This window comes from Bradyrhizobium sp. MI1.10 (genome assembly GCF_055811035.1).
On the sequence record NZ_JBVVPN010000007.1, the window covers coordinates 1 to 53924 of the forward strand.

Genomic DNA, 53924 nt, shown 5'->3' on the forward strand with positions numbered 1-53924 from the left:
CCCCCCCCCCCCCCCCCCCCCCCCCCCCCCCCCCCCCCCCCCCCCCCCCCCCCCCCCCCCCCCCCCCCCCCCCCCGGGTCTCCTGCTTAGGGATGCGGTAGGATCTGGTAGGTCGTGGCATAGGGCTCGACCCGCAGTGAGGCGTTGGCCAAAAGCCCGATTCTGGCGGTCGGCGCTTGCTGCAATTCACCGTTCGGACCGCGATGCACGTTGTATTGCCAGACGGTGAGATCGCCCTTCTGCGCCAAGGCGTGTGCAACGGCGCTGGCATCATTGCCGCCGAGGGCCTGAAGCTCCTCCGTCGACAATCCGACGACGATTTCGTCCTTGATGGTGACGATCTTGAACAGGTTCATCCTGGTCTCCTGCGCCCACGCGCTTGGTATCGAGAAGGTGAGAAGCGCGACTGTGGCGCCCTTGATGAGATCGCAGGAAAGCATGCCGTCGTCCTTTGGTGCTGGGGCGCCAGAATCGATCAATGCATCGGCCACGGCGCCCGTGATCTGCGTGACTGTTCCGCCACCGCTTTGTCGTTTGTTCCTCGAAAACGGTTCAGACGTTTATTTCGTTGACGATACAACCGCCGATGCCGGACTCAACAATTACGTGTATACGCTGAAGAAGCACTAATTCGCGTCCACCAACATCCATTCACATCCGAAACAACACGAATTGCAGCGTCGATTGACGGCGATCGAGGCTGGATGCTGATCGATGACGCTTCTTGACGCAGGTGGGTGACGGCGGGCCATATTCCTGTTATCCGGAATTGCCGTGGTGCGATGCAGACGGAGCATCGCTGCGCCAACTGTTAGGCTTGCCGGAGGGGTTGTTTCTTGACATAGTTGCAACCTGCTTAGGTGTGCTTGCTTGCACATGTGGCTCGGCGTGCGAACACACCCGGCTCCTCCGGCCGAAAGCGAGCTGTCGCCATTGCATCCGGTTGTGGCATCCGGTTGTGGCATCCGGGTGTGGCGTTTGGTTCTTAGTTGGGATCTCGATGTTGGATCACGAAGTCCGATGCTTGTCATAGGTGCGAGATGAAGAACCTCAATTTCGCAGCTGAGCTGCACCTCAAGCTCGGCGCGCCTGCAAGCGGCACCGTCGAAAGCCTGCGCCTGCTCCGCGCGTTTCTGAAGCTCGCGCCGCGGCAGCGCTTCGAGGTCATCAAGCTCGTCGAAGACCTCGCCACCGAAGAAGCCCTCCCCGAACACCCCCTGTCCTGAGCCTGCCTGCGCGCCGGCCTTACGCCTTGCCCTTCGTTTTCCTGCCAGAGCCGGCCGCCGGGCGACGTCTTCCTCCGGCTGGACGCTGGCAGGCGATCCGGCAAGTGTGGTATTCAGTTCTGAAAACGGGAGGAGTGCGACCATGATCGAACCGAAGCTCGAAGTTCCGGCCGAACTGCGCGACCTGGCCGAGAAGACGATTGACCAGGCGGAAAAGGCATTCGGTATGTTTTTCGAAGCCGCCACCAAATCGATGACGACCGTTCCGGGCGCGGGGGCGGACGTGTCGAAGCAAGCGCTCGCTTTCACCGAGCAGAACATGAAGTCGGCGTTCGAGCATGCTCGCAAGCTCGTCCATGCCACCGACCTTCAGGAGGCGATGCGAATCCAATCGGATTTCCTGCGCAGCCAGTTCACCAGTGCCGGAGACCACATGCGCCAGATGACCGGCAGTCTCATGCAGCCGGGGAAGGGCAAGTCCTGATTCTCGGTGTGTTCACGGCGCGTCCACAGATTGGACTTACGCGGCGTGAATATTTGCACATCGATACTGGTGCCGGTCCATGATGGGCTGTCGAATGGACCTCATTCGCCGCCCATCATCCTTTCCGCTAATCCTTGTCGGTTCTCAGGCAGGGATTTGCATCTGTCGCAGGTGTTTTGACCAATCGGTCGCTCTGCTAACGCAGCGATGCGATGTAGGCCGCGATATCGCCGGCTTCGATCCGGCTCAAGGGGAAATTCGGCATTTTCGGGTGCGGGTCTAGCAGGAAAAAGGCGAGCCTTTCCGAACTGAAGTCAGGCCTGCGCGCAACGGACACGAAAGAGGGGACGTCGGCACTCGCCTGTGTTTGGCCGTTCGCCACGACATGGCAGCTGGCGCACCAGCGCCTCGCAAGGTCGGCGCCGTGATCTGCATCGGCGGCGAGAGCGGACGACGTGCCCACGCTCGAGGCCACGGCAACCAGCAGGCAAATTCGTCTCAAATGCCGGTGCATAGAGCAACCCTGTGTGTTGTTGGCTCGCGACGCCGTCCTCATCCGCAGCACGAACCCGGATACTGCGAGAGGTCGATGCGGGCAATGATCGACCGCAGCAGCTTGCGAGCCGAACGATAGAGGTGCCGGGCGAATCTCGGCGTCCTTGCCGCAGGCAGGGCAAAGCTTGTTGTATCGAGTCTTTTCGTATCAAGGCTTTCGATGGAGTGCGACACGTGCCTCTCCGAGATGGCGAGGCCCTTTCTATCGTGGTCGGCTCGCGGCAGCCTTGATCTGCCGCAAAGGGGCCAGACTAATAGTCGCCGGGGTTCATGATCATCGGGCTTCGTGTATCGGCCGGCGCGAGCGCGCTGCTGGCGCTGTCGCGCAGGAAGCGGTCCAGTGTTGCCTGGATCTTCTCCTTGACCGCATCGGGACCGCGATCGCTCATCTCGGTATGCTGTGCGCCAGTGTGGATAATATCAATGCCGCGCGCCTTGGCCTCTTCCGGCGTCGGCAGCACGCCGGGATCGGTTACAAAATGCGGATCCTTCGAGCGGAACGACAGGATCTTCATGTGGTCGCTAAGCACGAAAGGCACCCGCAGATTGTCCAGCGTGATCACTTTCGACACCAGCTCCGGGTGCTGATGAGCGACATACATCGAAACGTCGCCGCCGTTGGAATGGCCGACGAGCGTGATGTGGTCGTAGTCGGCGTTGTCCTGCCGCCGCTTCAACTCGCCCAAGGTGAAGAGGATGTTGGCCTCGCAGCGGATATAGACCTCGCGCCGGCCGACATATTGCTGGCCGGCCTTGGTCATCAGGGGCGGATCGCTCGGCAGATCCTGCTGGATGCTGGCGACGAGATAACCGCGTGCGGCGAGCACGTTGGCGAGGAAGGAATATTCGGTGGCCTTGACGGTATTGCCGTTGCTGATGATGGCGAGCGGGAGCTTCCAGAGGCCGAGATTGGCCTTGGTCTCGTAATCGCGCCGTACAGCGATTTCGACCGCGATCGGCCGCTGGCGCGCGGCGTCGAACAGGGTCAAAACCTCATGGCGGATCGCGAACCGGCTGACCACGAAATATTGGCCGACGCCGAGGACGCAGAGAAACGCCAGAACTGCAAACACCCTTTTCATGGTTCCGTCTCAAATCACTTTTGACTGAACATGGCTATTGGGAACTCCCGGATCGAGCGATCGTGAGCAGGCTACGGGATTAAATTTAGGCAAGCCTGTGCGCCGCGCCCCAAAAAGGGCCGCATGTCGGAGGCACAGCGCGAAGGGCAAGGGGTTTACAGACAACCGCCCTTGCCGCGTTCGGAGCAGAGCCGCAACGCGCTAGACAAAGTAAAAAGGAAGCGCGGGCTGCGGTGCTCGTTGTCGGGCGCCCGGTAGCTCAGGGGGACAGCCACGCCGAGATCAGCCTGGAAATCGGCCGGCAGGAAGAACCGCACGCCAGCTCCGGCCGAGGTCAGCGACAGGCCGTCGCTCAGGCGGTAACCGTCGTTCCAGACTGCGCCGGCGTCACCGAAGGCATAGAGCTGATAGCCAGTCCAGTAGCGGAAATTGAGCTTCTGGTCGAAGTGCAGTTCGAGCGAGCCGGCAAGACCGTTGTCCCCACTGATCTCTGCTGCGCCGTAGCCGCGCCCGAAGGCAGCGCCGCCGAGATAGAATTGCTGCGAGGTGAACAGCGGCCGTGACGCCGTCTGGCTCGCAGCGGACAGCTTGAGCGACCAGACGTCGTTGAGCGTCTGGTAGCGCGTGAACCAGAGGTTCAGCACCGAGAAGTTCGATGACGCGCCATCGCGCGACAAAAGATCGTCGTCGAAATGCGAGGCACCGAAGATGTCGAGGCCCTGGCGGTAGGTCAGCGTCACGAAATTGGTGCCGCCGAAATGATCCTCAAGCCGGTAGTCGGCGGTCAGGCTCGCGGTCCTGATGTGGTCGTTGTACCAGGGGCCGTAAAGGTCATGCTCGGACACGTTGCTGAAGGTCGTCGCCGCAGTCAGGGTCAGCGAGGACAATCGCGACTGCAATGGGACGATGCTGGCACGCAGCTCGAACGCTTCGGTTGTGGTGATGTCGCTGTCGAGGCGGCGGGCATCGCCCGGCCTGACCGCGCTGTATAGGACGGACCCGCCGAGGCGCACGCCGTCGATGCCGACGGGTGCATCGTAGGACAGCCGTGCGAAGCCAAGCTGGCGGGGGTCGTTGGCGATGGTCGACAGGTTGACTGCCAGCGTGTCGCCGGGCATGAGATAGGAGTTGAACGCGCCGGTTGCGTAAGTCTGCCACGGACCGACTGATGATGAGCCGAGATTGTCCAGACCGAACGACGAGAAGACGTGCCAGGTCTTCAAATAGACGATGAGGCGAAAGCGGCCGGTTGCACCGCCGATCTCCTCCAGTGCGGTATCGGTGATCCGGACGCCAGGTCTGCCGTTGATGAGAAAGAGCTGGCGCTCCAGCGTTGCCAGGCGCGACGGTTGCTCGGCCAGAACCGGCCCAAGCATCGGTCTCACGCCGAACTGCTCGGCGCCGTCGCCTTTCAGCTCGGCCTGCACGATGGCGCCTTCGATCACCTGGATCCGGAGCAGGCCATCGGCGATATCCTGCGGCGGCACGATCGCACGGCTCAAGTGAAGACCATCGGCACGGTAGAGATCGCTGATCGCGCCGGCGATCACGGCGAGATCCGCCTGCGAAACCTTCTTGCCGACATAGGGCTGATAGACCGCGGCGATGCGATCGGGGGAAACGGCCCGGGCTCCGCTGACGTGGATGCCGCGCAGCACGAACTGAGGCTTGGTATCGCCGCCGGTGCTGGGCTGGTCGACTGTTGGTAGCCTGACCGGAGGACGGCTCAGCGATTCCCGCTCGGTTTGGTTTTCAAAATATTTCTCAGGTTGGCGCGGATCGAAGCCAGGCTGGCTCGCCTGCTGCGCGAAAGCCTGAGGAACTCCCGCGAAGAACGGCGCCAACAGCGCCATTGTGGTAATGAGATGCCGCTTCCCGGCGCGCGCGACGCGCCCGTCCCCGTAGTTCGACGGAGATGTGCCCCTGATGCGGTGAGGGTTCGTTAGCCACATGATTTTTCATAATTTTTTATGGTCAATGAACGGTTAACGTGAGCGCTCCACTGGCCGCTTCCCGCTAATCCTATGTTGAGTGATTTCGGATACCCCTCAGGCTGGCTGTAACGCGGACTGAGGATCGTCATGCTGAGCAAAATTGGAATGCGGTGCGCCTTCGCGGCTGCGCTGATCCTGGGAACGGCTTCCGCCGCATCCGCCGCGGACGATGGCATCTGGTCGGTCGGCAAGGCCACCGGCGAGGTCTGGGTCGCCACCAGCGGCGCGCAGCAGGTTTCGTTGAATCAGCAGGAGGCACTCAAGCCCGGCGACACCATTCGCACCGGGCGTAATGGCCGTGTGCTGCTCGTCCGCGGTGAGGAAACGATCCTGATCTCTCCCAACTCGGTGATCGGCTTGCCGGCTGAGAGCAAGGAGGGCCTTTCCACGACCATCATCCAGCAGGCAGGTTCGATCCTGCTCGAGGTCGAGAAGCGCAACGTCAAGCATTTCGAGGTGGAGACGCCCTATCTCGCCGCCGTGGTCAAGGGAACGCAATTCAGCGTCACCGTGAATGCGGAGAGCACCAAGGTCGGCGTGCTTCGCGGCCAGGTCGAGGTCTCCGACTTCAAGACGGGACAGATCGCCCAGGTCCTGCCGGGGCAGGCCGCCACCGTCTTTGAGCACGGCAAGCCCGGCCTCTCTCTGAGCGGCTCCGGAACGTTCAATCCGATCGAGCACGGCAAGCCGCGCGCCTCGACGATCGAGCGCGTCCCCGTGCCGAAATCGGGCCTGTCGGCCCCGCGCAATGCGGCGAACGGCCATGCGATCCATGCGCTCGGTGCGATCGACAAGGGCACCAAGGCGGCCGGCGCACTCAAGCCATCGCAACAGGCGGCAGGCGGTCGCGCGCCCAAGGGCGGTGCTGCCAAGGCCGGCGTCGTGCGCATCTCGAGCCCGCTCGGCGAGGTCAAGCTGAACGTCCACAAGGTCACGCACGGGCTTGCCCACAGCGGCGGTGCTCCCGGACAGGTGCGCAACGCGCACGCCAGTACCGAAACGGTCTGGAGCGACTCGAAAGCGAGCACGACGGCATCCAACAGCACCGTCCAGACTGCGGTCACCACGAGCAGCGGCGTGACGGCTGGCAGCACCAGCTCCTCGGCTGCGAGCACGACAATAGCCGCGACCACGGCCGGTGCGTCCAGCGACGGCTCCGGCGCCGGCAGCGGAAACTCCGATGGCAAGTCCAACCCCGGCAAGGGCAACTCCGGTAACGGCAATTCCGGCAACGGTGATGGCAACAACGGTGCCACCGGTAACGGCAGGGGCAACAACGGTAACGGCAACGGCAATGGCGGCGGCAACGGCAGCAATGGTCACGGCAATGCCTTTGGCCACAACAAGCACTGAGGCGATTTCTTAGGGGATGAGGGGGCGCAACCGCAGAAGCGGGTGCGCGGGAGGACCGGAGTGAAGCGCTATCGTCCACATATTCTAGTTGTGACCGCGCTGGCGATCGTGCTGTCCACGGGGTGGCATGGCGCGCTTCGCAACGCGCTGACTGACCTGCGGTTCGCCTGGCAATCGCGTGCCGCGAGCGGCAATGTCGTCGTGGTGGCCATCGATGCGCCCTCGATCGACCAGATCGGGGTATGGCCTTGGCCGCGCCGGCTGCACGCGGAACTGTTGCACAGGTTAGAGGCCGCTGGGGCGCAGGACGTTGCTTTCGACGTCGATTTCAGCTCCCCATCCGATCCGGCCTCCGACGAGGCGTTCGTCACCGCACTGCGTGAGGCCGGCGGCTCGACGATCCTGCCGTCCTTCAAGCAACCGGCGCCGAATGGCGGCGCAGCTCACATCAATCGCCCCCTGAAGCCGTTCAGCAACCAGTCGTGGCCGGCGCTGGTCAATGTCGCGATCGAATCCGACGGGCTCGTTCGTCGCTATCCGTTCGGCGAGAAGCTCGGCGATGCCTTGATGCCGTCGATGGCCGTCGTGCTGGCCGGGCAGGACGCCAATCGGCGGCCGCCATTCCTGATCGATTTCAGCATTCGGGCGGGCTCGGTTCCGAGTGTCTCCTATGTCGACGTGCTCCGCGGCAACACGGCCACTCTCGACAAGCTAAGAGACAAGAAGGTCATCATTGGCGCGACGGCGCTCGAACTCGGCGACCGCTTCAGTGTTCCAAATGGCCGCATCATCTCCGGACCCATCCTCCAGGCGCTGGCAGCTGAATCGATCCTCCAGAACCGGATGCTGCGCTGGACCTCCGATATCGGCATGATCCTGAGTCTCGCTGTGGTCTGCCTGTTGATGGTGTATTCGTGGCGCCGCTTCGGACCGGGAATTCGCGTTGCAATCCTGATCTCGGCCGGGGCGGTCTTCGAGCTGGTTGCGGTCCTCGTGCAGGCAAGATGGCCCTTCATCATCGACACATCGCTGTTCCACATCGCGATTGTCGCTTATCTGACGGCGATCGCACTCGACGAAATCGATTTCCGCGGTCTCCTGGGGCGCATCGCCGAAAGCCGCTTTCATCGTATCGCGATGTCGCTCGGCGATGGCCTCGTCTGCACCGACGAAGGTCAGCTGATCGCCGTGTGGAATCCCGGCGCCAGTGCGATCTTCGGCTATATGCCCGCCGAGATCATCGGCCGCCCGTTCGAAACGCTGTGCGCCGTATCAGTGGACGGTGACGCGAGGCCGTCCATGCGCGACGCCGCGCGCCAGGCACTCCTGGTCCCCGGTGGGGCGGTCGTCGTCGAGTTCGAAGGGCGGCGCAAGAACGGTGAAACTTTCCCGGTCGAGGCGAGCTTCTCGGGCTGGCAGGGAACGGACGGCTTCCAATACGGAGCCATCCTGCGCGACATTTCGGTCCGCAAGCGCGAGGCCGAACGCGTCAGATATCTCGCCGAGTACGACGCGCTGACCGGTCTGGTCAACCGCAACACGCTGCATGCCGGACTGGTCGGCATGATCGGGGATGCGGGGCAGCGCCCCTGCAAGGTCGCGCTGCTCGTGATCGGGCTCGACGGCTTCCAGAGCATCAATGACATGCTGGGTCATTCCGCCGGAGATCTCGTGCTGCAGGCGGTCGCTGGTCGCCTGAAAGCTGAAACGGGCGACGACGCTGTCGTTGCCCGGCTCAGCGGAGACGAATTCGCCATTGCGCGCAAAGGCGCAGATGGCGACGAGCCGATCGCAGAGTTCGCCGAGCGCATCGCGCGCGCGTTCGAAGCGCCGCTTGCGACCGGCACGCGGCAGCATCGCGTCAGGATCAGCATCGGCGTCGCCGTCCATCCAGAAGGCGGACACAACACCGACGATCTCCTGAGCAACGGCCATCTTGCGTTGACCAAGGCAAAACTGACGCGGCGCGGCGGTTATGTGGTCTTCGAGAGCGCGATCCGGCAGGAGCTGGAGAACCGGCTGACGCTGGAGAGTGAATTGGCGCTTGCCGCCGATCGCGGCGAGTTCGAGCTGTTTTACCAGCCTCAGGTTCGCCTGATCGACGCCAGCCTGGTCGGGGCCGAAGCGCTGATCCGCTGGCGGCATCCCGTGCGCGGCTACGTTTCGCCAGGAGAGTTCATGCCGGTGGTCAATAGCTCAGCCCTGTCCGAGCGGATCGGAAACTGGGTGATGGAAACTGCCTGCCGGCAGGCACGCGCCTGGGAATTGTCCGGCGACAGTGTGCGCGTCGCGATCAATTTGTCGCCCTCGCAGATCCACTCCGGCGACCTCGCGCATTCGGTTGCGGGGATGCTCGAAGCGACGGGGCTCACGCCGTCGCTGCTCGAACTCGAGGTCACCGAGGACATCCTGCTTCACGACGAAGCCCGGGTGCTCGATATGTTCAAACGCATCCAGCAGCTCGGCGTCCGCGTCCTGTTCGACGATTTCGGCACTGGCTATGCGAGCCTGAGCTATTTGAAGAAGTTCCCGCTCGATGGGCTCAAGATCGACCGGTCGTTCGTGCTCGGTCTGCTCGCGAACTCCGACGATGCCGCGATCGTCGGGTCGACCATCGGTCTCAGCAAGCAGCTCGGTCTCACGGTCGTGGCCGAAGGCATCGAGAATCGCGCGACGGCCGATTTCCTGCTGAGCATGGGATGCGAGGAAGGCCAGGGCTATTTCTTTGGCCGTCCGATGCCGGCGGAGGCATTCGAGCGACAATTCCTCGCGTCCGAGTGCGCGGCCGTCAGCGCCGCCTGAACACCTGTTACGATTTAGCGCCGACGCGCGACCGCGACGCCGAACAGGAAAGCAACGAACAGGCTGGCAAGCGGCGCTTCGCGCGTGATCGCAGCGACGGTCGCGAGGGGCCGGCCCGGCTTTCGCGCATCGTCGATTGCGGAGGTCATGCGGTCGACAGCTGCATGCAGGCCACCTGCGACTTCACCGATGGTGCGGGATACGTCCGTCGCGGCATCGATGGCGCGCTCGGCCATGCCGGGATGTGAAGTGGACTGCGGGATCTCCGTGCTCAAGTGCGCAACCTCCAGGCTGATCATGTGCGGCGGAGGCCGGTACCTTTGGCTATCCGCGCGAGCGCTCGTTCTGAACAGCGGGTCGCATGACCTTTGGCTATCCGCGACAGGCGCCGTGGTTTTTACGGCGGGTACCGGCCTTGGATGAGCAATTCGGCGCGCGGGCTTTTGTTCCGGGACGATGCGCCCCTGCGTGGACCTTCCCCGTGAAACGACGGGTGCGAATCTCTGTTAGGCTGGCTCAATCTTGCTGATCTCAGGAGACAGCTGTGACTGACCGGACCACGACGGATCGAGCCCGGCGCATCGCCCTGCTCGGCGCTCCCATCGACATGGGGGCTTCGCAGCGCGGTACTCTGATGGGCCCTGCGGCGCTCCGCACCGCCGGCCTTGCGACACTGCTAGAGAGCCTGGATTTCGAGGTCGTCGATTACGGCGATCTCTCCGTGGGCGAGCTCCGGGACCTCGCAGACAGGCCCCCCGACAAAGCCAATCACTACCGCGAAATCCAGCGCTGGACGCGCGTGCTGAGCCGCAGAGGCTACGAGATCGCGAAAACCGGCGCGCTGCCGATTTTCCTCGGTGGCGATCACACATTGTCGATGGGATCGGTGAATGCCATGGCACGTCACTGGCAGGAGCGCGGACGCGAGCTGTTCGTGCTCTGGCTCGATGCGCATGCCGATTACAACACGCCTGAGACGACGATCACCGCCAACATGCACGGCATGTCGGCGGCATTCCTTTGCGGCGAACCCGGCCTCGACGGCTTGCTCGGCGATGATCCGCGCGCCTCGATCGATCCCGACAGGCTCGACCTGTTCGGCGCGCGCTCAATCGACAAGCTCGAAAAGGAGTTGATGCGCACGCGCCGGATCAGGGTTGTCGATATGCGCCAGATCGACGAATTCGGCGTCGCCGTGCTGATCCGTCGCGTCATCGAGCGCGTCAGGGCCAGCAACGGCGTGCTGCATGTCAGCTTCGACGTCGATTTTCTCGACCCCTGCGTCGCACCCGGCGTGGGCACGACGGTGCCGGGCGGAGCGACCTATCGTGAGGCGCATCTGATCATGGAGCTCCTGCACGATTCCGGCGTAGTCGGTTCAGTCGACATCGTCGAGCTCAATCCGTTCCTCGACGAGCGTGGCCGCACCGCGCGCACCGCGGTCGAACTGATCGGCAGCCTGTTCGGCCAGCAGATCGCCGACCGGCCAACCCCCAGCAATGCGATCGCGCCGGGCGAGTGATGGATGAGCCGTTTGTGCATTGCGAAGAAGAGAATTGCCGTCGCGCCCGCCAGATTTAGATCAGTCGAGGTCGAAATCGCCTGTTTTTGAAACAGGTGCGAATTGCAAATGCTCGTCGCAGAATGTTTCATGCGGGTCGCGCTTCAGCCGAGGATCCGCAAATGAGCAGCACGAGCGACGCCGACGACAAACCTGCGGGCACGACTCGCCGTCGCTTTCTGCGCGCCGGCGCGGCGGCTGCGGGTGGCACTGTCCTGGGCGCCGGCGCATCGGTTGCCGCCGCGACCGACAATCTTCCACCCAACATTCCCGAATGGATGAAGGCGCCGGGCGAGCCGACGGGAGGCCAGCTCTATGGCGCGCCATCGCCGTTCGAGAAGGGCGTCGTCAAGAACATCTCGAAGACTCTCAAGCAGTACATCTCTGCCTCCAGCCGGACGCCGTTGCAGGAGCTCGATGGCATCATCACGCCGAACGGACTGTTTTACGAGCGTCATCATGGCGGCGTTCCGACCATCGATCCGGCCCAGCACCGGTTGATGCTGCACGGGCTGGTCGAGCGTCCGCTGATCTTCACAATGGACGATCTCAGGCGTTTCCCGTCGGAATCGCGCGTCCACTTTCTCGAATGCTCCGGCAATCCCGGCTACAGCAAGCCTTACGGCAAGACCGCGTCGGACCTTGTAGGTCTGGTGAGTTGTGCAGAATGGACCGGCGTCAGCCTCAAGCTGGTGCTCCAGGAGGCCGGATTGAAGCCGGATGCCAAATGGATCGTCGCCGAAGGTGCCGACGCGGCTGCGCTGACCCGCAGCATCCCGATCGAGAAATGCCTCGAGGACGCCATGCTGGTCTACAGCCAGAACGGGGAGCGGCTGCGCCCGCAGCAGGGCTATCCGCTGCGGCTGTTCCTGCCGGGCTTCGAGGGCAATATGAGCGTGAAGTGGCTGCGGCGCCTGCATGTGACGGCTGAGCCGGTTTATTCGCGCGAGGAGACCTCGAAATACACCGACCTGCTGCCAGACGGCACCGCGCGTGAATTTTCGTTCTACATGGAGGCGAAGTCGATCATCACGAGGCCCTCCGGCGGCCAACGCCTGGGCGCGCCCGGCTTCCACGAGATCACCGGCATCGCGTGGAGCGGGCATGGCAAGATCGCGCGCGTCGAACTGTCCGTCGACGAGGGAAAGAGTTGGCAAAGCGCGCAATTGCAGGAGCCGGTGCTGACGCGTGCGTTGACACGCTTTCGCCTGCCCTGGCAGTGGGACGGCAAGCCTGCCGTGATCCAGAGCCGTGCCATCGACGAAACCGGCTATGTGCAGCCGACTCTGGCCGAGTTGCTCGCGGTGCGCGGCGAGAACTATTTCTACCACAACAACGCGATCTGGCCCTGGCGCATCGCGGCCGACGGCGAGGTGACCAATGCGCTGGCGTGAGACTTGCGGCATTGCTGTTGTCATCGTGCTGTGTGCGTTCGCGAGCGGGGCCCAGGCACAGACTCTGTACGGCCTCGGACGTCCCGCGACGGCTGCGGAGATTGCTGGCTGGAATATCGACGTCGGACGCGACGGCAGCAATCTGCCGAAGGGAAGTGGCTCGGTCAGTCGTGGTCGCGAGGTGTTCGCCCAGCAATGTGCATCATGCCATGGCGACAAGGGCGAGGGCGGGCTGGGTGACCGGCTCGTCGGTGGGCAGGGCACGATCGCAACACCAAAGCCGATCCGCACGGTCGGCAGCTATTGGCCGTATGCGCCGACGCTGTTCGACTACATCCGCCGTGCGATGCCGCAGAACGCACCGCAATCGCTGAGCGATGAGGAGGTTTATGCGGTGTCCGCGTACATCCTGAACCTGAATGGACTGGTGGGAGCGGACGCGACGCTCGATGCCAAATCGCTCGCGGCGGTCAAGATGCCGAATCGCGACCGGTTCGTCGGCGATGCGCGGCCGGATGTGAAACACTGAGCGCCTTGTGGCGTCAGGTTCCCGCATTGGCTTGGAACTTGGCTCGGCAAGGGCGGAACTCGCAGGACGCAATTGCATTAACCTGCGAGAGGAAAAACCTATGGATTCCACGATGGCAACGGATCGCTTCGCAAATTCCATGTCCTCGGCGCTTCGCCATCCCGGCGTGATCGCGTTGATTGTGGCCGCGGTGACGATTGCTGCGATGCTCATCGTCGATCACGGACCATGGAATCGGGCCAAGACGCAGCCTGCTCACGTCGCGATGTATGCGACCACTGGCGAGGCCGCACGCGCCGCAGGTGCCAAAATTCTCCCGACCGAACCGAAATCACCGATCGAGCCGGCGCGGCCGGGGCCAAAGACGTCCCCGACCGTCAATCCAGTGACGCCGTAAGACGTCTAGTTCTTGCGACCGTAGTTGAGCAATCCGCCGCTGGTCTTGGGCGGATGCGCGCGAAGGGCTTCCTCGTTCGGATCGGTGCCCCAGCCGGGTCGGTCCGGAATGACCAGATGGCCGTTCTGAATATCCGGCTCATGCGTGAACAGCTCGCGGTCCCACGCCAGGCGATCGATGTCGATCTCCATGATGCGCAGGTTCGGCACGGCGGCGCAGAAATGCGCGTTCATCATCGAACAGAGATGGCCGTAGAAATTATGCGGGGCAACGTTGACTTCGAACGCGTCCGCAGCGGCCGCAATCTTCATCGACTGCCAGACGCCGTTCCAGGGCGTGTCGATGATCGCGACGTCCATGGCCTGCTCGCGGAAATAGGGCAGGAATTCGCGCAAGCCCAATAGCGTCTCGCAGGACGAGATCGGATGCGGGCTTTGCCTGCGGATGTAACCGAGCGCTTCCGGATTGAAACTGTCGATCTCGATCCAGAACATGTCGAGGTCGGCGATGGTGCGCAGGATCTCCAGATAGCCCTCGGTCTTGGCGTTGAAGTTGCAATCAAGCAGGATGTCGACGTCGGGGCCTGCCCCGTCGCGGATCGCCTCCAGATGCATGCGCAGGTCGCGCAGGATTTTGCGATCGACGTTGATCTCGGGGGCGAAGGGCGAGCCGAAACCCGGTCGCCAACCGGTTGGCTTGCCGTCGTCGTAGGAGAAGATGTTGGTCTTGAGCGCGGTGAACTTCTTCTCGAGCACCTCGCGTCCCATTGCCTTGACGCCGTCGAGGTTCTCGATCGGCGGCTTGTACCAGGACGGGTGATTGATCCGCCACGTTGCGCAATGCGACCAATAGACCCTGACACGGTCGCGGATCTTGCCACCGAGCAGTTCGTAGCAGGGCACGCCGAGACATTTCGCCTTGGCATCGAGCAGCGCATTCTCGATCGCGCCGAGCGCCTGCGCCACCACGCCGCCGGCGGCGGGACGTGTGGCCGCGAACAGCTCGGCGTAGATGCGCTCGTGCCGGAAAACGTTCTGCCCGACGACGCGGGCGGACAGGCGCTGGATCGCAGCACCGACGCCGGGTGAGCCAAAACCCTCGTCGAACTCGCTCCAGCCGACGACGCCGTCTTCGGTCGTCAGCTTGACGAAATGGTAGTTTCTCCAGCCGGCATCGCAGGCGAGGATTTCGAGGCTTGTTGCTTTCGACGATCTGGTCATGTCGCTCCCTGTCGCCCGGCGGCGCTTTTTTTCTTTGGCCGGCTCGCAAGCCCGGCTCCAGCCACAATTGTTAGGCTAACGGTCCTGCGCAGTGAAGCCCGGCGAGGGGCGCCTGGAAGGCCCTTCCCGCCATTCTAAGGGAAAATCCGGTGGGGACAGCCATGATCTTTCCCGGGGTTGTCCTGAAAAGGGACCATGCTTTGACGTTTTTGGCCGCAATCGGGATCGACCCTCCGGCCATGAAATTTCTGGCTGTGATTTCGATCCTGGCGCTGCTCACGATGAGTGGAGCCGCCATTTCCGATCAGTTTCTGACAGCCGATCAGCACGCTAACGCACGGGGTGGAATAGCGCGGCGGGCAGAGAGGCTTTTTGTCTTGGGGGAGACAGCGACGCTTTCGATCGACCAATTCCTGCGCTTCATCAGCGTGCCGGCCCTCTTCGCGGCCTTCATCATCGCCTCGCAGATATCGGCAGCCTTGTCGCACGGGTAGCTAGTCAGCCGATCAATGACGAGCCGAGCAGGGCGAGCACGGCCAGCGCCATCAGCGCGGTGCCGAGCCAGCCCAGCGCGACGAGCCATGACCGGCCCTTGAAGCGACCCATGATCGTCTTGCTCGAGACGATCAGCATCATCATGGCCATGATCGGAACGGCGACGACGCCGTTGAGCACGGCGCTCCAGACCAGCATGTGGATCGAGTCGATGCCGGTGAACCCTAGACCGAAGCCGATGATGGTGGCGGCGGCGATGATGGTGTAGAAGCCGACCGCCTCGTCGGGCTTCGCCTCCAGCGTCGCGCGCCAGCCGAAGATCTCCGCCACGCCGTAAGCGGCCGAGCCCGCCAGCACCGGAATTGCGAGCAGGCCGGTGCCGATGATGCCGATCGCGAACAGGGCGAAGGTGAAGTCGCCGGCGAGCGGCCGCAGCGCTTCGGCGGCCTCCGTCGCCGAATTGATGTTGGTGACGCCATTCGCGTGCAGCACCGACGCGGTGGTGAGGATAATGAAGAAGGCGATGCCGTTGGAGAGCAGCATGCCGGAGATGGTGTCGGCCCGGATGCGCGCCAGCTCCGGACTGCCGCCGTGCTTCAGCTCGCGCAGCGGCTTGTCGCGCCTGCCCTGGTTCATCTCCTCGATCTCCTGCGAGGCCTGCCAGAAGAACAAATACGGGCTGATCGTGGTGCCGAGCACGGCGACGACCATCATGAAATAATCGGCGCTGACATTTGTCTTCGGCCACACCGCCGCGAGCAGCGCCGTGCTCCACGGGATCTTGACGGTGAAGGCGGTCGCGACATAGGCGAACAGCGCCAAGGTGAGAAATTTCAGCACCGGCGAATAGCGCCGATAGGGCAGGAACACCTGCAGCAGGGTCGAGCCCGCCGCGAAGATCAGCGCGTGCTCGTGGTTGAGGCCGCCGATCACGAGCGAGAGCGCCTCAGCCATCGCGGCGATGTCGGCGGCGATGTTGAAGGTGTTGGCGGCGACGAGCATGGCGACGAGCGACAGCACCGCCCAGCGCGGCGCGATCTGCATGACGTTGGCGGCTAGCCCCTTCCCGGTGACGCGGCCGATCCGGGCGCTGACGAGCTGGATGGCGATCATGAACGGCGTGGTCAGAAATACCGTCCAGAGCAGTCCGCAACCGAATTGCGCGCCGGCCTGCGAATAGGTGGCGATGCCGGACGGATCGTCGTCCGCCGCCCCGGTGACGAGACCCGGCCCCAGCCTCTGCAACAGCGACGGCGCGGATTTCGTGGGGGTGAGGGCATTGTCGGTCATGGCAGGAGGGGTCTCGGTCGGGGCGCGTCCTTCACAAATCCTAATCCGGGAACAAGGTTCCCGGGCGAGGGTGAGCGGACGCCTTGCTCGTTTCTGATAAAGCGAATCTCCGTTTGACTCGTCGGGCAAAACACCTGTATAAGTGCATCATCGAAGAATACCCAGTGCAGCCTTTGCGCGCGTCCCGGGCGCGACCGGCCCGCCATGGCCGGCCGTCGCGCAGTCCGCAACCCGCGCACGGACACCGGCGAGACGTTTGTCCCCCTGAGCGCGTGCGGTCGGGACTATTTGACGCTGACGAACATGCCCCAGGCGCCGGCCAGCGCTGCGCCGGAAAAGACGATCAGCGGGTTGTCGCAGAACGCGCCACCATACGTGCACATGGTGACGCCGAACGAGCCGATCTCGTGATGGCTCGCGGAGTAGAACAGTCCCGACAGCACCAGCAACGCGGCGGCGACGACATACATCGACGATCTCTCCGAGCTATCCCCGTTGCGTTTGTCGCAAGGGATGTGTCCCAGCATGGCGCCAACCCGTTGCGTCCTGCCGAATCCGCCCTGCCGCATTTGAACTAAAGTCGATCTTTCCCGCGCAATGCTGTCGTCGTCAGCTGCGATCCCTGCGCAATCGGGACGTGTGATCGGAACCGGAACATCTGCGCGGGAACTCCTGGACGCGCTCTTGATTAATGAGCAGGAACAGTTGGACCAACTGAGGGGAGTGGCCCATGGGAGCCGAGCGGATGCACCCTCCGCGGTACTGGCGGATGCGGGCGGAAGAATTCCGCACCAAGGCGGACAATTGCGAATATCCCGAGACGCGGGACGTGCTGCGCAAGGTGGCGCAAAATTACGACGAGCTGGCCCGCCGCGCTGCGCGCATCTGCACGCTCGAGAGCCTGGACGAACTGCGGCGGGGGGGGGACCCGCCAACACCAAGCCGGCTTGATCGTTCAGGACAAGCCCGCTTGATCGTTCAGGACGAATTCGACGACCAGCACGCGCGACCATGGGGCGTCTAGGCCCTCGCTTCCATGAGAAGCGCCCCCTGCGTGATTGGAACGAATGTCCACTTTGGCACTTAGGAACTCAGTCCTCCAACGAGGAATGAGATGAGCAGTGAACAGCAAGCAGGCCCGGCAACGAGGCCGGATCATTACAAGCCGAGGCCGGCTTGCCCCAAATGCGAGAGGGATACGCGCTGCCTGACTTCGATCTTCGATGTGAGGCGCGATTGCTCGATCCTGATCTATCGGTGCGACGCGTGCCGGGAGGACGTCTGGATTTGAGCGAGCGCCGTCGTCGGCGCATCTCCGCGACGCCCATCGCGGATCTCATAGCAGCATCGCATAGCAACTTCGCCTGTTTCGCTCGCTTGTCGCCTGCATCGACCACGCAGGCGAGACAGCTTCCGACCATGCAATCACGCGACCCATTGTTGAAGAAGTGGACAGCGGAAGAGCACGAGCGGCTGAAGGCGTTGGCCGAAGCCGGCTCGCGGCCGGACGAGATCGCCGGCGAGCTTGGTCGCAGCGAAGCCGCCGTGAGAGTGCGCGCCTGGCAGCACGGCATCGCGTTGCGCCTCGCCACGCAGAAGCGCGGACCCTGAAGACCGGCTGGGTCGAAAGCCCGCAGGCGGGCATCCCGCCGTGTGTTCACTTCTGAGCGGTCCTCAATCGTATCTCGACGTACTCTGCGAATGGGCAGCAACACGGGAGCTTGTCATGCTCACCCGCGAGGAATTCGAGGCGGATCTCGACCGGCAGAAATTGCACCAGCTCGATGCAAGGCAAACGACACGACAATTGCTGCGCCGTTCGCGGGAGCAGATTGCGGCATCGATCTCACTGCTTCAGCAAAACGTTCCGAAGATCTGGCACCCTGAACCTCCAGAACGATAGAAACCTCCTGCTCTGTCCCGCGTTTGCGCGCATGACGGATCAAGACACCAGGCAGCGGCCGATTTGTGCTGCGTGCAACAGACCCATGACATTCATCGACGCGGTGGCTTCACCGGATGGCGCGATCGCCATCTTCCGGTGCTCCCAGTGCAACAAGCTGTCCTGGGAGACGCCCAGGCGAAACCAAAACCAAAACCAAAACCGAAACTGAGGCGTCAAAAAGAAACGGCCCCAGCCCGGGGGGCGAGCTGAGGCCGTGGGGGGCGCCGGTCGTGCATCCGGACCGACGCGCGAATAACTTTTTGATCCCAAAAGCTGTTCCTATTCAGGCGACCATGGACATGGTGCGCCGCGACGAAACACGCCTGAAACGGTGCTGAAACCAGATTGTCTCGAACGCCCCGCCCGTTGCGCCCGACCAACCAAGCGAAAAGGAGATCATCATGATCCAGGTCGGAAGCCACGCCGGTATCCAGGTCGGTTCGAAGGAAGAAGTCGCGTTTTTGCTGGCGCTGTTCGGCACCCACACCCATCCGGTGAAGCGGCAGGCGAAATCGCGGCAGGCGTGAGGCGCTGATCCCATGCCAGGTTTGGCCGAATGCCAGAGCCTCTTGCGGCTTCTGATCGCAAGGGGCGACCCGAAGGCCATCCCGCTCGCGACAGGCGCGATCGACCAATACCTGAACACGGCGCCGGTCTGCATGCGCGGCCGCGGCCTGCGCGTGCTCCAGCGCGACGCGCTCGACCAGCATGGCACTGCGGTCGGCGTGCAGCGCTCGTTCGCCGAAACGGTGGATGCCTACATCGTTGGGAAGCTTGCGGAGGAGTGAGGGGGCCGCGTCGTTTCGCCCTCGCTTCGCTCCCTGACGAAAAACCGGGCGTGAGCGCGGCAAGCTGCTCCCGCGCCGCGCTGGCAGAGGGACGTCGGAGTTCCCGGAACCTATTGATTCCAACAGATTTTTCCGCTGCCCCGGAAACCCTTTGTCCGCTTCGGACCTATTACGGGCAAAGGATGCTGCAATGCCCCGATATTATTTCGACCTGCGCGACGACACCGGTGTAGCGCTCGACGAGGAAGGGCTTGAGCTGGCCAGCTCGCGCGCCGTTCAGGCAGAGGCCGCCAAGTCGGTCGCGGACATGGCGCGCGACGCCATCGTTTCCGCGCCTGCCGCGGGCGGCAGGCAGTCGATGGCGATCGACGTTCGCGATGCCAGGGGTCCCGTGATGCAGGTCAATTTCTCGTTCGCGATCGAGACCTTCAGGACGCCCTCGACATCACGCGATCATTGACGCGTGAGAACTCCCGGCGGGGATGACTCGGCCTCGAGCACGGCGATCTTGCGGCCGAGCTGCCAGACCTCGACCTTGCCGTGCCGCGTGAACTGCTGCGCGAAGGTGAGGGCGATCGCATCCGACGCGGCCTCGAACGCTTCGGCGGAGCGGAACACGCCGTTGTCGCCGACGAGATAAGCGCGATATTGCTGGGTCATGTCGGCGGCCTCAGCCCGGGAGAATGCAGCCAGGCGGAAATGTGCATGGCGGTCTCGTCCTGCCGCGCCCGGCGCAGCAGCATCTCGCGGCGGCGCCCCGGCGCGATCGTACGCGCCTCCTCGCGAAGCCGCGCGGCCTCCTCGGCGAGCCGTTCGGTGAGTGTCGTCGTCTGCTTGAAGCGTCGGCGTGTCGGCATGCACATCTCCCTCGTTCGTCCGGGGCGGGAGCGCTGGTTGGGCGTTCTCATCACCGGCAGATGCCAATTGCCTTGCGGTGATGGATAAAGCTTACGCCCCTCGTCTGAGGCGGCGACATATCATATGATAGGTCGCCGGATTAAATTGCGTGAGCGGGTTCAGTGGCTTGAGCGGGTTACTCAACTTGAGGCAATGTTCACTTTTGGACAGAGCGAGTGCCGAATAAAGCCCCGATATTAGGAATCAACTGTAGCAGCGGCTAATGCGTCTTCCTTATCGATGCCGCGCGCCACGATCTTCAAGCTCGCATCCGGCAGCGGCCGTTGCAGCGCCTTGGCTTCATCCCACGGCGCCCTCAGCCAAACCTCTCGCTCCTCCGGTGTGGTCAAGATCGCCGGCATGGCCTTCGGATGGATCGGCTCCACGACCGCGTTCGGCGTCGTCGTAAGGAAGCCGTACACCTGATGCGGTCCGGGGATTGGCTTCGACTTGGTGCCGCGATCGCCATTGAAGGTCGTCCAGATCCCGGCGAACGCGAAGAGCGGCCGAGCGTCCGCGAGCGCGAACCACACGATGTCTTTCTTTTTCGTCTCCGGGTTGGGCTCCGGCGCGTATTCGGCAAAGCTGTTGACCGGGACGAGACAGCGATGCTCCGGCTTGAGCCACGCGCGCCAGTGCGGCGACGAGGTGTTGCGAATGTTCGTCACGGGCGGGCCGCCGGTGCGGGGCGGGGGCGGCATGCCCCAGCGCATCAGCACCATCTCTCGCTCGCCGGCCGCGTCGCGAATGACTGGCGCGGGGTAATCCGGAAATACGCCGGGCATCGGCGCCAGATTGCCTTCATAGCGGCGGACGACTCGGAAGAGGTCGGCTATCGCGGCCTGGTTGGTGGTGATCGAATAGAGATTGCAGATGTGGACGGCCCCCCACTTGTCAGGATTGTAGCAGACTTCCGACCAGATCGCTTGCTATCAGATGTCCGGCCTGTTTGCGCGGACAAAGTCCGCTGGCCGAGATGGTGTTCGCTACGCACGCTCCAAGCACATGGGCGACACTCGTGGTGCCAGTGTAATCTTCGGAAGCTCGCGCGTATCGACCGATCGGTCCTTCCATCTACTGCGTCCTGCAAGTTCGTGGGCAATCCGCCGAGCAACCTCGCTCGCGGTCCGATTTCAGTTCAAGTCGGCATGGCTGCTACCGGCTGGTTGTACACGCCGCCCGATATCATCAAGCGCCAAGCGATGCGGGCAAACTTGTTGGCCAATGCCACCGCAACCAATTTCGGCGGCTTTCGCTCCAGCAATGAGGCGAGCCATGGTGTGGGCTTATGACGACCCTTGCGGATATGCCTCAGCAGCGCGGTGGCCCCGACAATCAACGTCGATCGCAGTACAGAATCTCCAGCCTTTGTAATGCCGCCGAGTCTTTGCCGGCCGCCGGTTGAATGATCCTTGGGTGTCAGTCCGAGCCATGCCGCAAAGTCGCGACCCGATCTGAACGTCTCGGGCGGTGGTGCCTTCATGCTGAGCATCGACGACCCAATCGGACCGATGCCGGGAATTGTCGCAATACGCCTGCTGATGTCATCATTGCGATGCCACTTCATCAGCTTGGCCTCGATCTTCGCCAGGCGGGCTTCAACCGCAGCATACTCGTCTGCCTGAAAGCGGAAGAGATCCCGCGCCATTTCCGGCAGGCTATCGTCTTCCAGCACACGTTTGATGAGTGCGGCTACGTTCTGCCGGCCGGCGGGGCCGACGATACCAAACTCAGCGGCATAGCTTCTGAAAGCATTGGAGAGCTGAGACTTCACGCTGACCAGGCGTTCTCGCACGGTCATCAACATGCAAGCCGCTTGCCGTTCCTTCGATTTCACCGGTACGAACCGCATGCTGGGCCGGGTAACCGCCTCGCACAGCGCCTCGGCGTCGGCCGCGTCGTTCTTGCCGCGCTTCACGTAAGCCTTCACGTATTGAGGAGGGATCAGCTTTACCTCGTGCCCGAAAGATTGGAGCAGGCGCCCCCAATGGTGCGAGCTGCCGCAAGACTCTATGGCGACGAGAACCGGCGGAAGCCGCTCGAAGTAACGGATCATCTCGGCTCGCCGAAATTGGCGCCGGACAACCACTACCTCATTTTCATCAACACCGTGAAGCTGGAACACCGACTTCGAGGTATCCATGCCGATACGAACGGGAATATTCATTAGACTTTCCTCTCATCTTTCTGTGACGCCGAGAGCGCCATCAAACCGTGGGGATGAGAGGCCGTCCACACCAGCACATATGTTGATGATCCTTAGCGCTCGCCGGGGCACCAGTAAGATGCCGGATTCTCCGCCGAAATTTTCGTTGGTCTTAATGCAACGAGTGCGCTTCGCTTATACGGATAGCGCCGCACTTCCGAACAGTCCTTGCATCGCATGTAGCGCTCAAGTTCATGCACCGGCGTCGACTTGGCACGACGGACGATATCGAGCGCCACGGTCTAGTTGGTGTCGCATCCAAGGCATCGCACTTCGAGGTATAGGAAGCCCGCGTTGATGGCATCCCCGATCGTCGGCGATGGCTGCGCGGGGCCCTTATAGCCAAGCATCCGATAGTTCCACGCCGCGCAAGCAAGCTTGTCGGCCTCCTTGCGCGCCTCTTTGGCGCGTTCGGCCGATATCTTGATTTGAGTGCCGTAGAGATGTTGGGGCGACTTGGTGGTCATGGGCGATCAAAGCCATGTGCCGGCCAAGCTGCAAATTATCGATGGGTAGTAGGCGAAAAACTGGACGAACCACTGCCTATCGTGGCTGTGGAAAACCTCCGGCGGCCTCAGTGCTGCGTCGGCTCTTCCTCGACCGGTTCGCCGTGTTGGTGCTCAAGCGCTTCGCCGAGGTCACGGCAGTCGAAGCGTTCGCCGCAGGTCGGGCAAGTCATGAAGTGATCTTCCTCGCTCCTGGGCTGCCAACCCTCTGTGCGGAATTTGGCTCTCATAGTGCGCTCCCGGCCCATATCCACCATCGATCAAATGCATCCATCACAGATCCTCTCTCAAGCCCTTAAAGAAGGGGTGCCGGACCTTCCCCTCCGCCGATTTGGCGCGATACTCGATTTCCGCAAGCAGCTTCGGTTCGACCCAGATGCCCTTGTGCGAAATGCGCTTGGCGTAAGGCTGCGTCTTGCGAATGAGCGGCTTCAATCGTTTTTGGAGTTCTGCGGCAGATGTCTTGTCGAATCCGTGGTCGACCTTGCCCGCATAAATCAGATCATCTCCCTTATGGCGCCCGAGATATATGCCGTCCCATTTGCCTTCATCGAGTGCGAAGCCGGCGATGGTTAGTGTCTCCCGTTGCGCGCAAGTCGTCTTGACCCAGTTATTGCCGCGGCCGCTGTTGTAGGTGCTGTCGCGAACCTTGGAGACCACGCCCTCCAGCCCGATCTTGCAGGCGTGCGCGAACATCTCGCGTCCTTCGATCTCGAAGCTCTCACTAAGCTGCACGTCGGTGCCGGAGATAATCTTCTTCAGCTCGGCCTTGCGCTGAAACAGCGGCAGGCCGCGAAGGTCTCGCCCATTCAGATAAAGCAGGTCGAATGCCACGAGCGCGATCTTGGACGATGTGCCTTTCAGCTCGTTTTGAAGGAGGGAAAAATCGGTGCTGCCATCGGCCGCAGGAACGACAACCTCGCCATCGATGACCGCCGATCCCGCCTTGATGTGCCAGCCGTCATCGGCGACTTTCTTGAAGCGTTTGGTCCAGTCGTGGCCGCGACGGGTGTAGACGGTGACAGCCTCGTTGGCCAAATGAAGCTGCACCCGATAGCCATCGAACTTGATTTCATGAATCCACCGCTCTCCGGATGGCACGCGGTCCACCGCCGATGCCAAGGCCGGTTCGATGAAGCCAGGGAAGGGCGCTTTCACCCCGATCGTCCCCGGCCTACGCTGACGCTGCAACGCCACTGACAAACTCCACGCAACGAACACGTGGATTCGAATCTTTGTGGCCGGATTCGTTCCGCTGATCGGCGCGACCTTGATGGGCGTGGGAACCGTGTGAATCCTCTTGCGTTTCACAGATGCAAGGAGAGCAACATGGCTAAAGCCAAGAAGCAGACCGCTCGCGGTCGCAAGCAGGACCGCGCGCGCGTGGCGGGCAGACAGAAATACGAAGTCAGCTACGAGGCGAAGAAGACGGGCCGCTCGGCTTCTGCCGTGAAGAAGGCGGTGAAGAAGGTGGGCAGCAGCCGGAAGAAGGTGGAGCGCAAGCTGGGCCGCTGATAATTTTTAGCCCATGGATTCGTGGCGAGCCGGTCGCGTGAGCGACCGGTTTTTGCGTTGATTGCTGCGCCATTAAGAATCTCCTCAACTCAGGAGCTCCGGCGCTTGCAGAGGGATTGTTCGGTGCTGGCTCGTCGCCGAGCTGGCGGGAGCGGCCCCGGCCATACCCTCAGCCCCCCTGCAAGCCGGGGCCGTCTCTCCGCCACCGCGTAGTTTTGGAGTAAGCGTATGCGTTCATCGCCCTCGATTGTCCCGGCCGATCGCCTCGACCGGGACATCTATTTGGTGCTTGAGGATTTCGGTGCGCGTGCCGGTTGCGCCTGGCGCGAGACCGATGAGCAGGACACCGACCGCGACACCGTCATTCGCGACTTGCTCTCCGGCCAATACACCTATCCCGTCCGGATCGTGGCCTTCAATGCGATCGAGGGCCACGCGCGCGATGCGACCAGCGAGATCGCGGATGCGCTGGCAGAACCTGCCGCTGAGAACGCGGAGATCACGCCGGCCCCACAGGCCTTCGTTGAAGCGAATGCCACGCGGCCATTTGGACTTCAACTGGCACTCCCCTTGCGCGGTGCGGCGTAAGGTTCCGGATATTCCGAAGGCGGAGCCGTTGGGCCAAGGGCATGTCTGCTGTTGGTGGTATACCGGTATATTGTTCAATCGCACAGGCGTAACGTAACGAACTAGTTGTGAATGCTTCTTCGGTATGCGGTAATGCCGTCGAACAAATTGGGGGTAGCTAGTGCGTCGCCAAGCTAGTGTTTGGATATGGGTTTTTATATTTTCAACCTTAATCCAAGCCGCGAAAGCCGATGATCGTGCGGTTTGTTTTGATCAACAGGCTATTCCCACCGACGCGATATCAGCTTGTGATCGCTTGTCCAAACTTCCGAAGGCGAATAGCGACGGAAAACTATTCTTGTGGCGTGGGATACATCGCCTCGCATCGAAAGATATCGATCAGGCTATTGCACACTTTGACCAAGCAATAAGTATGAGTCCAAATCTTGCTGTTGCCTACCCGAGTCCGCGCCGAAGTCGTTTCGGCAACAAAAAACAAGCAAGTGCCTTGGTCGAATTCGTCGCTGTTGGGCGAAGTGTATCTGGTCAGCGCGAAGTAGCTTAGGCGGCGCCGAACTTCCGCCACTGGCCTTTACCGGGCGCGTGAAACGATCCTCAGCAGGACCGCTATTCGGCACGTCGCACCATTTACTGCGTGGGTGTCGTCAACCCCTACCACCCTGCTTACGTCCAAATGAGTTTGACACGTCGGGCAAAACACTGGCAGAATAGCATCGTTGAAGATCAGCCCGCGCGGAGCAATCCGCCGCGGGCTTTTTATTTGCGGAGAATCGTCATTTTACGAATGGATTTCAAATGCCGAAATTTAGGAGAAGGACCGAGCTGCATCTTCCTGTTGCTCAGCATGTGGCGAGTGAAGGTTTCAGGGCACCGACGCTGGACGATATCGAAACCCTGGCACGCGCCAAGACCGAAGCCGCACTCAACGTGCTTGCTGCCACCATGTTTAGAGAGACAGCGAATGCGTTTGCGCGGGTCGCCGCCGCAAACGCTATTCTCGATCGTGGGTGGGGCAAGCCGGTGCAGCCCTTGGCTTCGGACGCACGGCCGCGCGAACTGCTGCAACGGATCGAACGCATCATCGTACATCCGGATCATTCATCGATAGTCAACAATGAGACCAGCGAACCCGAGGCTTCGTAGGCTTCGCATCGTCTTGTCTCCAGGCGAGGAAATTGCAATGGAAACACGGTCGCCATCGACTCCACCGGAGTCCAAAAATATGCATCCACAGCGAGAGAACGCGGCTCTGATCGGTTTACCCCGATGGATGCGCGACGCGCTATCTCATCAGCCGGCCCCGACGCCACCGCAGCAAGCCGGCAGCGTCGATGAGCCTGCACACGGTGAACGCGCGAATATTCGAATCTTGAGCCGCGTTCCTTCGCGCCCGACCTGAACTAGTCTGCAGTCGGTCCGAACCACCTCGTCATCGCGTCTGCGAGTCCGTGTAGGCTCTCATCTCCGACCCAGGCCACGTGCCCGTCGGGCCGCACCAGCACGGCGCCGGGTGCTGCGACTTGTTCGATCGCCGGAAGCTGCCACGGGCCGTCGTATTTGGCCTCGATGCGATCGACGCGATCTGCCCAGGGCGCGATGTCGAGGCCGCCTGCGTTGCCGAAATCGAGCAGCAAGCCGCGCGCTCTATGCATCAACGTGAACAGTCGCAGCGGACGCCCGTCGACCGTCAGATCGAGATCGGGCATGCGGCGCCCGAGCAGCGCGTGGCCTTGGCCGAGATCATAGTGCACGTCGAGCCCGCTCATCATCGCGCCAAAACGCTGGCGCGGCGCGTCCATGCCGAGCAGTTCGGACACGATTTCGCGCGCGGCCTTGAGGCCGGCTTCGCCGCGGCGGAGCAGGGCGATTTGCGCCATGGTGTTGCGCAAGGTCCGCGCGGTGACGGGATGGCGCTCGGCATGGTAGGTGTCGAGCAGGCTGTCGGGCGAGAGGCCCTTGACCACTTGCGCGAGCTTCCAGCCGAGATTGACGGCGTCCTGCACGCCAATGTTGAGGCCTTGCCCGCCGACGGAGTGATGGATATGCGCGGCATCGCCGGCGAGCAGCACGCGGCCTTTGCGGTAGGACACGGCCTGCCGTGCCGCATCGGTGAAGCGGGAGATCCATGACGGGTTTTGGAGTCCGAAGTCGGTGCCGTAGACAGCGGCGAGGGCTTCGCTGAGATCGCGGGCGCCGGGCGCGCCCGTGCGATCGAGCGTCGCTTCCGTCACGACCACCAGCACGCGCCCGCTCTCGGTCTTGCTGAGGCCGTGAAAGCCGAGCGCGTCGTGGCGCAGGCCCCAGGCAGGCTCGTCGCGCATCTCGACTTCGGCCATCAGATTGCTCAGCGTCGGCTCGGAGCCGGCGAAGTCGATGCCGGCGGCCCTGCGCACCAGGCTGCGGCCGCCGTCACAGCCGACCAGATAATTCGCGCGCAAGGTCTCGCCGTCGGACAGCGTCACGTCGATGCCGGTTTCGTCGTGCGTAAAACCCGTCACCTCGCGGTTTCGATAGATCGGCACCGCGAGCTCGCTGACCCAGTCGGCCAGGATGCGCTCGATGTGGCTCTGCCGCAGTGCGAGCCCGTAAGCGTGCCGGGTGGGGAGATCGCTGATGTCGAGCCTGGTCCAGGCAAAGCCCGCCAGCTGCGTGATCTGTCCTTCGCGCAGGAAGCGATCGGCGACGCCGCGCTGATCGAGGATCTCAATGCTGCGGGCGTGCAATCCGCCGGCGCGCGTGCCGACCAGTTCCTGATCGGCGCGTCGTTCGACCACGGCGACGTCGACATCCGCCAGGGCGAGCTCGGCGGCCAGCATCAGGCCGGTCGGTCCGCCACCGGCGATGACGACCGCATGGTCTGTCATCGCCGGATTGTTCGCGGTGGCCTGTTGTTTCCGGCTGCGCGACCGGGACGTCGGAAGCAATACGGACATGTCGTGCCCCCTCGACTTGTTGGTTGGGCCGAGGGTTCTACGCGATCACCGGGGACTTGAAGCAAGCCCGTTGCGCACCACATATCAGAATGGAAGGAAGAGCCTCGTCATACGGGCTCGCCGGCCTAATCATCCTTCGAGAGATCGCCAGGCCTGGTGGGACAATCGATGGTTCCGCCTTCGCCGTGAACGAGATCGCGATCCCGGTCCTCGGTTTCGTCAGCGTCCGAGATGAGAGCCTCTCGCGCGTCGCGCTCCCCGTCGATGCGCGGCTTCTGGCCCGGCAAGTCTCGCGATGTTTTCGGTGTCAGGTTCAGCGTCATTGGTCGATCCTCCTGACCGGCTAACGCGGGCAGGGACGGTTCGTTCGTTGACACGTCGGGCGAAACGCCGGCAGCCTGACTGGAATCCGCTTACCGAACGTCTCCGGTCAGCTTCAATTCTAAAAAATCGAAATGGAGATTGACCCGTCGGGCAAAACACTGGCATAGTGGCATCATCGAAAAGTTCGCAACGCCCGCGCGGGACAAATCCGTCGCGGGTTTTTTCGTATCCCATTTTTGGAATCGGACGGCGGCCCACGCATCACGGCCACGCACCTGCTTGAAACGCGTTGAGGGAGCGCCGATCGGCGTGCCGCCGTCCGTACCATTGCTGGCCGCGCACGCGCGAACGTGCCGGCCCGCGGCGCTGGGCCAGTGCTCGCGCCGCTGCGGTCTCCGGGAGCGGAGATCGGGCATTGGTGGGAGCCGGACAAATTGATGGGCTATTGCGTCGCGCTTTACTTCGCGAAACTCCTGGTCTGGGACAAGGTCCTCGGCTTTGGTTCCACGGACGCGTCGCGGGCTTTGCGGCGATCACGGCCAATCTGGTTGTCTCCTACTTCGCCAAGCGCGGCTTCGAGAACATTGAGAGGATCATCAAGCGGTGAAGATGGCAGATGACGAAGTCAGGGCGATCGTTGCCGAGACGCTGGCTGAGCAACACAGGCTTCAGCAGGCGAACATCGATGCCATCGTATTGCGGACAGTGGCATCGGTGCTGGCGTCTTTCGGAATAGACGATGACGATCGAAAAGAGCTAAGGGCGGATTTTCAGCACCTTCGCCGATGGCGAAGGAGCTTGGAGCAGGCGCAGAGCTACACGCTCAAGGCCGTGATTACGGTGATCGCCACCGGCCTGATGGGCGTGGTTGGGCTAAGCGTCAAGTTCGTGCTCGGCAAGTGAGCTTCAGCCGCGACGACATTGCTGCATTCCACTCGCGTCATCCTTCGCCAACGGACCGTCTCATGTACAAAATTCGCATTGTCGATGCATCCGACGACGACACCGCCGATACATTGGCCGACCTTCATCGGTTGACGTTCTTCGATGCGGCTCCCTTGCCACAATTCAAGTTAGGGGCGTGGTGGCTTGCCTATCACGGCGATGAGCCGGTAGCCTTCGCCGGTGTCGTGCCGTCAACGCACATCCGAAATGGCGGTTATTTCTCCAGGGTCGGTGTGTTGCAGCGGCACCGGGGACGTGACCTCCAATGCAGGCTGATGCGGGTGATCGAGGCAAGGGCACGGCGTATTGGATGGGACAGCATCGTCTCGGATACGACGGACAATCCGGTGTCTGCCAATAACTTCATCCGGGGGGCTATCGGCTCTTCGAACCCCATGTGCCCTGGGCTTGGCCGCATACGCTTTACTGGCGAAAGCGGCTTCGCTGAACGAATGGAGCCAGGTTTCCCGTGGTGCGGAACGCGATTCACGCGACGTAAAAATGGTTCGCGCGAGATGAAGCGCAACACGGAACGTTCAAGGGCCCGGCAGCTTGATAGCTGCCGGGCCCTTTTTGCGTATTGAAGCGATGCGGGCGAAGGACTTGCGAAGTCGGCGGTGCCGGGCTTTAAGTTTGCTCCTGCGGGAAATTCGGCAACCATAAGCCGATGTAAGGGAGCGCCGTCGATGCCCACCAAGCCTCAATTGCCGGAACGTTCGTCGCGGGCGACGGGCGCGCCTACCGCGCTCGATGGTCTGCTGGTCGTCGATTTCACGCGTGTGGTTGCCGGCCCGGCTTGTACGCAGACGCTTGCTGATTTCGGCGCGCACGTCATCAAGATCGAGAATCCAGACGGGGGCGATGACACGCGTGCGTATGAACACGCCGAGATCGGTGGCGAGAGTGCTGCCTATCTGAGCCTCAATCGCAACAAGCGTGGCATCGCGCTTGACCTTACCGTGCCGGAGGCTCGTGAGATCGCGCTGGATTTGATTCGCAAGGCCGACGTGGTCGTCGAGAACTTCTCCAGCGGGGTCATGAAGAAATTTGGGCTGGACTATGAAAGTGTTGCGCGGCTCAATCCGCGGCTAGTCTATTGCTCGATCTCCGCCTACGGGCGCACCGGACCGTTTGCCTCGCGTCCCGGCTTTGATCCGATCACGCAGGCGGAAAGCGGCTTCATGTCGCTCAACGGATTTGCTGATGGCCCGGCGGTTCGCACCGGCCCGCCGATCGTAGACATGGCGACGGGGATGTCTGCCTGCAACGCCATCCTGATGGCGCTGTTGGCGCGGGATCGGCTCGGCCGCGGCCAGCATGTCGAGGTCGCCCTGTTCGACGTCGCGATGGGCATGACCGGCTTCTATGGCATGGCCTATCTGATCAACGGCGAAAATCCCGGCCGGTTTGGTAATTCGCCGAGTGGCTCACCTACCGTCGGCGTGTACGAGGCGTCCGATGGACCGCTTTACATGGCCTGCGCGAACGACCGGCTCTATCGCCGACTGGTTGTTGAGGTGCTGAACCGGCCGGATCTGATCACCGATCCGCAGTTTGCCTCGCGCAAGGCGCGTTCCGAGAACAAGGAGCTTCTGCGGGCAGCCATCGCGGAGGTCTTCGCGAGCGATACTCTCGAGAACTGGATGACCAAGATGAAGCTGGCCAATATCCCGGTCGGCTATCTCCGAACGGTCGAGGAGGGGTTCAATGCACCGGAGGCGCGAGAGCGCCATCGCTTGAACCGGATTCCGCATCGTACGGCAGAGTGGGTCCCGAACATCGAGCCGCCGATTGCCATGAGCTTGACCGGCCCGATTGATCCTGTGGCTGCTCCGTTGCTGGGCGAGCATACGGAGCAGGTCTTGCGTGACACGCTCGGTTACGACGAGCGTCGGATATCCCAGTTCACCCAAAAGGGCGTCTTCGGCTCGGGCAAACCCTCCACGTCGGGCTGAGCCTGGAGGGTAATCCTACAGGCGAGGCCTCGCACGGCTGGCGGATCACGGCTTTGGGGATGCCGCCACCATCGCGGCATCGCATCCTTCCCGGGCCGCCTGTTCAGGGCGGCCATATCCAGACGGCGCTGGCTCCGCTTGATTTGGCAAAGGTCTCGCCGCATAAATGCGTAAAGCGAGGGATACGAATGGCGCCTGGTCAAGAGCCGAGCGTGGGCCGGCCCGCGGCGGTGCAATCCGATGAACCTGCCCATGCGGCAATGGTCGGGAAGGCCCGGGCGCTCGTCCCACGGCTGCGAGAGCGGGCGGCGCGGACGGAAGAGTTGCGGCATTTGCCGCCCGAAACGGAGCAGGATCTGCACGACGCGGGCCTGTTCCGGATGCTTCAGCCGAGGCGCATTGGCGGCGCAGAACTCGATTATGTCGCCTTGATCGATTGCGCGGACCTGCTCGGACAAGCAGACGCCTCGGTGGCCTGGAATCTGGCCAATCTGGCGAGCCATCACTGGATGCTCGGCATGTTCGAGCCGACGGCGCAGGATCTGGTCTGGGGCCGTGATCCGGACACGCTGATCGCGTCCTCGTTCATTTTTCCGGCCGGACGTGCCACGAGAGTCGAGGGCGGATACCGGCTCCATGGCAGCTGGCCGTTCTCCTCGGGCGTTGCCTCTTGCGCGTGGAACATGCTGGCAAGCGTGGTCTACTCCGACGACGAGGCAGACGGCATCGAGTATCGGATATTTCTGCTGCCGAAAGCCGACTACAAGGTCCTCGACACCTGGAATGTCGCGGGTCTGCGCGGGACAGGGTCCTGCGACGTAGAAGTCAGGGACGCTTTCGTGCCCGAGGACATGACGGTTGCAGTCGGCGATCTTGACGGCGGTCCGACGCCGGGAAGCAAGCTCAATCCCAACCCGCTGTATGCCCTCCCCGTGTTCTCGCTGTTTCCCTATGTCCTGTCCGGCGTCGCGCTGGGGAACGCGCAGGCGTGTCTCGACGATTATGCGGAGGTCGTCCGTCATCGCATTTCCACCTACAATCACGCCAAGCTGAGCGACTTTCAAAGCACCCAAATCAAGATCGCCGAGGCCTCGGCGAAGATCGACGCTGCACGCTTGATCATGCGCTCGGCCTGTCTGAATGCCATGGAGGATGCACGGCGGGGTCATATCCCCGATATGGCGACCAAGACCAGATATCGGCGCGACGGTGCTTTTTCAGTAAACTTCTGCACGGATGCGGTGTCGATGCTGTTTGCCGCGAGCGGAGCACGAGGCCTGTTCACGACGGGCGCGTTGCAGCGGCAATTCCGCGATGCGCACGCGATCAATTCGCATCTCGCGTTCAATTTCGATGCGGCAGGGACCAATTATGGACGTGTGGCGCTAGGCCTGCCGTCCGAGAATCTCACGCTGTGAGGCCGGCCGATGAATGATCTGCCGAAGCAGCCGGCCGTTCCCGATCCGGCCAACGAACTCGCGAGCGACAGCTCGCCGATCGATCCCCGCGATTTTCGCAGCGCGCTCGGCACCTACGCCACGGGGGTGACGATCATCACGGCCGCGGCTCCCGACGGCAAGCCCTATGGCCTGACGTGCAATTCGTTCGCGTCGGTCTCGCTGAATCCGCCGTTGGTTCTTTGGAGCCTGGTCGTCTATTCCTCTAGTCTGACCATCTTCCAGAACGCCAGTCATTTCACCGTCAACGTTCTTGGCGTTTCGCAACAGGCGCTTGCGAGCAAATTCGCCAAATCGTCTGATGACAAGTTCACCGGTGTCGACTGGACGCCGGGCCTCGGCAGCGCGCCGGTGCTCGCCGAGAGCGTTGCCAATTTTCAATGCCGCTCGGTCAATCGCTATTACGGCGGCGACCACGTGATCTTTCTCGGTGCAGTCGAGGCCTATACTTACAACACGAAGGAGCCGCTGCTGTTCGCGCGCGGCGCGTTCGGCCGATTTCTCGCCGACGGTTAGCGCAAGCAGTCACAGCAAGCGTGCTTCAGTTCGCGCTGGACGGTTCAGCGCTCCCCGCCGAAAGCTTATAGATTTCGAGCGCATCCGCATCCGCGCCTCGCGCGGCCTTGGCGAGCCTGAAAAGTTGTCCTGCGAGCGAAGCCATGGGCACCGGCGTCGACGTCGTCTGCGCGACATCGGCGACGGTATCGAGGTCCTTGAGCATTGTAGCGATATGACCAAGCGGCGGTGAGTGAATGCCCTGGACCATCCGTGGAACGAACAGCTGCAACGGAATGGAATCCGCGAAGCCGCCGGCGAGTGCTTCGGGCAACCGGTTGGCATCGATTCCGGCGTTCACGGCAAGGCGTGTTGCCTCCGCAAGAACGGCCATTGCGCATCCGACGATCACCTGGTTGCACAGCTTTGTGGTCTGCCCCGCGCCGGTCGGGCCCATATGGGTGAACCTGCGTGCCATGGCCAGCACGTAGGGGCGGACCCGCTCGACGTCGCCGGCTTTTCCGCCGGCCATGATGGCAAGCGTGCCTTCCTCGGCGCCCTTGGTACCACCGGAGACCGGCGCATCGATCCAGCCCGCGCCGTTCGCAGCTAACAATCGCGTTGCAAGGTCCCGTGCGGCGTCAGGATGGATCGAGGAGAAGTCGACCACGAGCTTACCCGCGCCGGGCGCAGTTGAGATGCTCTCGGGCCCGAAGATCACCTCTTCCACGGCAGCCGCATCCGTCACGCACATGAAGACGATGTCCGAGCTCTCCATCAAGTCGCGGGGGGTGGCTGCGCGCCTGGCACCGGCTTCCACGAGTGCGGCCATCTTCCCTTCCGAACGGTTCCAGACAGTGATCTGATGGCCGGTGTTGAGCAGGCGCCGGCTCATGGGTGTCCCCATCAGTCCAAGTCCGAGATAGCCGAGCCGCTCGACGTCCTGCGGGTTTGTCTTGCTCCCTTCAGCCATAGGTTGCCTCCATCTCTCGCTCCGCGACGCCGCGCGACGTTTCATTACCATACATGGTGTATCCCACGACGAAACCGCCCGGCCTGCATGGCTTGCTTGATTGTTTGAACCATGAAACATTTGCCGCGGTCGGGTTGGATAGCGCCGGTCGGCGCCTGGGCAGCGGAGTGGGCACGATGCGAACCGTTTCGAAGTGGATCCTGGCTTTGGGGGTGGCAGCGGCCGTGAGCGCGAGCGCGGACCCGTCATGGGCGCAGCAGACAATTCGCGTCGGCTGGACCATTCCGGCCGAGGAATCCAAATACTGGATGATGCGCCGCCCGGCTGAGTTTCCCAACATCGGCAAGGCCTACAACATCGAATGGACCCAGTTTCAGGGCACCGCTCCGATGACGCAGGCGTTGGCAGCGGGCGCGCTGGATTGCGCGACCCAGGCGCCGCTGTCGCTCGCCAACGGCGTGGTTGGCGGCAACCTCAAGGCCTACATCGTGGCGCAGCATGTCTTCGAGAAGGCCGGTGGTTTCTCGGTCTACTGGGCTGTCATGGACGACTCCCCGATCAAGACGATCGCCGATCTCAAAGGCAAGACGGTCGGAATTTCCGTGATCGGCGGCGGCACGCAAGGCCCGTTCAATCTGTTGCTGAAGCAGAATGGCATCGATCCGGCCAAGGACATCAAGCTGGTCGAGGTCGGCTTTGCCGTCTCCGAAGATGCGTTGCGGCAGGGCCGCGTCGATGCGGTCAACATGAACCAGCCGTTTGCCGCGCGCGCGGAGGCAAAGGGCGGCACGCGCAAACTGTTCTCGCTATCGCAGGCGATGCCGAACATCGTGCACATCCTGGAAGCCTGCCGTGCCGATTTCGTCGACAAGAATCCGGAATTGGTCAAGGCTTACGTGCGTGACATTACGTCTGGCATGAAGAAAGCACTGGCCAACCGCGAAGAGACGTTGAAGGTCGTCAACGAAGTCCTGAAGGCACCTATTCCGGTTCTCGAGACCTATCTGCTCAAGGACAATGATTTCGGTCGCGATCCGGGTGCGGCACCGAATTTCCCCGCGATCCAGAAGATGCTGGACATCTACGCGGAGACCGGAATGCTGCCAAAATTGGATGTCGCGCAATTCAAGCATTCGACGATTGTCGCTCCGCTGCAATAGGCGATCGGGCGAATGAACCGAGCGAGAAGGTCGCGGCGTCCAGGATGATCCGGGACGTTGCATGAAGAAGAAGCACGTATGAAGAAGCTCCGATCTCGGATCACGACGGATGGTCTCGACCGGGCTCCGCACCGCGCGTTCATGCGCGCCATGGGGCTCGACGACGCAGCGATTGCCAAGCCGATGGTCGGCGTCGTCAGCATGAAGGGCGAACAGACACCCTGCAACATGACGCACGACTTTCAGGTCGCGGCGGCCAAGATGGGAATCGAGGAGGCCGGCGGTACGCCGCGCGAGTTTTCGACCGTGTCGGTTTCCGACGGTATCAGCATGAATCACGAGGGGATGAAGTTCTCCCTGTTTTCGCGCGAGCTGATTGCCGACTCGATCGAAGCCGTCGTCCATGGTCTGGCCTACGACGCATTGATCGGTTACGGCGGATGCGACAAAACGCTGCCCGGCGTGATGATGGGCATGGTCCGGTGCAACGTCCCGTCCATTTTCATCTATGGCGGCAGCGCGCTGCCGGGCCGTATGGACGGGCGGACCCTCACCGTGCTCGACTCCTACGAAGCTGTCGGCAGCTTCATGACCGGAGAGATCGACAGTGCCACGCTCGAGCGGATTGAGCGGGCCTGCCTGCCGACCATCGGCGCGTGCGCCGGCCAATTCACTGCCAACACCATGGGGATGGTCTCAGAAGCGATGGGCCTCACCATTCCCAACGTGTCGATGGTGCCGGGTGTCTATGCCGAGCGCGCGCAGATATCCAGGCGAGCCGGGCGCCTCATCATGGAGATGCTGGAGCGCGGCGGGCCTTTGCCGCGCGACGTCGTGACGCGGAAATCGCTGGAAAACGGCGCGGCAATTGTGGCCGCCACGGGCGGTTCGACCAATGCTGCGCTGCATCTGCCAGCGATCGCGAACGAGGCCGGGATCGCATTCACGATCGATGATGTCGGCGAGGTTTTTGCCAGGACGCCGCTGATCGGAAACCTGCGGCCGGGAGGCAAATATACGGCGAAGGATGTCTACGATATCGGCGGCGCTGCCGTTGTCATCCGGGAGTTGATCCAGAGCGGGCATATTGATGGCAGTTGCCTGTCGATCACGGGCCGTACACTTGCCGAAGAATATGGCGCCGCCAACGCACCTGACGGAGAGGTCGTTTACGCAACTCGCGCGCCAATCATGCCTGATGGCGGCGTCGCGGTGCTGAAGGGAAACCTCTGTCCCGATGGCGCCGTCATCAAGGTTGCGGGACTGAAGAGCCAGTTCTTTGAAGGCGTAGCGCGCGTTTTCGAAGACGAGGAGGCCTGCGTCGCGGCGGTTCGTGATCGCACCTATCAGGCGGGCGAGGTTCTCGTGATCCGCAACGAGGGGCCGGTGGGCGGCCCCGGCATGCGCGAGATGCTCGGCGTTACCGCGCTGATCTACGGACAGGGCATGGGCGAAAAGGTGGCCCTGATCACGGATGGACGGTTCTCCGGCGCCACCCGCGGAATGTGCATCGGCTATGTGTCTCCCGAAGCCTTCGTCGGCGGTCCGCTGGCGCTGGTACGCGATGGCGACAGGATCCGGATTGATGCCGCAAACCGGCGGATGGATATGCTGGTCGATGAGCAGGAACTCACGGCTCGCCGACACGATTGGAAGCCGCGTCCGCCTCGTCACCGTGCCGGTGCGCTGGCGAAATATGCCCGATTGGTTGGCCAGGCACCGGGCGGGGCCGTCACACATGAGGGGCCCGCAGAATGGCCCTGGTTCGGTTGACGCGGCGAACCTGCCGGAAACAGCCACTGGTCTGGCAAGTTTCTTGCTAAGCTCGCGTCGCTGACGGAGGATGTTCAGCAAGCCTGTTGCGCAGGGTTCGCGCGCATGAAGTGAGGCGAGATGAAGGTAGTGCCTTCGAGATCGAGCGAATGGGTGAGACCGGTGACGCCGCAAAAACCGGCTTCTGCAATCATCGAGATCGAGAGCGTCTCGCAGGTATTTCAGACCTCGGCGCGCAAGGACCATGTGGCGCTATCGGACATCTCTCTGGCGATCGAGGAGGGAGCCTTCGTCTCCATCCTTGGTCCGTCGGGCTGCGGCAAGTCGACATTGCTTTACGTCGTCGGCGGCTTCGTCAGCCCGACCAGCGGCTCAGCGAAGATCAGGGGACGGACGATCACGGGACCAGGGCCGGATCGCGGTCCGGTGTTCCAGGAGTTCGCGTTGTTTCCGTGGAAGACCGTGCTGGGTAACGTGATGTACGGCCCTCGCCAGCAGGGCGTGCGCACCACCGAGGCGGAAGCCCAGAGCCGGGCCCTGATCGAAATGGTCGGGCTCAAGGGCTATGAGAACTTCTATCCCAAGGAACTGTCCGGCGGCATGAAGCAGCGCGTGGCGCTGGCTCGAACGCTGGCTTACCATCCTGAGGTTCTGTTGATGGACGAGCCGTTCGGCGCGCTCGATGCTCACACGCGAACGCGCCTGCAGAACGATCTGTTGAACATCTGGGAGCGTGATCGCAAGACGGTGCTGTTCGTCACGCATTCTGTGGACGAAGCGGTTTTCCTCTCGGACAAGGTCGTGATGATGTCGAAGTCTCCCGGCCGTATCCGCGAGGTGATCGACATCGATCTGCCGCGGCCGCGCCGACGCAGCGAGCTGCTGCTCGACCCCCGCTACCAGAAATACGTTGTCGATATCGAGCGCATGTTCGACGAGGTCGACGAGACGGGATCGCGGTCGTGACGTCGCTGGCGGCCTTGGGCAAGCGTGCCGCTCCGGTGTTTGCCTGTATCGGGCTTCTGGCGGCATGGCAGGTTGCGTCACTCGCGCTCAAGAACGACAGCTTCCCGACGGCGATCGAGGCAATCCGTGCAATCCCGGACATCCTCGGAGACAAGGAAGCTCTGATCAACATCCTGGCCTCGCTCCGCCGCATGGCGGTCGGGTTTGGCATAGCGGTATCGGTTTCGATCCCACTCGGCCTGTTGATGGGTCGCAGCCGGGCCGTCGCGGCGTTCTTCAATCCGCTCCTGATGGTGATCTACCCGGTGCCGAAGGCCGCCTTGATGCCGATCATCATGCTGTGGCTGGGCGTCGGTGACATCACGAAGACGCTGGTGATCTTTCTCGGCGTCAGCCTGCCCGTCATCTATCACAGCTTCGAGGGCGCCAAGGCGGTGGAAGAGAAGATGCTATGGTCGGGCGCCGCGATGGGGCTTTCGCCTGCGCAACGGCTGGTCCGGATCGTACTGCCGGCGGCGCTGCCGGAAATTCTGACCGGTTGCCGCACTGGACTCGTGCTAGCGCTGATCACGATGATTACGAGCGAGATGATCGCTCGTCAGTCCGGCGCCGGCAACATCTTGTTCAACGCGCTCGACATGGGCCAATACGACACCGTCTTTGCGATGATCATCATCGTGGGGGCGATGGGAATTTGCCTCGATGCGATCTTCGAGCGGGTCCGCGCAAGGCTGGTGCGCTGGTCCGAACCGCAGTTCGACATGCCGCTGAGCTTCTCATGATCCCGCAGCTTCGCTCCACCAGCATCATCCTCGGGCTTGCGCCGATCGTGCTGGTGATCGCGCTGTGGCAAGGCCTTGTATCATTTGGCTTTGCGCCTGCGGTGTTGCTGCCGCCGCCCGGATATGTCTTCAGCAGGTTGCTTCAGCAACTCGTGACATGGACGTTCCAGCAGGAGATCGCGGCGACCCTGTTCCGGTTGTTTGCCGGCTTCGCGATTGCGGTCGTCCTCGGTGTCAGCACCGGCATCGCCGCCGCAGCCAGTCCGGCTATCAACGCCGTGGTCCGGCCGATCGTGCGCGTGCTCGCGCCCTTGCCCAAGGTAGCGCTCTATCCAGCTTTGCTGCTGCTGCTCGGTTTCGGCCACGGATCGAAGATCACGCTGGTGGCGGCGGACGCACTCTTTCCCATCTTGCTCTCTACTTATTACGGTGCGTCAACTGTGGAGCAGAAGCTGATCTGGTCGGCCATGGCGGCGGGAACGCCGCGCTATGAGATCCTGTTCAAGGTGGTGCTCCCGGCCGCGATGCCGTCGATCCTGACCGGTTGCCGGATCGGCCTTGTCATTTCCTGCATCGTGGTGTTTCTGGCGGAGATGATCACGTCGAGCGACGGGCTCGGACATGTGCTCGTCACGGCGGCCCGGACCTTTCAGGCCGTCGACATGTTCGTGCCGCTGATCACGATCTCGCTGCTGGGCCTCATCCTCAATGGTCTGCTGGGGGCAGTGCGCGCGTACCTGCTGCGGGGTTTCCCCGAAGCATGAACTGACGAAGAAGAAACAGGAAGACCGGGAGTAGACCATGCTGGCTGATCGCATCGAGGCAAAATGGATCGACGCATTTTGCGAGATTTTTGAGCGATGCGCCGTCAAGGCCGGCGATACCGCGGCGATCCTCTCGGAAACCCAGTCACGTGCGTTGAATGTTCACTTGGCGGAGCTCGCGCTGCTGCGGATGGGCGCGCGACCGTTTCACGTGGTCATGCCGACCCCGCGTAACCGGAATATCGTTCCGGTTCGCTCGACAGGGGCGAGCGAGGCGATCCAGCGGCTCGGCCCGGTCATCACCGCGCTTCAACAGGCCGGTTTTGTGGTGGATTGCACCATCGAGGGCCTGATGCATGCGGTGGAGACACCCGAGATCCTCAAAGCCGGCGCGCGTATCCTGGTGATCTCCAACGAGCATCCCGAGGCGCTGGAGCGGATGGTGCCGGATCCCGCGCTCGAGAAGCGCGTTCGCGCAGCGGCGAAGATGCTGCGCGGGACCAAGCGGATGCAGGTGACGTCAAAGGCCGGCACGGCGCTCGACGTCGATATGGTCGGCGCGTCCACGGTCGGCGTGTGGGGCTGGACGGACAAGCCTGGGACGCTGGCGCATTGGCCCGGCGGCATCGTCGTCAGCTTCCCCAAGAGCGGAACGATCAATGGCACGCTGGTGATGGCGCCAGGCGACATCAACCTGACCTTCAAGCGTTACCTGACCTCGCCGGTGAAGATGACACTGAAGGACGATTATGTGGTCGAGCTGGAAGGAGAGGGCACGGATGCCGCGATGATGCGTGCCTATCTTGCCGCCTGGGGCGATCGGGAAGCCTATGCGGTATCGCATGTCGGTTTCGGCATGAATCCGGGCGCGCGCTACGAGGCGCTGTCGATGTATGACCAGCGCGACACCAACGGCACTGAAATTCGTGCCGTCTCCGGCAACTTCCTGTTCTCGACCGGTGCCAACGAATTCGCCGGCCGTTACACGGCGGGCCATTTCGATCTGCCGATGATGGGGACGACGATCGAGCTCGATGGCGTCGCGGTGGTGCGTGAAGGGGTGCTTCAGGACGTCTTCGGCTAGTTCCGATCGAGCACCGGTGGCCTAGCAAGGTCAAAGTGACGGAGCAGGTCGACCATGGCCTGAAGCCGCTTCACCCGATAGGCATCAACGTCCATGCCTGAATAATCCAGAAAGCCGGCACCCGTGCGCAGGCCAATCCGGCCCTCCTGCATGTTCCGCGAAATGACCTCCGGCGCACGATAGCGGTCGCTGCCGAGTGCGCCCTCGAGATAACGACTGGCGTAGTAGAGGATGTCGCCGCCGCCCCAGTCGATGAATTCGAGCAGGCCGAGCACGGCATATCGAAAGCCGAAACCGTAGCGGATCGCCTTGTCGATCTCCTCGGCGCTGGCGACGCCTTCCTCGACCATGCGCGCGGCCTCGTTCATCGCCAGCGCCTGGATGCGCGGGACGATGAAGCCGGGTGTCGCCGCGCACACCACCGGCACCTTGCCGATGCCTTCGAGCAGCGCCTTGACCTCCTCGACGATGCCTGGATCGGTGGCCTTACCGGGCGAAATCTCCACCAGCGGAATCAGATAGGCCGGATTGAGCCAGTGCACATTGAGGAAACGGCGGGGATTCACGATCGCGCCTGAGAGGTCGTCGACGAGAATGGTCGACGTGGTCGATGCGATGATCGTATCGGGGCCGACTTGTTGTGAGGCCGCCCCCAGCACATCCCGCTTGAGCCCGACGACTTCGGGGACTCCTTCAAAGACTATTCCAGCATTGGACAGTGCCGCACCGCTCTGGCTGGCAGGCACCACCGAGACCCGCGCGATCAGCGGGTCGACATCCGTCTCGATCAGTAGCCCCAGCTTCGCCAGGCTGGCAAAGGTCTTGCTGATTTCGCCGAGCGCATCTGCCTGCAGCCTGGCGAAATCTTCCGCTGAACGGGCCTTGATGTCGATCATCGTGACCGTATGCCCGGCATAGGCAAACGCGACGGCGATGCCGCGGCCCATGCGGCCGGCCCCGAGACAGGCGATGGTGGCTCGGCTGGTCATCGCTCAAAATCCCCTGCGAAGAAGCGTCTGCAAAGCGGCCTTGTCGAGATTGCCGAGCCCCAGCGTCTCGAGGGTTCGGCCGCCTTGCGTAAAATCCTCACCGCAGATTGCGCCACCGAAGGCCAGGAATGCCTTGGCCAGCGGCGTAGCCACGCCCGCCAAGCCGGCGACGGAGACCAGCAGCGATAGCCCAAGCCGCAAATCTTCTCTCATGTAGCGATGCTCGGTCAGCACGATCCGCTCGCGCCAGTCACCGGAATCGGTCAGCCGGTCATGCGAGCCGCGGCCGTACATCCAGATCTCGCCTTCCCTGGCGTAATGATGGGCGAGCGGAAAATGCGGTGCGCCATATCCGAGCGCCTCACGGACTGCGATCCGTTCGGCGTCGAGCGCGTCGGTGACCCGACGAATCGCGGCTTGCGTTCCTTCCTTGTGGATGTCCCACTTTTCGAAATGCTCGATCGGGCCTGCATTCATCACGATCAGGGGCGGATGGATAATCGGGCCTGCGTTCATTAGCGCACCGGAGAGAGCATCTCCGCACGGCTCGATTGCGCCGGGGAACGCCTGTCCAATCACTTCAAGTGCGCGCGGCGCCTGATCGAGCGGGAAAATGCCGACCGGCAGTCGCTTGGCGCGGATGGTAATCGCGACCTCGAACGGGCCGTGCTTGCGGGTTAGCCAAGGCAAGGTCCCGGTTTCGGCAAAGCACGCCTTGGCGCGGTTGCCGGCATCCCGCGCAGCCTGGGCGAAGATCATCGAGCCGAATGTCGCCGGCGGCAGAAACACGACCTGTCCATCCCGCAGATGTGGGGCAAGCAGGCGCGCGATATCAGTCTGCGCGAAGGCGGGGGCGGGGCACAGGATCAGCTCTGCGCCGTTGACGGCCTCGGCAATGCCGGTCGTCACCAGCGCCAGTTTCACGTCGTGACGGCCGTTATGATCCTTCACCAGGATGCGCGAGCCGGCGGCGCGATGTGCTGCGACCTGATCCGCGTCGCGGCGCCAGAGCCGGACCTCATGTCCCGACAGCGCAAAATCGCCCGCGGCCGCGAAAGAGCCGTTTCCTCCCCCCAGAACCGCAATCTTCAAGATGCTTCTCCTTGCGTGCGCGATTGCGCATCAAGCTGCTTCAGCAGGAAATGCTGGACCTTGCCCAGCGCAGTGCGCGGCAGGTCCGTGACGAAAACGATGTCACGCGGGACCTTGTAGCGGGCGAGTTGTGCCTGGAGATGCACTTTCAACGCGTCTGCTTCCAGTCGACCGCCGGATCGCGGGATCACGTAGGCGATGGGCACCTCGTCCCAGCGTGGATCGGGCCGGCCGATCACGGCGCATTCGCTGACATCGGGATGTTCGAGCAGGACGCGTTCGACCTCCGCCGGATAGACGTTCTCGCCGCCGGAAATGATCATGTTCTTCTTGCGGTCACGCACCCAGAAATAGCCGTCCGCGTCGCACAGGCCGATATCGCCGGTACGATACCAGCCGTCGTGGAGCGCATCGCGCGTGGCGTCCGCATTGCCCCAATATTCGAAGAACACGTTGGGGCCGCGCACCGCGATCTCGCCCGGCGCGCCCGCCGGCACTTCGTTGCCGGCCTGATCAATCACTTTCGCTTCGCAGCACAGGCCGGCAAGTCCGGTCGATCCCGCGCGCGAGAGATCGCCACCAAGCCGGGTGTAGACAGCAATCGGGCAAGTTTCCGTCGAGCCGTAGACCTGGAGCACCGGGACGCCGCGCGCCACGAAGCGGTCGATCAGATGCGGCGGCACGATAGTCGAGCCGGTCGCGACGGCTTTGAGTGACGAAAGGTCGGTCGTGGTCCAGGCGGGATGCTCGCTTACGGCCTGGATGATCGCCGGCACCATCACGGTTAAGGTCGGCCGCTCCCGTTCGATGGCCGCAAGCGCGGTGTCCGGCGTGAAGCGTGCGTGAACCGTGACCGTCGCGCCCAGATGGAGCGCCGCCGTAGTCTGGATGTTGAGGCCGCCGACGTGGAAGAACGGCAGCAGCGTCAGCACGTGGTCATCGGACGTCATGTTGTGCATGTGCTGGCTCATGACGCCGTTCCAGAACAATGCCTCCTGGCGCAGAACCGCGCCTTTGGGCCGTCCGGTCGTTCCTGATGTGTAGACAATGAGAAGCGGACAGGAGAGATCGGTGTGCGGGTTGCGGCCGGTGCCCCGGCTTCGAGCCAACAGGTTTTCGAACGTCGTGCCGCAGGGCGGCTCGAAATCGAGCCCGACGATTGCGGTTCCCTCAAGCTCGGCAAGTACCCCCTCAAATGCTTGCTCGAGCATCAGGACCTTGGCGCCGGCATCGTTGAGGATGAAAAGCTGCTCGGCGACAGCCAGCCGCCAGTTCAGGGGCACCAGCATCGCGCCGAGCCGCGCGCAGGCATAGAGCAGAACCAGATAGTCCGGCCGGTTCAGGCTGAGGATCGCAACGCGGTCGCCCCGGCCTACGCCAAGCTCCTGCTTCAATGTCGCGGCGGTCCGTTCGATGCGCGCAGCGAACGCTGCATAGCTCAACCGTTTGCCTTCAAAGGCAACGGCTGTCTTGTCTGGCGCGAACGCCGCGTTGCGATCGATCAGACTGCAGAGGTCCACCGTCAGTCGTCCGTTTCGCCGGCCTCGTACAGCGCCTCGCGCCCGATCCGGTCGAGGCAGAGCTCGGCTGTCCACGGCAACATCAGAGAGCCGCAGCGGCTGTCGCGATAGATCCGCTCGAGCGGCAGCGAGCGGAGCATGGCCTGACCGCCGCAGGTGCGGATCGCGAGCGCGGCGAGCTCATTGGCGCCCTCCATCACCGAATATTGCGCGGCATAGGCACGCAGTACCTGCTCCTTGCTCGGATTGGCGCGCGCCTCGGTGACCGCCTGGAACCAGATCGCCTTGATCTGCTCGAGCTTGATCTGCATCTGCGCGACCGCAATCTGCTTGGTCGGATACATCCTGCGCTTCACTGGCGGCATGCCCGGCACTTCGCCGCGCAGATAACGCACGGTGAAGTCATAGGCGGCTTGCGCAAGGCCCATATAGGTCGGCGACAGCGTCAGGAACATGTGCGGCCAGCGCATCGCGGCCTGGAAATAGACGCCCCGCGGCATCAGCGCCGAATCTGCCGGCACGAACACGTCCTTGAACAGCAGCGTGCGCGAGACGGTTCCGCGCATGCCGAGCGGGTCCCAGTCGCCGACGACCGAAACGCCTTCCGATTTAGAGGGGATGGCGAGGTAAAGCGTATTGCGGCGCGAAGCCTTCTCGCCTTCCTCGATCTCGGTGCAGAGAACGCCGTAATAATCCGCATGACCGGAGAGTGATGCAAAGATCTTCTTGCCGTTGACGATCCAGCCGCCCTCGACCGGCCTTGCTTCCGTGCCGAAAGCGACGCCGCCTGCCGCTGCCGCACCGCCCTCCGAGAAAGGCTGCGAATAGATCGCGCCATCCTCGACGATGCGCTTGTAGTGGACTGCACGCCGCTGCTCGTGCTCGGCGCGGGTTTCAGCATCCATGTCGAGATCGTCGGCGAGCGGACCGGACCACAGCGTCGAGCAGACATGCATGTTCCAGGTGAGCGCAGTCGCGCCGCAATAACGGCCGATTTCGGCTGCCGCCAGTGCGTAGGTTTGATAATTCGCCCCCAGCCCGCCATGTTTCTTGGGGACGGCAATACCGAGCAAGCCGGCGCGATGCAGGTCGCGATAATTCTCTGATGGGAAGATCGCCTCGCGGTCGTAAGTCGCGGCGCGGCCGGCGAACACGCTCTGGCCGATCTCGCGCGCCCGCGCGATGATGCCGGCCTGCTCGTCGCTCAGTCGGAATGCGACGGGATCGAAGATCGGTGCATCCAGCGCGACCTTGTCAGTCGCGCCGATGGTCTTGCTGACTTGCATGGTCATTGCGCAGTCATCCTACGTGTTGATCGCGACGGAGTTCAGGAACCGGCCAAGGGCCTCGTCAAAGGCATCGGGGCGTTCGAGGTTTGCAAGATGGCCGACACCGGCCAACTCGACATACTCGACAGATGGAATGTAGCTCGCCGTCTTCGCCATCATCGGCGCTGGCGCGTTGTTGTCCTTGGAGCCGGACAGCAGCAGCGTCGGGATCGAAATATCCTTGAGGGTGCTGCGTTGGTCGAAGCCGATCAAGGCCAGCATCATGGCGCGATAGCTCGCCTCGGGCACGCTTGCCATGCACTCGCGCGCAAGCTCCATTCCCCTGGGATCAGGATCGTCGCCCACCAGTTCCTTCACCAGAGAGGGCGCCAGCGACTTCATCGTTTCGCCGCGATCGAGCGGCCCGAGCCGTGCGGCGATAAACGATTTCTGCCAATCGCCGTCGGCCTTGCCGAAGGCCGGGCTGGTCTGCGCCAGCACGACCGCGCGCGCTAGGTTTGGGGATTGCACCAGCCATTTCTGGACGATCATGCCGCCGATGGAATGGCCGACCAGAATCGGCCTACTCGCACCAAGCTGCTCGATGAATTGCTGGAGCGCATCCGCCAGGGCAGCGATGCTGACGCTGGCGAGCGGCGCCGAGCCGCCATAGCCAGGCATGTCCCATGCAATCGCGTGGAAGCGGTCGCCGAATGTGGCAAGCTGCTGCCGCCAGGCCCGTGCCGCACCGCCGATGCCATGCAGGAAAATCAGAGGTGTCCCGCCCGGATCGCCCGCTGCTTCATAGGCGAAGCGGCCGTCCTTTGTTATCATGGGCGCAGGCTGCGACACGCGACATCCTTTTGCTTGGCTCTTCGATGCTAACAGGCCTGTGAGGGATGGGAAGAGATAATTTTAAACTTAAAGCAATTTTCAGGCCGGTCGTCGGAGTACGGTTGTTCGCGGGGCCGAGTCGCGCTTTGTTTGCAAAAGTTTGAAGGTTAAAATATATCGAGAGGACGATCAGCAGAATGCAAGGAAGCCAGCGCATGTCCGGATTACCGCATTCGCCGCACGCGCTGGTGACCGGTGGCGGTCGCGGCATCGGTCGCGCCATCGCAGCAGCGCTCGTCGAGGCCGGTGCTACTGTGACCGTCCTTGGGCGGGATGCTGCCACACTCGAGGACGCAGTCAGCGCAGGAGCTGCCCATTTTGCGTCCGTCGCCGACGTCTCGCACGAAACCTCATTGAAAGCCGCCATCGCTCAAGCGAATGCGCGGCAGCCGATCGATATCCTGATCGCCAACGCGGGAAGCGCCGAGTCCGCGCCGTTCGCCAAATCCGACAGTGCCCTGTTCGCGCGCATGATGGACGTCAATTTCATGGGCGTGGTCCATGCTGTCAGCGCTGTGCTGCCAGGGATGAAGGATCGTCCCTATGGCCGGATCGTCGCCATCGCGTCGACGGCGGGGCTCAAGGGATATGCCTATGTCAGCGCCTACACCGCGGCCAAGCACGCTGTGGTCGGTCTCGTGCGGTCCCTTGCCATTGAAATGGCTGGCAGCAGCGTGACCGTCAACGCGGTGTGTCCCGGTTTCACCGACACCGATCTGGTCGCCGGCAGCATCGAGAACATCATGAAAAAGACCGGGCGTAGCCGCGAGCAGGCCATTGCCGAGCTCGCGAAACATAATCCGCAAGGGAGATTGATCTCGCCGCAGCAGGTCGCGGATGCCGTGCTCTGGCTGTGCGGCGAGGGCGCCGGCGCAATCAACGGGCAGGCAATCGCTGTTGCCGGTGGTGAGATTTAGCGCGCATGGCCAAGGCGCGGAGCAAGGAAGCCAAGGAGATCGCATGAGCAGACCAGCCAATCCCGTGACCTTACCGCTTGCGGACTATTCGCCGCAGCACTTCCTGCTGGCCGTCGTCGATGGTGTTGCAACCGTCACGCTCAATCGTCCGGAACGGAAGAATCCACTGACCTTCGAGAGCTATCGCGAACTCACCGATTTCTTTCGCGCCTGCGCCTTCGACGATGCGGTCAAGTCCATCGTCGTGACCGGCGCTGGTGCCAATTTCTCGTCCGGCGGCGATGTGTTCGAGATCATCGGTCCGCTCGTGAAGATGGACACCAAGGGGCTGACGGCGTTTACACGGATGACCGGCGACCTCGTCAAGGCGATGCGGGCCTGTCCGCAGCCGATCGTTGCCGCGGTCGAAGGCATTTGCGCCGGGGCGGGCGCGATCATCGCCATGGCGTCGGACATGCGGCTTGCGGCGAGCGGAGCCAAGGTTGCATTCCTGTTCAACAAGGTGGGCCTAGCCGGTTGTGACATGGGCGCCTGCGCGATCCTGCCGCGGATCATCGGACAGTCCCGCGCCTCCGAGTTGCTCTACACCGGCCGGTTCATGACCGCGGAGGAGGGTGAGCGCTGGGGCTTCTTCAGCCGTATCCTCACGTCGGAGCAGGTGCTGCCCCAGGCACAGCTGCTGGCCAAGCAAATCGCGGAGGGACCGACGTTTGCCAACACCATGACCAAGCGGATGCTGGCCATGGAATGGGCGATGTCGGTGGAGGAGGCGATCGAGGCGGAAGCCGTTGCTCAAGCGCTGTGCATGACGACCGCCGATTTCGAACGGGCCTTCGAGGCCTTTGCCAACAAGGTCAAGCCGGTCTTCAGGGGCGATTAAGCCGGGCTTTGCCGGCAGCATGCCGCAATGGGGACTTGCGCGAAATTATTTTAGGCTTAAAATAGTTTTGGCAGGTTGAATTGGCGAGGCTCCCATGAAAGTCGCGATCATCGGTGGCGGACCTGCGGGTCTCTACGCTGCAATCCTGCTGAAGAAGCAGCGGCCGAGCGCCGAGATCGCGGTGTACGAGCGCAATCGCGCCGACGACACCTTCGGCTTCGGCGTGGTGTTCTCGGACGCCACGCTCGATAATTTCGAGAAGCACGACCTTCCGAGCTATCGCCGCATCACCCAGGAATTCGCCTACTGGGATGACATCGCCGTGCACTTCCGCGGAACGGTCCATCGGGTCGGCGGCAACGGCTTTTGTGGCTGCTCGCGGCAGAAGCTGCTCCTGATCCTCCAGGCGCGCGCGCGCGAACTGGGCGTCGTCCTGAATTTCGAAGTGGACGTCGAGGATGAATCCCGCTTCGCCGACGCCGATCTGATCCTGGTCGCGGACGGCATCAACAGCCGCTTCCGCGACAAATATGTCGATCATTTCGCGCCGGAAGTCGACCTCCGTACCAACAAGTTCGCCTGGATGGGCTCGACCAGGCCGCTGGATGCCTTCACCTTCATCTTCCAGGAGACAGAGTGGGGGCCGTTCATCGCTCATGCCTATCAATATGAAGCCGGACACTCGACCTGGATTTTCGAGACCGATCCGGAGACGTTTGAACGCGCCGGGCTGACAGGGCTGAACGAGACCCAGTCTGCTGCGCGAATGGCCGAGATTTTCGGCTGGTTCCTCGACGGGCACCAATTGCTCACCAACCGCTCGACGTGGCGCAACTTCCCGATGATCCGCAGCAAGCGCTGGGTCAAGGACAACATGGTCCTGCTCGGCGACGCCAAGGCGAGCGCGCATTTCTCGATCGGCTCGGGCACCAAGCTCGCGATGGAAGACGCGATCGCGCTGGCTGACGCCATGGAGAAGGCGCCCAGCATCAAGGCGGCGTTGGACGTCTACGAGCACGGCCGCCGCGAAGAGGTCGAGAAGACGCAGCACGCCGCCGACGTCTCGCTGGTCTGGTTTGAGCATGTCGACCGCTTCTGGGATTTCGATCCCGTGCAGTTCGCCTTCGGCGTGATGACGCGCTCGAAGGCGATCACCTATGACAACCTGAAGCTTCGCGCCCCTGACTTCGTGGCGGAGGTCGAAAGATCGTTTGCCAAGCGTGTTCGTGACAGCGGTTTCGACGTCGACGCCGAGCAGCCGATGGTGCCGCTGTTCCAGCCCTTCCGGCTGCGCGAGATGGAGATCGCCAATCGCGCCGTGGTATCGCCGATGTGCATGTATTCGGCGAAGGAGGGCGTGCCGACCGATTTCCACCTGGTGCATTATGGATCGCGCGCGATCGGCGGTGCCGGCCTGATCTTCACGGAGATGACCTGCGTTGCCCGCGACGCCCGCATCACGCCCGGCTGCACAGGACTGTGGAATGACGAGCAGGAGGCGTCCTGGCGGCGCATCGTTGATTTCGTCCATGCCAATTCAGCCGCGAAAATTTGCCTGCAACTGGGGCACGCCGGGCGCAAGGGCGCGACCAAGCTGATGTGGGACGGCATGGATCGTCCGCTCGAGGAGGGCGGCTGGGAGGTGTGTTCGGCGTCTCCGCTGCCCTATTTCCCCGACAGCCAGGTCCCGCGAGAGCTCGATCGCGCCGGCATGAATGCCGTGAGAGAGGCTTTCGTCGCCGCGGCCGAGCGCGGCGAACGCTGCGGCTTCGACATGCTCGAACTGCACTGCGCCCACGGCTATTTGCTTGCGAGCTTCATCTCGCCGCTGACGAATACGCGGACCGATGATTATGGCGGCCCGCTCGCCAATCGCCTGCGCTTCCCGCTCGAAGTCTTCGGGGCGTTGCGGGCCGTATGGCCGTCGCACAAGCCGATGTCGGTGCGCATTTCCGCGACCGACTGGGCCGAGGGTGGCATCGGCGGCGACGATGCGGTGGCGATCGCGCGCGCTTTTGCCGAAGCCGGCGTCGATCTCGTCGACGTCTCAACCGGGCAGACCGTGCGCGATGCGCAGCCGATCTACGGCCGCATGTTCCAGACGCCGTTCTCCGACCAGGTCCGCAATGAGGCGCGCGTGGCCACGATGTGTGTCGGCAACATCACGACGGCGGACCAGGCCAACACCATCCTGGCTGCCGGCCGGGCGGACCTCGTCGCGCTCGGGCGGCCGCATCTGGTCGATCCCTCCTTCACCATGAGGGCGGCGGCCTGGTACGGCGCGGGCGACGCGTTCTGTCCGCCGCAATACCTTCCCGGAAAAGATCAGATTTTCCGCAACAGCGTGCGCGACCGGCAGGATCTCGAGGAGCTGAGAATTAAGGCTAAGCCCAAGACCCGGGCCGAGCTCAAGGCGGAGGCGACAAAGCCGCTTGCGGCGGAGTGACCGCCCGTGCGACTTTGGCCGCATTGCCTGGTGTGTACCGAGTGGAGTGAGGGCGATGAAGGCGATTATCGTCGGTGGCGGTATCGGTGGTCTCACCACCGCATTGATGCTGCGCTCGCGGGGCCTCGCTTGCGAGATTTTCGAGCAGTCCGACACCATCCGCGAGCTTGGCGTCGGCATCAACACGCTGCCCCATGCCATGCGCGAGCTGGCAGGCCTCGGTCTGCTCCAGCAGCTTGACGATGTCGCGATCCGCACCGACCAGCTCTATTACCTCAACCGTCACGGCCAGGAAGTCTGGCGCGAGGCCCGCGGCATCGACGCCGGCCACGATGTGCCGCAATTCTCGATCCACCGCGGCCGCCTTCAGGGCGTCATCCATCGCGCCGTCGAGGAGCGGCTCGGGCCGGAGGCCATCCACACCGGCTGCCGCCTCGGCGCCTTCACGCAGGACGAGAGCGGCGTCACCGCTTACTTCTTCGATCGCTCAGGCGCGCACATCCATACCGCGCGCGGCGACATCCTGATTGGTGCCGACGGCATCCATTCGCGGGTCCGTGACACGCTGTTCCCGAGCGAGGGGCCGCCGTGCTGGAACGGCCTGATGCTGTGGCGCGGTGCGCGGGATTGGCCGCTGTTCCTCACCGGCAAGTCGATGATCGTCGCCGGCGGCCTCAACGCCAAGGTGGTGATCTATCCGATCGCGGAGGGATCGAGCCCGGCGAGCCGTCTCACCAACTGGGCGGTGCTGGTGAAGGTCGGCGAGGGCAATGCCCCGCCGCCGCGCAAGGAAGACTGGTCGCGGCCGGGCCGGCGCGAGGAGTTGATGCCGCATGTGGCGCGCTTCTCGGTGCCTTACGTCGACGTGAAGAGCCTGATCTCCGCCACGCCCGAGTTCTACGAATATCCGACCTGCGACCGCGATCCATTGCCCTACTGGTCGTCGGGGAGAGTCACGCTGCTCGGTGACGCCGCGCATCCGATGTATCCGGTTGGCTCCAATGGCGCCTCGCAGGCAATCCTCGATGCGCGCTGCCTCGCAGACGCGCTGGTGCGCGCCGAGCATCCGCGCCAGGCGTTGCTTGAATACGAGAAGAAGCGCCTGCCCATGACCGCGGACATCGTCCGCTCCAACCGGCGCGGCGGTCCCGAGGGCGTCATCGACGCCGTCGAGCAGCTCGCGCCTGATGGTTTCGACAATGTCGACAACGTGCTGAGCTATTCCCAGCGCGAGGCGATCGTGCGCGGCTATGCTACCAAGGCCGGCTTCGCCGCAGTGCCGGGACTTGCGGCGGTGCGCGCCTGAAGCTAGCCGCCGGGAGGCGGCGGCAGGAAGTGGATGTTGAACTCGGCGGCCATCGCCACCACGTCCTCCGGCTTCTGTTCCTTCATGTTGTGAAGGCCCCAGAACAGGTCGAACAGCTTGCGGGTCGGTGACACCCAGAACAGCACTTTCGCGGTCTGCTCCGACTTGTTGAAGATGCCGTGCGGCACGCCCATACCGAGCCGGATCAGGTCGCCCGCAGTCGCCTGCGACTCGGAATTGCCGAGCATGAAATCGAGCTTGCCCTCCAGCATATAGAGATATTCATCCTGGTCGGGATGGATGTGCGGCGGCACGAACGTGCCCGGCGGCAGCGTCGCATGCCAGGAGAAGCTGTGCTCCGTGTTGCTCTTCGGCACATAGGTCTGGCCGAGGATGTTCCAGGAGATGCCCTGGATTCCCTCATTGGCGCGCGTGATGCCGGTGATTTCGCTCTTCATTGTGATCCTCCCTCAACGCGACGTGCGGCTTAGTTCGCCGCCTTGCAGTCCTTGGCGTAGCGGTCGCCGTAATTCTCGAAGACTTTTTGGACGATCTCGGTCTGGAACTTGCCGTCCGCGCGCTTGGCGACCTTGGTCAGGTAGAAATCCTGGATCGGATAACCGTTGGTGTTGAACTTGAAGGCGCCGCGCAGCGAGGTGAAGTCCGCCTTTTTCAGAGCGGCCGCGACCGCATCCTTGTTCGAGAGATCGCCCTTCACGGCCTTGACGGCGCTGTCGATCAGCATCGCGGCATCATACGCCTGGAAGGCGTAGGTGCCCGGCACGATATTATAGGCGGCCTCGTAGGCAGCGACGAACCTCTTGTTCTGGGGATTGTCGAGATTGGGCGCCCAGTTCGCGCCGCCGAACATGCCGACTGCGGCGTCCTGCTGCGCCGGCAAGGTCGATTCATCCACGGTGAAAGCCGAGAGCACCGGAATGCTGTCGGCGAGGCCGGCCTGCTTGTATTGCTTGACGAGATTGACGCCGAGGCCGCCGGGCATGAACGTGAAGAGCGCATCGGGCTTCTGCGACGAAATCTTGGAAAGCTCCGGCTGGAAATCCAGCGTGTTGAGCGGCATGTAGGATTCTTCGACGATCTCACCCTTGTAGTCGAGCTTGAAGCCCGCGACCGAGTCCTTGCCGGCCTGATAATTCGGCACCATCAGATACATGCGTTTGTAGCCGCGATCCTGCGCGACCTTGCCGAGGATCTCGTGCACCTGATCGTTCTGATACGAGGTCACATAGAAGAACGGATTGCAGTCCTTGCCGGCAAACGTCGATGGGCCGGCATTGGGGCTGATCAGGAAGGTTTTCGATTCCGTCACCGGCCGGTGGATCGCCTGGAGGATGTTGGAGAAGATCGGACCGACCACAAAGTCGACCTTGTCGCGCTCCAGAAGGCCCTTGACCTTGGTGACCGCTGCGTCCGGCTTCAACTCGTCGTCGACCACGACGACCTCGACATCGCGGCCGCCCATCTTGCCACCGAGATCCTTGACCCCGAGCGCAAAGCCGTCGCGAACCTGTTGGCCGAGCGCGGCGGCGGGTCCCGAGAGGGTCACGATCACACCCAGCTTGATTTTTTCCTGGGCGAGGGAAGGGCTCACCGCGGTGCCAAGCAGCAAGGCGGCTGCGGCCAACGTCATTTGCGTCTTCATGATCTGTCCCCCGTGATAACAGGACTTGCGTTGCAAGCCGCTGCTCCAATCCAAGTTTATGCCGATGATTGCTGCCGCGGCAAGCTAAGCTCAACTCGTCATCCTGCGGGCAGCGGTGCATGCAAGCGGCGCGCCAATTATTTGAAGCCTAAAGAAATCGGCATGCGGTCGATTGTTGCGGCTTTAGGCTTGCAGCCGGCTTCGATTTATTTGAAGCTCAAAACGTTGGGATTCCGTGCCGGGCGCCAATGCCGGCCGAGAGTGACTGCATCAATATGCTCGATTCCGAGACCAAGGCCGTCGAAACTCCGGAGGATCACGCCGAAGAGCTTCGGCTGTGGCTGCGCCTCCTGACTTGCACGACCCTGATCGAGGGCGAGGTCCGTGGCCGGTTGCGGCAGCGCTTCGACGTCACATTGCCCCGTTTCGACCTGATGGCGCAGCTCGACAAGGCACCCGACGGCATGACGCTGTCCGATGTTTCCAAGCGCATGATGGTGTCGAACGGCAA

60 protein-coding genes and 2 pseudogenes (1 of these 62 running past the window's edge) are annotated in these 53924 nt (G+C 62.7%); 36 read left to right on the top strand and 26 right to left on the bottom strand.

Annotated elements, in window-relative coordinates:
* Positions 1-86: 86 nt before the first annotated feature.
* Positions 87-440, bottom strand: coding sequence for a hypothetical protein (locus AC0L3K_RS09330; RefSeq protein WP_473365791.1), 354 nt, complete (start codon positions 438-440; stop codon positions 87-89).
* Here AC0L3K_RS09330 and AC0L3K_RS09335 point away from each other — a divergent pair.
* The 3 genes from AC0L3K_RS09335 (at position 343) to AC0L3K_RS09345 (ending at position 1710) form a co-directional block, all read left to right on the top strand.
* Positions 343-630 carry a hypothetical protein gene (locus tag AC0L3K_RS09335; RefSeq protein ID WP_473365792.1) on the top strand — a complete coding sequence of 96 codons (288 nt, stop codon included), beginning with the start codon at positions 343-345 and terminating at the stop codon, positions 628-630. The two genes, AC0L3K_RS09330 and AC0L3K_RS09335, sit on opposite strands and share 98 nt — an antisense overlap.
* Before the next feature lie 410 nt (positions 631-1040).
* Positions 1041-1226 (top strand): hypothetical protein, encoded by a 186-nt coding sequence (locus tag AC0L3K_RS09340; RefSeq protein ID WP_007601490.1) that lies wholly within the window; start codon positions 1041-1043, stop codon positions 1224-1226.
* A 142-nt stretch (positions 1227-1368) separates the two neighbouring features.
* Positions 1369-1710, top strand: coding sequence for a phasin (locus AC0L3K_RS09345; RefSeq protein WP_007601491.1), 342 nt, complete (start codon positions 1369-1371; stop codon positions 1708-1710).
* A gap of 196 nt (positions 1711-1906) precedes the next feature.
* Here AC0L3K_RS09345 and AC0L3K_RS09350 read toward each other — a convergent pair whose 3' ends face one another.
* The 4 genes from AC0L3K_RS09350 to AC0L3K_RS09365 form a co-directional block, all read right to left on the bottom strand.
* Positions 1907-2224 (bottom strand): c-type cytochrome, encoded by a 318-nt coding sequence (locus AC0L3K_RS09350; protein WP_007601492.1) that lies wholly within the window; start codon positions 2222-2224, stop codon positions 1907-1909.
* Between the two features lie 38 nt (positions 2225-2262).
* Positions 2263-2439: a hypothetical protein gene (locus tag AC0L3K_RS09355; protein ID WP_157158661.1), complete on the bottom strand. Its 177-nt coding sequence runs from the start codon at positions 2437-2439 to the stop codon at positions 2263-2265.
* 77 nt (positions 2440-2516) lie between these two features.
* A complete protein-coding gene (locus AC0L3K_RS09360) occupies positions 2517-3347 on the bottom strand; it encodes an alpha/beta fold hydrolase (protein ID WP_007601494.1) in 831 nt (276 codons plus the stop codon).
* A gap of 155 nt (positions 3348-3502) precedes the next feature.
* Entirely contained in the window at positions 3503-5299 is a 1797-nt protein-coding gene (locus AC0L3K_RS09365; protein WP_473365793.1) for a ShlB/FhaC/HecB family hemolysin secretion/activation protein, read from the bottom strand.
* Between the two features lie 129 nt (positions 5300-5428).
* On the opposite strand from AC0L3K_RS09365, the gene AC0L3K_RS09370 reads away from it, so the two are divergent.
* Complete coding sequence (locus AC0L3K_RS09370; RefSeq protein ID WP_473365794.1) at positions 5429-6694, top strand: FecR domain-containing protein; 1266 nt, start codon at positions 5429-5431, stop codon at positions 6692-6694.
* 60 nt (positions 6695-6754) lie between these two features.
* Positions 6755-9496, top strand: coding sequence for an EAL domain-containing protein (locus AC0L3K_RS09375; RefSeq protein ID WP_473365795.1), 2742 nt, complete (start codon positions 6755-6757; stop codon positions 9494-9496).
* A gap of 14 nt (positions 9497-9510) precedes the next feature.
* Here the strand turns inward: AC0L3K_RS09375 and AC0L3K_RS09380 are convergent, their stop codons facing one another.
* Positions 9511-9795, bottom strand: coding sequence for a hypothetical protein (locus AC0L3K_RS09380; RefSeq protein ID WP_007601501.1), 285 nt, complete (start codon positions 9793-9795; stop codon positions 9511-9513).
* Positions 9796-10040: 245 nt separating this feature from the next.
* Between AC0L3K_RS09380 and rocF the strand changes: the two genes are divergently transcribed.
* The 4 genes from rocF (at position 10041) to AC0L3K_RS09400 (ending at position 13377) form a co-directional block, all read left to right on the top strand.
* Complete coding sequence (gene rocF, locus AC0L3K_RS09385) at positions 10041-11018, top strand: arginase (protein ID WP_473365796.1); 978 nt, start codon at positions 10041-10043, stop codon at positions 11016-11018.
* A gap of 161 nt (positions 11019-11179) precedes the next feature.
* Positions 11180-12451 carry a sulfite dehydrogenase gene (soxC, locus tag AC0L3K_RS09390; protein ID WP_354128508.1) on the top strand — a complete coding sequence of 424 codons (1272 nt, stop codon included), beginning with the start codon at positions 11180-11182 and terminating at the stop codon, positions 12449-12451.
* The gene (locus tag AC0L3K_RS09395; RefSeq protein WP_007601504.1) at positions 12438-12980 is read left to right on the top strand and encodes a c-type cytochrome; all 543 of its coding nucleotides are present in this window, start codon (positions 12438-12440) and stop codon (positions 12978-12980) included. The genes soxC and AC0L3K_RS09395 overlap by 14 nt, the downstream gene beginning before the upstream one ends.
* A gap of 100 nt (positions 12981-13080) precedes the next feature.
* The gene (locus AC0L3K_RS09400) at positions 13081-13377 is read left to right on the top strand and encodes a hypothetical protein (RefSeq protein ID WP_007601505.1); all 297 of its coding nucleotides are present in this window, start codon (positions 13081-13083) and stop codon (positions 13375-13377) included.
* A 5-nt stretch (positions 13378-13382) separates the two neighbouring features.
* Here the strand turns inward: AC0L3K_RS09400 and AC0L3K_RS09405 are convergent, their stop codons facing one another.
* Positions 13383-14597 (bottom strand): mandelate racemase/muconate lactonizing enzyme family protein, encoded by a 1215-nt coding sequence (locus AC0L3K_RS09405; RefSeq protein WP_473365797.1) that lies wholly within the window; start codon positions 14595-14597, stop codon positions 13383-13385.
* A gap of 161 nt (positions 14598-14758) precedes the next feature.
* Between AC0L3K_RS09405 and AC0L3K_RS09410 the strand changes: the two genes are divergently transcribed.
* On the top strand, positions 14759-15091 hold the full coding sequence (locus AC0L3K_RS09410; protein ID WP_473365798.1) for a hypothetical protein: 333 nt from the start codon (positions 14759-14761) through the stop codon (positions 15089-15091).
* A gap of 4 nt (positions 15092-15095) precedes the next feature.
* On the opposite strand, the gene AC0L3K_RS09415 is transcribed toward AC0L3K_RS09410, so the two are convergent.
* Both AC0L3K_RS09415 and AC0L3K_RS09420 read right to left on the bottom strand, forming a co-directional pair.
* Complete coding sequence (locus AC0L3K_RS09415; RefSeq protein ID WP_473365799.1) at positions 15096-16382, bottom strand: NRAMP family divalent metal transporter; 1287 nt, start codon at positions 16380-16382, stop codon at positions 15096-15098.
* 284 nt (positions 16383-16666) lie between these two features.
* Complete coding sequence (locus AC0L3K_RS09420) at positions 16667-16852, bottom strand: hypothetical protein (protein WP_007601510.1); 186 nt, start codon at positions 16850-16852, stop codon at positions 16667-16669.
* Positions 16853-17127: 275 nt separating this feature from the next.
* Here AC0L3K_RS09420 and AC0L3K_RS09425 point away from each other — a divergent pair, with 275 nt between their 5' ends.
* The 6 genes from AC0L3K_RS09425 (at position 17128) to AC0L3K_RS09450 (ending at position 19575) form a co-directional block, all read left to right on the top strand.
* A complete protein-coding gene (locus AC0L3K_RS09425; RefSeq protein ID WP_473365800.1) occupies positions 17128-17406 on the top strand; it encodes a hypothetical protein in 279 nt (92 codons plus the stop codon).
* Positions 17407-17801: 395 nt separating this feature from the next.
* Complete coding sequence (locus tag AC0L3K_RS09430) at positions 17802-17993, top strand: SANT/Myb-like DNA-binding domain-containing protein (RefSeq protein ID WP_473365801.1); 192 nt, start codon at positions 17802-17804, stop codon at positions 17991-17993.
* 115 nt (positions 17994-18108) lie between these two features.
* Positions 18109-18285, top strand: a complete 177-nt coding sequence (locus tag AC0L3K_RS09435) for a hypothetical protein (protein WP_007601513.1) — start codon at positions 18109-18111, stop codon at positions 18283-18285.
* A 443-nt stretch (positions 18286-18728) separates the two neighbouring features.
* On the top strand, positions 18729-18854 hold the full coding sequence (locus tag AC0L3K_RS09440) for a hypothetical protein (protein ID WP_473365802.1): 126 nt from the start codon (positions 18729-18731) through the stop codon (positions 18852-18854).
* Between the two features lie 12 nt (positions 18855-18866).
* Positions 18867-19115, top strand: a complete 249-nt coding sequence (locus AC0L3K_RS09445) for a hypothetical protein (RefSeq protein ID WP_085350655.1) — start codon at positions 18867-18869, stop codon at positions 19113-19115.
* A 190-nt stretch (positions 19116-19305) separates the two neighbouring features.
* Positions 19306-19575 (top strand): DUF6894 family protein, encoded by a 270-nt coding sequence (locus AC0L3K_RS09450; RefSeq protein ID WP_007601531.1) that lies wholly within the window; start codon positions 19306-19308, stop codon positions 19573-19575.
* Here AC0L3K_RS09450 and AC0L3K_RS09455 read toward each other — a convergent pair.
* From AC0L3K_RS09455 to ligD, 7 genes and pseudogenes are all read right to left on the bottom strand, one after another.
* Positions 19569-19775, bottom strand: a complete 207-nt coding sequence (locus AC0L3K_RS09455) for a hypothetical protein (protein ID WP_007601533.1) — start codon at positions 19773-19775, stop codon at positions 19569-19571. The genes AC0L3K_RS09450 and AC0L3K_RS09455 overlap by 7 nt on opposite strands.
* Positions 19772-19972 carry a hypothetical protein gene (locus AC0L3K_RS09460; RefSeq protein ID WP_007601535.1) on the bottom strand — a complete coding sequence of 67 codons (201 nt, stop codon included), beginning with the start codon at positions 19970-19972 and terminating at the stop codon, positions 19772-19774. The genes AC0L3K_RS09455 and AC0L3K_RS09460 overlap by 4 nt, the downstream gene beginning before the upstream one ends.
* 237 nt (positions 19973-20209) lie before the next feature.
* Positions 20210-20887 carry an SOS response-associated peptidase gene (locus AC0L3K_RS09465; RefSeq protein WP_473365914.1) on the bottom strand — a complete coding sequence of 226 codons (678 nt, stop codon included), beginning with the start codon at positions 20885-20887 and terminating at the stop codon, positions 20210-20212.
* A 263-nt stretch (positions 20888-21150) separates the two neighbouring features.
* On the bottom strand, positions 21151-22179 hold the full coding sequence (locus AC0L3K_RS09470) for an IS110 family RNA-guided transposase (RefSeq protein WP_063994885.1): 1029 nt from the start codon (positions 22177-22179) through the stop codon (positions 21151-21153).
* Between the two features lie 92 nt (positions 22180-22271).
* Positions 22272-22685, bottom strand: a pseudogene (locus AC0L3K_RS09475) (hypothetical protein).
* A 107-nt stretch (positions 22686-22792) separates the two neighbouring features.
* Positions 22793-22954 carry a hypothetical protein gene (locus AC0L3K_RS09480; protein WP_473365803.1) on the bottom strand — a complete coding sequence of 54 codons (162 nt, stop codon included), beginning with the start codon at positions 22952-22954 and terminating at the stop codon, positions 22793-22795.
* A gap of 43 nt (positions 22955-22997) precedes the next feature.
* The gene (gene ligD / locus AC0L3K_RS09485; RefSeq protein ID WP_473365804.1) at positions 22998-23921 is read right to left on the bottom strand and encodes a non-homologous end-joining DNA ligase; all 924 of its coding nucleotides are present in this window, start codon (positions 23919-23921) and stop codon (positions 22998-23000) included.
* Positions 23922-24053: 132 nt separating this feature from the next.
* Here ligD and AC0L3K_RS09490 point away from each other — a divergent pair, with 132 nt between their 5' ends.
* The 4 genes from AC0L3K_RS09490 to AC0L3K_RS09505 all read left to right on the top strand — a co-directional run bounded on the left by AC0L3K_RS09490 (position 24054) and on the right by AC0L3K_RS09505 (position 25970).
* Positions 24054-24239 (top strand): DUF3606 domain-containing protein, encoded by a 186-nt coding sequence (locus tag AC0L3K_RS09490; RefSeq protein WP_473365805.1) that lies wholly within the window; start codon positions 24054-24056, stop codon positions 24237-24239.
* Between the two features lie 228 nt (positions 24240-24467).
* Positions 24468-24827, top strand: a complete 360-nt coding sequence (locus AC0L3K_RS09495) for a hypothetical protein (RefSeq protein ID WP_473365806.1) — start codon at positions 24468-24470, stop codon at positions 24825-24827.
* A gap of 160 nt (positions 24828-24987) precedes the next feature.
* The gene (locus AC0L3K_RS09500; protein ID WP_473365924.1) at positions 24988-25371 is read left to right on the top strand and encodes a tetratricopeptide repeat protein; all 384 of its coding nucleotides are present in this window, start codon (positions 24988-24990) and stop codon (positions 25369-25371) included.
* A 251-nt stretch (positions 25372-25622) separates the two neighbouring features.
* Positions 25623-25970, top strand: coding sequence for a hypothetical protein (locus AC0L3K_RS09505; protein ID WP_473365807.1), 348 nt, complete (start codon positions 25623-25625; stop codon positions 25968-25970).
* 257 nt (positions 25971-26227) lie between these two features.
* Here AC0L3K_RS09505 and AC0L3K_RS09510 read toward each other — a convergent pair whose 3' ends face one another.
* Both AC0L3K_RS09510 and AC0L3K_RS09515 read right to left on the bottom strand, forming a co-directional pair.
* A complete protein-coding gene (locus tag AC0L3K_RS09510; RefSeq protein ID WP_473365808.1) occupies positions 26228-27760 on the bottom strand; it encodes an FAD-dependent monooxygenase in 1533 nt (510 codons plus the stop codon).
* Between the two features lie 125 nt (positions 27761-27885).
* A complete protein-coding gene (locus AC0L3K_RS09515; protein ID WP_473365809.1) occupies positions 27886-28083 on the bottom strand; it encodes a hypothetical protein in 198 nt (65 codons plus the stop codon).
* Positions 28084-28687: 604 nt separating this feature from the next.
* On the opposite strand from AC0L3K_RS09515, the gene AC0L3K_RS09520 reads away from it, so the two are divergent.
* The 5 genes and pseudogenes from AC0L3K_RS09520 (at position 28688) to AC0L3K_RS09540 (ending at position 32957) form a co-directional block, all read left to right on the top strand.
* A complete protein-coding gene (locus AC0L3K_RS09520) occupies positions 28688-28987 on the top strand; it encodes a hypothetical protein (RefSeq protein WP_473365810.1) in 300 nt (99 codons plus the stop codon).
* Positions 28988-29049: 62 nt separating this feature from the next.
* Positions 29050-29477: pseudogene (locus tag AC0L3K_RS09525) on the top strand (GNAT family N-acetyltransferase).
* Positions 29478-29715: 238 nt separating this feature from the next.
* Positions 29716-30984, top strand: a complete 1269-nt coding sequence (locus AC0L3K_RS09530) for a CaiB/BaiF CoA transferase family protein (protein WP_473365915.1) — start codon at positions 29716-29718, stop codon at positions 30982-30984.
* Between the two features lie 188 nt (positions 30985-31172).
* Positions 31173-32402 carry an acyl-CoA dehydrogenase family protein gene (locus AC0L3K_RS09535; RefSeq protein ID WP_473365811.1) on the top strand — a complete coding sequence of 410 codons (1230 nt, stop codon included), beginning with the start codon at positions 31173-31175 and terminating at the stop codon, positions 32400-32402.
* Positions 32403-32411: 9 nt separating this feature from the next.
* Positions 32412-32957 (top strand): flavin reductase family protein, encoded by a 546-nt coding sequence (locus tag AC0L3K_RS09540; protein WP_473365812.1) that lies wholly within the window; start codon positions 32412-32414, stop codon positions 32955-32957.
* 25 nt (positions 32958-32982) lie between these two features.
* On the opposite strand, the gene AC0L3K_RS09545 is transcribed toward AC0L3K_RS09540, so the two are convergent.
* The gene (locus AC0L3K_RS09545) at positions 32983-33909 is read right to left on the bottom strand and encodes an NAD(P)-dependent oxidoreductase (protein WP_473254991.1); all 927 of its coding nucleotides are present in this window, start codon (positions 33907-33909) and stop codon (positions 32983-32985) included.
* Between the two features lie 176 nt (positions 33910-34085).
* Between AC0L3K_RS09545 and AC0L3K_RS09550 the strand changes: the two genes are divergently transcribed.
* The 6 genes from AC0L3K_RS09550 (at position 34086) to AC0L3K_RS09575 (ending at position 40438) form a co-directional block, all read left to right on the top strand.
* Positions 34086-35069, top strand: a complete 984-nt coding sequence (locus tag AC0L3K_RS09550; protein WP_473254990.1) for an ABC transporter substrate-binding protein — start codon at positions 34086-34088, stop codon at positions 35067-35069.
* A gap of 78 nt (positions 35070-35147) precedes the next feature.
* Positions 35148-36842, top strand: coding sequence for a dihydroxy-acid dehydratase (ilvD, locus tag AC0L3K_RS09555; RefSeq protein ID WP_473254989.1), 1695 nt, complete (start codon positions 35148-35150; stop codon positions 36840-36842).
* A 120-nt stretch (positions 36843-36962) separates the two neighbouring features.
* A complete protein-coding gene (locus AC0L3K_RS09560; protein ID WP_473365813.1) occupies positions 36963-37808 on the top strand; it encodes an ABC transporter ATP-binding protein in 846 nt (281 codons plus the stop codon).
* Entirely contained in the window at positions 37805-38590 is a 786-nt protein-coding gene (locus tag AC0L3K_RS09565; RefSeq protein ID WP_473254987.1) for an ABC transporter permease, read from the top strand. The genes AC0L3K_RS09560 and AC0L3K_RS09565 overlap by 4 nt, the downstream gene beginning before the upstream one ends.
* Positions 38587-39354: an ABC transporter permease gene (locus tag AC0L3K_RS09570; protein ID WP_473254986.1), complete on the top strand. Its 768-nt coding sequence runs from the start codon at positions 38587-38589 to the stop codon at positions 39352-39354. The genes AC0L3K_RS09565 and AC0L3K_RS09570 overlap by 4 nt, the downstream gene beginning before the upstream one ends.
* A gap of 37 nt (positions 39355-39391) precedes the next feature.
* Entirely contained in the window at positions 39392-40438 is a 1047-nt protein-coding gene (locus tag AC0L3K_RS09575) for a 2,5-dihydroxypyridine 5,6-dioxygenase NicX family protein (RefSeq protein WP_473254985.1), read from the top strand.
* On the opposite strand, the gene AC0L3K_RS09580 is transcribed toward AC0L3K_RS09575, so the two are convergent.
* Genes AC0L3K_RS09580 through AC0L3K_RS09600 form a run of 5 tightly spaced genes read right to left on the bottom strand, consistent with a single transcriptional unit; the run spans position 40435 to position 46141 of the window.
* Positions 40435-41427, bottom strand: a complete 993-nt coding sequence (locus AC0L3K_RS09580; RefSeq protein WP_473254983.1) for a 3-hydroxybutyryl-CoA dehydrogenase — start codon at positions 41425-41427, stop codon at positions 40435-40437. The two genes, AC0L3K_RS09575 and AC0L3K_RS09580, sit on opposite strands and share 4 nt — an antisense overlap.
* 3 nt (positions 41428-41430) lie before the next feature.
* Positions 41431-42519, bottom strand: a complete 1089-nt coding sequence (locus AC0L3K_RS09585) for an NAD/NADP octopine/nopaline dehydrogenase family protein (RefSeq protein WP_473365814.1) — start codon at positions 42517-42519, stop codon at positions 41431-41433.
* On the bottom strand, positions 42516-44039 hold the full coding sequence (locus AC0L3K_RS09590; RefSeq protein ID WP_473365815.1) for a class I adenylate-forming enzyme family protein: 1524 nt from the start codon (positions 44037-44039) through the stop codon (positions 42516-42518). Before AC0L3K_RS09590 ends, AC0L3K_RS09585 begins: the two co-directional genes overlap by 4 nt.
* A 2-nt stretch (positions 44040-44041) precedes the next feature.
* Positions 44042-45331 (bottom strand): acyl-CoA dehydrogenase family protein, encoded by a 1290-nt coding sequence (locus AC0L3K_RS09595; RefSeq protein WP_473365816.1) that lies wholly within the window; start codon positions 45329-45331, stop codon positions 44042-44044.
* A 12-nt stretch (positions 45332-45343) separates the two neighbouring features.
* Complete coding sequence (locus AC0L3K_RS09600; protein ID WP_473365817.1) at positions 45344-46141, bottom strand: alpha/beta fold hydrolase; 798 nt, start codon at positions 46139-46141, stop codon at positions 45344-45346.
* Between the two features lie 215 nt (positions 46142-46356).
* Between AC0L3K_RS09600 and AC0L3K_RS09605 the strand changes: the two genes are divergently transcribed.
* The 4 genes from AC0L3K_RS09605 (at position 46357) to AC0L3K_RS09620 (ending at position 51750) form a co-directional block, all read left to right on the top strand.
* Positions 46357-47118, top strand: coding sequence for an SDR family NAD(P)-dependent oxidoreductase (locus AC0L3K_RS09605; RefSeq protein ID WP_473365818.1), 762 nt, complete (start codon positions 46357-46359; stop codon positions 47116-47118).
* A gap of 43 nt (positions 47119-47161) precedes the next feature.
* Entirely contained in the window at positions 47162-47998 is an 837-nt protein-coding gene (locus AC0L3K_RS09610; RefSeq protein WP_473365819.1) for an enoyl-CoA hydratase family protein, read from the top strand.
* Between the two features lie 94 nt (positions 47999-48092).
* Positions 48093-50444 carry a bifunctional salicylyl-CoA 5-hydroxylase/oxidoreductase gene (locus tag AC0L3K_RS09615; protein WP_473365820.1) on the top strand — a complete coding sequence of 784 codons (2352 nt, stop codon included), beginning with the start codon at positions 48093-48095 and terminating at the stop codon, positions 50442-50444.
* Positions 50445-50499: 55 nt separating this feature from the next.
* The gene (locus AC0L3K_RS09620) at positions 50500-51750 is read left to right on the top strand and encodes a flavin-dependent oxidoreductase (RefSeq protein WP_247369609.1); all 1251 of its coding nucleotides are present in this window, start codon (positions 50500-50502) and stop codon (positions 51748-51750) included.
* 2 nt (positions 51751-51752) lie between these two features.
* On the opposite strand, the gene AC0L3K_RS09625 is transcribed toward AC0L3K_RS09620, so the two are convergent.
* Together AC0L3K_RS09625 and AC0L3K_RS09630 are read right to left on the bottom strand one after the other, a co-directional pair.
* On the bottom strand, positions 51753-52208 hold the full coding sequence (locus AC0L3K_RS09625) for a cupin domain-containing protein (protein ID WP_007601580.1): 456 nt from the start codon (positions 52206-52208) through the stop codon (positions 51753-51755).
* A gap of 29 nt (positions 52209-52237) precedes the next feature.
* Positions 52238-53413 carry an ABC transporter substrate-binding protein gene (locus tag AC0L3K_RS09630; RefSeq protein WP_473365821.1) on the bottom strand — a complete coding sequence of 392 codons (1176 nt, stop codon included), beginning with the start codon at positions 53411-53413 and terminating at the stop codon, positions 52238-52240.
* 248 nt (positions 53414-53661) lie between these two features.
* Between AC0L3K_RS09630 and AC0L3K_RS09635 the strand changes: the two genes are divergently transcribed.
* Positions 53662-53924, top strand: the 5' portion of a protein-coding gene (locus AC0L3K_RS09635; RefSeq protein WP_007601583.1) for a MarR family winged helix-turn-helix transcriptional regulator. 256 nt of this gene lie beyond the right edge of the window; the window shows 263 of its 519 coding nt (coding positions 1-263); its start codon is at positions 53662-53664; its stop codon lies off the right edge, out of view.

Coding starts and splice junctions, on each gene's coding strand:
- AC0L3K_RS09330 (WP_473365791.1), bottom strand. CDS start 440: ATGCTTTCCTGCGATCTCATCAAGGGCGCCACAGTCGCGCTTCTCACC.
- AC0L3K_RS09340 (WP_007601490.1), top strand. CDS start 1,041: ATGAAGAACCTCAATTTCGCAGCTGAGCTGCACCTCAAGCTCGGCGCG.
- AC0L3K_RS09345 (WP_007601491.1), top strand. CDS start 1,369: ATGATCGAACCGAAGCTCGAAGTTCCGGCCGAACTGCGCGACCTGGCC.
- AC0L3K_RS09350 (WP_007601492.1), bottom strand. CDS start 2,224: ATGCACCGGCATTTGAGACGAATTTGCCTGCTGGTTGCCGTGGCCTCG.
- AC0L3K_RS09360 (WP_007601494.1), bottom strand. CDS start 3,347: ATGAAAAGGGTGTTTGCAGTTCTGGCGTTTCTCTGCGTCCTCGGCGTC.
- AC0L3K_RS09365 (WP_473365793.1), bottom strand. CDS start 5,299: ATGTGGCTAACGAACCCTCACCGCATCAGGGGCACATCTCCGTCGAAC.
- AC0L3K_RS09370 (WP_473365794.1), top strand. CDS start 5,429: ATGCTGAGCAAAATTGGAATGCGGTGCGCCTTCGCGGCTGCGCTGATC.
- AC0L3K_RS09380 (WP_007601501.1), bottom strand. CDS start 9,795: ATGATCAGCCTGGAGGTTGCGCACTTGAGCACGGAGATCCCGCAGTCC.
- soxC (WP_354128508.1), top strand. CDS start 11,180: ATGAGCAGCACGAGCGACGCCGACGACAAACCTGCGGGCACGACTCGC.
- AC0L3K_RS09395 (WP_007601504.1), top strand. CDS start 12,438: ATGCGCTGGCGTGAGACTTGCGGCATTGCTGTTGTCATCGTGCTGTGT.
- AC0L3K_RS09400 (WP_007601505.1), top strand. CDS start 13,081: ATGGATTCCACGATGGCAACGGATCGCTTCGCAAATTCCATGTCCTCG.
- AC0L3K_RS09405 (WP_473365797.1), bottom strand. CDS start 14,597: ATGACCAGATCGTCGAAAGCAACAAGCCTCGAAATCCTCGCCTGCGAT.
- AC0L3K_RS09410 (WP_473365798.1), top strand. CDS start 14,759: ATGATCTTTCCCGGGGTTGTCCTGAAAAGGGACCATGCTTTGACGTTT.
- AC0L3K_RS09415 (WP_473365799.1), bottom strand. CDS start 16,382: ATGACCGACAATGCCCTCACCCCCACGAAATCCGCGCCGTCGCTGTTG.
- AC0L3K_RS09420 (WP_007601510.1), bottom strand. CDS start 16,852: ATGTATGTCGTCGCCGCCGCGTTGCTGGTGCTGTCGGGACTGTTCTAC.
- AC0L3K_RS09425 (WP_473365800.1), top strand. CDS start 17,128: ATGCACCCTCCGCGGTACTGGCGGATGCGGGCGGAAGAATTCCGCACC.
- AC0L3K_RS09430 (WP_473365801.1), top strand. CDS start 17,802: ATGCAATCACGCGACCCATTGTTGAAGAAGTGGACAGCGGAAGAGCAC.
- AC0L3K_RS09435 (WP_007601513.1), top strand. CDS start 18,109: ATGCTCACCCGCGAGGAATTCGAGGCGGATCTCGACCGGCAGAAATTG.
- AC0L3K_RS09440 (WP_473365802.1), top strand. CDS start 18,729: ATGATCCAGGTCGGAAGCCACGCCGGTATCCAGGTCGGTTCGAAGGAA.
- AC0L3K_RS09445 (WP_085350655.1), top strand. CDS start 18,867: ATGCCAGGTTTGGCCGAATGCCAGAGCCTCTTGCGGCTTCTGATCGCA.
- AC0L3K_RS09450 (WP_007601531.1), top strand. CDS start 19,306: ATGCCCCGATATTATTTCGACCTGCGCGACGACACCGGTGTAGCGCTC.
- AC0L3K_RS09455 (WP_007601533.1), bottom strand. CDS start 19,775: ATGACCCAGCAATATCGCGCTTATCTCGTCGGCGACAACGGCGTGTTC.
- AC0L3K_RS09460 (WP_007601535.1), bottom strand. CDS start 19,972: ATGCCGACACGCCGACGCTTCAAGCAGACGACGACACTCACCGAACGG.
- AC0L3K_RS09470 (WP_063994885.1), bottom strand. CDS start 22,179: ATGAATATTCCCGTTCGTATCGGCATGGATACCTCGAAGTCGGTGTTC.
- AC0L3K_RS09480 (WP_473365803.1), bottom strand. CDS start 22,954: ATGAGAGCCAAATTCCGCACAGAGGGTTGGCAGCCCAGGAGCGAGGAA.
- AC0L3K_RS09490 (WP_473365805.1), top strand. CDS start 24,054: ATGGCTAAAGCCAAGAAGCAGACCGCTCGCGGTCGCAAGCAGGACCGC.
- AC0L3K_RS09495 (WP_473365806.1), top strand. CDS start 24,468: ATGCGTTCATCGCCCTCGATTGTCCCGGCCGATCGCCTCGACCGGGAC.
- AC0L3K_RS09505 (WP_473365807.1), top strand. CDS start 25,623: ATGCCGAAATTTAGGAGAAGGACCGAGCTGCATCTTCCTGTTGCTCAG.
- AC0L3K_RS09510 (WP_473365808.1), bottom strand. CDS start 27,760: ATGTCCGTATTGCTTCCGACGTCCCGGTCGCGCAGCCGGAAACAACAG.
- AC0L3K_RS09515 (WP_473365809.1), bottom strand. CDS start 28,083: ATGACGCTGAACCTGACACCGAAAACATCGCGAGACTTGCCGGGCCAG.
- AC0L3K_RS09530 (WP_473365915.1), top strand. CDS start 29,716: ATGCCCACCAAGCCTCAATTGCCGGAACGTTCGTCGCGGGCGACGGGC.
- AC0L3K_RS09535 (WP_473365811.1), top strand. CDS start 31,173: ATGGCGCCTGGTCAAGAGCCGAGCGTGGGCCGGCCCGCGGCGGTGCAA.
- AC0L3K_RS09540 (WP_473365812.1), top strand. CDS start 32,412: ATGAATGATCTGCCGAAGCAGCCGGCCGTTCCCGATCCGGCCAACGAA.
- AC0L3K_RS09545 (WP_473254991.1), bottom strand. CDS start 33,909: ATGGCTGAAGGGAGCAAGACAAACCCGCAGGACGTCGAGCGGCTCGGC.
- AC0L3K_RS09550 (WP_473254990.1), top strand. CDS start 34,086: ATGCGAACCGTTTCGAAGTGGATCCTGGCTTTGGGGGTGGCAGCGGCC.
- ilvD (WP_473254989.1), top strand. CDS start 35,148: ATGAAGAAGCTCCGATCTCGGATCACGACGGATGGTCTCGACCGGGCT.
- AC0L3K_RS09560 (WP_473365813.1), top strand. CDS start 36,963: ATGAAGGTAGTGCCTTCGAGATCGAGCGAATGGGTGAGACCGGTGACG.
- AC0L3K_RS09570 (WP_473254986.1), top strand. CDS start 38,587: ATGATCCCGCAGCTTCGCTCCACCAGCATCATCCTCGGGCTTGCGCCG.
- AC0L3K_RS09575 (WP_473254985.1), top strand. CDS start 39,392: ATGCTGGCTGATCGCATCGAGGCAAAATGGATCGACGCATTTTGCGAG.
- AC0L3K_RS09580 (WP_473254983.1), bottom strand. CDS start 41,427: ATGACCAGCCGAGCCACCATCGCCTGTCTCGGGGCCGGCCGCATGGGC.
- AC0L3K_RS09595 (WP_473365816.1), bottom strand. CDS start 45,331: ATGACCATGCAAGTCAGCAAGACCATCGGCGCGACTGACAAGGTCGCG.
- AC0L3K_RS09600 (WP_473365817.1), bottom strand. CDS start 46,141: ATGATAACAAAGGACGGCCGCTTCGCCTATGAAGCAGCGGGCGATCCG.
- AC0L3K_RS09605 (WP_473365818.1), top strand. CDS start 46,357: ATGTCCGGATTACCGCATTCGCCGCACGCGCTGGTGACCGGTGGCGGT.
- AC0L3K_RS09610 (WP_473365819.1), top strand. CDS start 47,162: ATGAGCAGACCAGCCAATCCCGTGACCTTACCGCTTGCGGACTATTCG.
- AC0L3K_RS09615 (WP_473365820.1), top strand. CDS start 48,093: ATGAAAGTCGCGATCATCGGTGGCGGACCTGCGGGTCTCTACGCTGCA.
- AC0L3K_RS09620 (WP_247369609.1), top strand. CDS start 50,500: ATGAAGGCGATTATCGTCGGTGGCGGTATCGGTGGTCTCACCACCGCA.
- AC0L3K_RS09625 (WP_007601580.1), bottom strand. CDS start 52,208: ATGAAGAGCGAAATCACCGGCATCACGCGCGCCAATGAGGGAATCCAG.
- AC0L3K_RS09630 (WP_473365821.1), bottom strand. CDS start 53,413: ATGAAGACGCAAATGACGTTGGCCGCAGCCGCCTTGCTGCTTGGCACC.